At 34.3% G+C, this 57671-nt stretch carries 57 protein-coding genes, 1 tRNA gene and 1 pseudogene (2 of these 59 cut by a window edge); 32 read left to right on the top strand and 27 right to left on the bottom strand.

Annotated elements, in window-relative coordinates; genetic code table 11:
* On the top strand, positions 1-7 hold the final stretch of the coding sequence (gene ltrA / locus phytr_RS04815) for a group II intron reverse transcriptase/maturase (protein ID WP_106874743.1). The gene continues 1232 nt to the left of window position 1, outside the view; 7 of the gene's 1239 nt are visible here — the last part of the coding sequence; its start codon lies beyond the left edge, outside the window; the stop codon is at positions 5-7.
* Positions 8-316: 309 nt separating this feature from the next.
* Here ltrA and phytr_RS04810 read toward each other — a convergent pair whose 3' ends face one another.
* Complete coding sequence (locus tag phytr_RS04810; RefSeq protein ID WP_106874742.1) at positions 317-832, bottom strand: hypothetical protein; 516 nt, start codon at positions 830-832, stop codon at positions 317-319.
* A gap of 600 nt (positions 833-1432) precedes the next feature.
* Between phytr_RS04810 and phytr_RS04805 the strand changes: the two genes are divergently transcribed.
* The 7 genes from phytr_RS04805 (at position 1433) to phytr_RS04775 (ending at position 7543) form a co-directional block, all read left to right on the top strand.
* Complete coding sequence (locus phytr_RS04805; protein WP_158706871.1) at positions 1433-1657, top strand: DUF6290 family protein; 225 nt, start codon at positions 1433-1435, stop codon at positions 1655-1657.
* The gene (locus phytr_RS04800) at positions 1647-1910 is read left to right on the top strand and encodes a type II toxin-antitoxin system RelE family toxin (RefSeq protein WP_106874740.1); all 264 of its coding nucleotides are present in this window, start codon (positions 1647-1649) and stop codon (positions 1908-1910) included. The genes phytr_RS04805 and phytr_RS04800 overlap by 11 nt, the downstream gene beginning before the upstream one ends.
* A gap of 334 nt (positions 1911-2244) precedes the next feature.
* Positions 2245-2859 carry a hypothetical protein gene (locus tag phytr_RS04795; protein WP_158706870.1) on the top strand — a complete coding sequence of 205 codons (615 nt, stop codon included), beginning with the start codon at positions 2245-2247 and terminating at the stop codon, positions 2857-2859.
* Positions 2860-3230: 371 nt separating this feature from the next.
* Positions 3231-3692, top strand: coding sequence for a hypothetical protein (locus tag phytr_RS04790; RefSeq protein WP_106874738.1), 462 nt, complete (start codon positions 3231-3233; stop codon positions 3690-3692).
* Between the two features lie 56 nt (positions 3693-3748).
* On the top strand, positions 3749-5260 hold the full coding sequence (gene lnt, locus phytr_RS04785; RefSeq protein WP_158706869.1) for an apolipoprotein N-acyltransferase: 1512 nt from the start codon (positions 3749-3751) through the stop codon (positions 5258-5260).
* 102 nt (positions 5261-5362) lie between these two features.
* Entirely contained in the window at positions 5363-5827 is a 465-nt protein-coding gene (locus phytr_RS04780; RefSeq protein WP_106874736.1) for a helix-turn-helix domain-containing protein, read from the top strand.
* Between the two features lie 255 nt (positions 5828-6082).
* Positions 6083-7543 (top strand): glycosyltransferase, encoded by a 1461-nt coding sequence (locus phytr_RS04775; RefSeq protein WP_106874735.1) that lies wholly within the window; start codon positions 6083-6085, stop codon positions 7541-7543.
* A 9-nt stretch (positions 7544-7552) separates the two neighbouring features.
* Here the strand turns inward: phytr_RS04775 and phytr_RS04770 are convergent, their stop codons facing one another.
* The gene (locus phytr_RS04770; protein ID WP_158706868.1) at positions 7553-9631 is read right to left on the bottom strand and encodes a sodium:solute symporter family protein; all 2079 of its coding nucleotides are present in this window, start codon (positions 9629-9631) and stop codon (positions 7553-7555) included.
* A 211-nt stretch (positions 9632-9842) separates the two neighbouring features.
* Here phytr_RS04770 and phytr_RS04765 point away from each other — a divergent pair, with 211 nt between their 5' ends.
* Positions 9843-10643, top strand: a complete 801-nt coding sequence (locus phytr_RS04765) for a M15 family metallopeptidase (protein WP_106874733.1) — start codon at positions 9843-9845, stop codon at positions 10641-10643.
* 4 nt (positions 10644-10647) lie between these two features.
* On the opposite strand, the gene ubiG is transcribed toward phytr_RS04765, so the two are convergent.
* The gene (gene ubiG / locus phytr_RS04760; RefSeq protein ID WP_106874732.1) at positions 10648-11385 is read right to left on the bottom strand and encodes a bifunctional 2-polyprenyl-6-hydroxyphenol methylase/3-demethylubiquinol 3-O-methyltransferase UbiG; all 738 of its coding nucleotides are present in this window, start codon (positions 11383-11385) and stop codon (positions 10648-10650) included.
* The gene (locus phytr_RS04755) at positions 11366-13165 is read right to left on the bottom strand and encodes a sensor histidine kinase NtrY-like (RefSeq protein ID WP_106874731.1); all 1800 of its coding nucleotides are present in this window, start codon (positions 13163-13165) and stop codon (positions 11366-11368) included. The genes ubiG and phytr_RS04755 overlap by 20 nt, the downstream gene beginning before the upstream one ends.
* A 168-nt stretch (positions 13166-13333) precedes the next feature.
* On the opposite strand from phytr_RS04755, the gene phytr_RS04750 reads away from it, so the two are divergent.
* Positions 13334-14863, top strand: coding sequence for an Npt1/Npt2 family nucleotide transporter (locus phytr_RS04750; RefSeq protein WP_106874730.1), 1530 nt, complete (start codon positions 13334-13336; stop codon positions 14861-14863).
* Between the two features lie 10 nt (positions 14864-14873).
* Here phytr_RS04750 and phytr_RS04745 read toward each other — a convergent pair whose 3' ends face one another.
* From phytr_RS04745 to phytr_RS04735, 3 genes are all read right to left on the bottom strand, one after another.
* Complete coding sequence (locus phytr_RS04745; protein WP_158706867.1) at positions 14874-15752, bottom strand: ankyrin repeat domain-containing protein; 879 nt, start codon at positions 15750-15752, stop codon at positions 14874-14876.
* A 69-nt stretch (positions 15753-15821) separates the two neighbouring features.
* On the bottom strand, positions 15822-16250 hold the full coding sequence (locus phytr_RS04740) for an ankyrin repeat domain-containing protein (protein WP_106874728.1): 429 nt from the start codon (positions 16248-16250) through the stop codon (positions 15822-15824).
* Between the two features lie 100 nt (positions 16251-16350).
* Positions 16351-16806 carry a nucleoside deaminase gene (locus phytr_RS04735; protein WP_106874727.1) on the bottom strand — a complete coding sequence of 152 codons (456 nt, stop codon included), beginning with the start codon at positions 16804-16806 and terminating at the stop codon, positions 16351-16353.
* 274 nt (positions 16807-17080) lie between these two features.
* On the opposite strand from phytr_RS04735, the gene phytr_RS04730 reads away from it, so the two are divergent.
* Positions 17081-17497, top strand: coding sequence for a hypothetical protein (locus phytr_RS04730; protein ID WP_106874726.1), 417 nt, complete (start codon positions 17081-17083; stop codon positions 17495-17497).
* Positions 17498-17529: 32 nt separating this feature from the next.
* Here phytr_RS04730 and phytr_RS04725 read toward each other — a convergent pair whose 3' ends face one another.
* Genes phytr_RS04725 through phytr_RS04710 form a run of 4 tightly spaced genes read right to left on the bottom strand, consistent with a single transcriptional unit; the run spans position 17530 to position 22667 of the window.
* Entirely contained in the window at positions 17530-19767 is a 2238-nt protein-coding gene (locus phytr_RS04725) for an NADP-dependent malic enzyme (protein ID WP_106874725.1), read from the bottom strand.
* A 12-nt stretch (positions 19768-19779) separates the two neighbouring features.
* Positions 19780-20715, bottom strand: a complete 936-nt coding sequence (locus tag phytr_RS04720; RefSeq protein ID WP_106874724.1) for an AEC family transporter — start codon at positions 20713-20715, stop codon at positions 19780-19782.
* A complete protein-coding gene (locus phytr_RS04715) occupies positions 20716-21534 on the bottom strand; it encodes a metal ABC transporter substrate-binding protein (protein WP_106874723.1) in 819 nt (272 codons plus the stop codon).
* On the bottom strand, positions 21519-22667 hold the full coding sequence (locus phytr_RS04710) for a CCA tRNA nucleotidyltransferase (protein WP_106874722.1): 1149 nt from the start codon (positions 22665-22667) through the stop codon (positions 21519-21521). The genes phytr_RS04715 and phytr_RS04710 overlap by 16 nt, the downstream gene beginning before the upstream one ends.
* A 45-nt stretch (positions 22668-22712) precedes the next feature.
* Here phytr_RS04710 and phytr_RS04705 point away from each other — a divergent pair, with 45 nt between their 5' ends.
* The 4 genes from phytr_RS04705 to phytr_RS04690 are packed head-to-tail and all read left to right on the top strand — an operon-like array spanning position 22713 to position 26178.
* A complete protein-coding gene (locus phytr_RS04705) occupies positions 22713-23345 on the top strand; it encodes a superoxide dismutase (RefSeq protein ID WP_106874721.1) in 633 nt (210 codons plus the stop codon).
* Between the two features lie 11 nt (positions 23346-23356).
* Positions 23357-24478, top strand: a complete 1122-nt coding sequence (locus phytr_RS04700; protein WP_106875044.1) for an FtsW/RodA/SpoVE family cell cycle protein — start codon at positions 23357-23359, stop codon at positions 24476-24478.
* 1 nt (position 24479) lies between these two features.
* Complete coding sequence (gene murG / locus phytr_RS04695; protein WP_106874720.1) at positions 24480-25535, top strand: undecaprenyldiphospho-muramoylpentapeptide beta-N-acetylglucosaminyltransferase; 1056 nt, start codon at positions 24480-24482, stop codon at positions 25533-25535.
* A complete protein-coding gene (locus tag phytr_RS04690) occupies positions 25525-26178 on the top strand; it encodes a 7-carboxy-7-deazaguanine synthase QueE (protein ID WP_106874719.1) in 654 nt (217 codons plus the stop codon). Before murG ends, phytr_RS04690 begins: the two co-directional genes overlap by 11 nt.
* On the opposite strand, the gene phytr_RS04685 is transcribed toward phytr_RS04690, so the two are convergent.
* The 5 genes from phytr_RS04685 to phytr_RS04665 all read right to left on the bottom strand — a co-directional run bounded on the left by phytr_RS04685 (position 26175) and on the right by phytr_RS04665 (position 30288).
* Positions 26175-27941, bottom strand: a complete 1767-nt coding sequence (locus phytr_RS04685) for a hypothetical protein (RefSeq protein ID WP_106874718.1) — start codon at positions 27939-27941, stop codon at positions 26175-26177. The genes phytr_RS04690 and phytr_RS04685 overlap by 4 nt on opposite strands.
* A gap of 99 nt (positions 27942-28040) precedes the next feature.
* Positions 28041-28721 (bottom strand): 3-oxoacid CoA-transferase subunit B, encoded by a 681-nt coding sequence (locus phytr_RS04680; protein WP_106874717.1) that lies wholly within the window; start codon positions 28719-28721, stop codon positions 28041-28043.
* Positions 28722-28735: 14 nt separating this feature from the next.
* Positions 28736-29362, bottom strand: coding sequence for a CoA transferase subunit A (locus phytr_RS04675; protein ID WP_234352506.1), 627 nt, complete (start codon positions 29360-29362; stop codon positions 28736-28738).
* Positions 29363-29448: 86 nt separating this feature from the next.
* The gene (locus tag phytr_RS04670) at positions 29449-29706 is read right to left on the bottom strand and encodes a hypothetical protein (protein ID WP_106874716.1); all 258 of its coding nucleotides are present in this window, start codon (positions 29704-29706) and stop codon (positions 29449-29451) included.
* A 102-nt stretch (positions 29707-29808) separates the two neighbouring features.
* Positions 29809-30288, bottom strand: coding sequence for a DUF3576 domain-containing protein (locus phytr_RS04665; RefSeq protein WP_106874715.1), 480 nt, complete (start codon positions 30286-30288; stop codon positions 29809-29811).
* Positions 30289-30467: 179 nt separating this feature from the next.
* Between phytr_RS04665 and phytr_RS04660 the strand changes: the two genes are divergently transcribed.
* The 14 genes and pseudogenes from phytr_RS04660 to fabF all read left to right on the top strand — a co-directional run bounded on the left by phytr_RS04660 (position 30468) and on the right by fabF (position 44156).
* Complete coding sequence (locus tag phytr_RS04660) at positions 30468-31169, top strand: VirB8 family type IV secretion system protein (RefSeq protein WP_106874714.1); 702 nt, start codon at positions 30468-30470, stop codon at positions 31167-31169.
* Entirely contained in the window at positions 31159-31605 is a 447-nt protein-coding gene (locus tag phytr_RS04655) for a TrbG/VirB9 family P-type conjugative transfer protein (protein WP_199843753.1), read from the top strand. Before phytr_RS04660 ends, phytr_RS04655 begins: the two co-directional genes overlap by 11 nt.
* A complete protein-coding gene (locus phytr_RS04650; RefSeq protein ID WP_106874712.1) occupies positions 31595-33100 on the top strand; it encodes a TraB/TrbI/VirB10 family type IV secretion system protein in 1506 nt (501 codons plus the stop codon). Before phytr_RS04655 ends, phytr_RS04650 begins: the two co-directional genes overlap by 11 nt.
* Complete coding sequence (virB11, locus tag phytr_RS04645; RefSeq protein WP_106874711.1) at positions 33097-34098, top strand: P-type DNA transfer ATPase VirB11; 1002 nt, start codon at positions 33097-33099, stop codon at positions 34096-34098. The genes phytr_RS04650 and virB11 overlap by 4 nt, the downstream gene beginning before the upstream one ends.
* A pseudogene (locus phytr_RS04640) lies at positions 34082-35917 on the top strand (type IV secretory system conjugative DNA transfer family protein); the annotation flags it as partial. The gene virB11 and the pseudogene phytr_RS04640, both read left to right, overlap by 17 nt.
* Before the next feature lie 152 nt (positions 35918-36069).
* Positions 36070-37494 carry a Ppx/GppA phosphatase family protein gene (locus phytr_RS04635; RefSeq protein WP_106874709.1) on the top strand — a complete coding sequence of 475 codons (1425 nt, stop codon included), beginning with the start codon at positions 36070-36072 and terminating at the stop codon, positions 37492-37494.
* 2 nt (positions 37495-37496) lie between these two features.
* Positions 37497-38015 carry a 5-formyltetrahydrofolate cyclo-ligase gene (locus phytr_RS04630; protein ID WP_106874708.1) on the top strand — a complete coding sequence of 173 codons (519 nt, stop codon included), beginning with the start codon at positions 37497-37499 and terminating at the stop codon, positions 38013-38015.
* Entirely contained in the window at positions 38009-38626 is a 618-nt protein-coding gene (locus tag phytr_RS04625; RefSeq protein WP_106874707.1) for a CvpA family protein, read from the top strand. Before phytr_RS04630 ends, phytr_RS04625 begins: the two co-directional genes overlap by 7 nt.
* Positions 38623-39339, top strand: a complete 717-nt coding sequence (gene tatC, locus phytr_RS04620) for a twin-arginine translocase subunit TatC (RefSeq protein ID WP_106874706.1) — start codon at positions 38623-38625, stop codon at positions 39337-39339. Before phytr_RS04625 ends, tatC begins: the two co-directional genes overlap by 4 nt.
* A complete protein-coding gene (gene serS / locus phytr_RS04615; RefSeq protein WP_106874705.1) occupies positions 39336-40610 on the top strand; it encodes a serine--tRNA ligase in 1275 nt (424 codons plus the stop codon). The genes tatC and serS overlap by 4 nt, the downstream gene beginning before the upstream one ends.
* Before the next feature lie 14 nt (positions 40611-40624).
* Positions 40625-41653, top strand: a complete 1029-nt coding sequence (recA, locus tag phytr_RS04610; protein WP_106874704.1) for a recombinase RecA — start codon at positions 40625-40627, stop codon at positions 41651-41653.
* Between the two features lie 14 nt (positions 41654-41667).
* A complete protein-coding gene (gene fabG, locus phytr_RS04605; protein ID WP_106874703.1) occupies positions 41668-42393 on the top strand; it encodes a 3-oxoacyl-ACP reductase FabG in 726 nt (241 codons plus the stop codon).
* 203 nt (positions 42394-42596) lie between these two features.
* Complete coding sequence (locus tag phytr_RS04600) at positions 42597-42908, top strand: acyl carrier protein (protein WP_106874702.1); 312 nt, start codon at positions 42597-42599, stop codon at positions 42906-42908.
* 6 nt (positions 42909-42914) lie between these two features.
* Positions 42915-44156 (top strand): beta-ketoacyl-ACP synthase II, encoded by a 1242-nt coding sequence (gene fabF / locus phytr_RS04595; RefSeq protein ID WP_106874701.1) that lies wholly within the window; start codon positions 42915-42917, stop codon positions 44154-44156.
* A gap of 26 nt (positions 44157-44182) precedes the next feature.
* Here fabF and phytr_RS04590 read toward each other — a convergent pair whose 3' ends face one another.
* The 6 genes from phytr_RS04590 to phytr_RS04565 all read right to left on the bottom strand — a co-directional run bounded on the left by phytr_RS04590 (position 44183) and on the right by phytr_RS04565 (position 52281).
* Complete coding sequence (locus phytr_RS04590) at positions 44183-45364, bottom strand: ankyrin repeat domain-containing protein (RefSeq protein ID WP_106874700.1); 1182 nt, start codon at positions 45362-45364, stop codon at positions 44183-44185.
* 249 nt (positions 45365-45613) lie between these two features.
* Positions 45614-46585, bottom strand: coding sequence for an ankyrin repeat domain-containing protein (locus phytr_RS04585; RefSeq protein WP_106874699.1), 972 nt, complete (start codon positions 46583-46585; stop codon positions 45614-45616).
* 147 nt (positions 46586-46732) lie between these two features.
* Positions 46733-50143: a DNA polymerase III subunit alpha gene (gene dnaE / locus phytr_RS04580; protein ID WP_106875042.1), complete on the bottom strand. Its 3411-nt coding sequence runs from the start codon at positions 50141-50143 to the stop codon at positions 46733-46735.
* A gap of 1 nt (position 50144) precedes the next feature.
* A complete protein-coding gene (locus phytr_RS04575; protein WP_106874698.1) occupies positions 50145-50936 on the bottom strand; it encodes a glycosyltransferase family 2 protein in 792 nt (263 codons plus the stop codon).
* Entirely contained in the window at positions 50933-52048 is a 1116-nt protein-coding gene (locus phytr_RS04570; protein ID WP_106874697.1) for a glycosyltransferase family 4 protein, read from the bottom strand. The genes phytr_RS04575 and phytr_RS04570 overlap by 4 nt, the downstream gene beginning before the upstream one ends.
* On the bottom strand, positions 52048-52281 hold the full coding sequence (locus phytr_RS04565) for a BolA/IbaG family iron-sulfur metabolism protein (RefSeq protein WP_106874696.1): 234 nt from the start codon (positions 52279-52281) through the stop codon (positions 52048-52050). The genes phytr_RS04570 and phytr_RS04565 overlap by 1 nt, the downstream gene beginning before the upstream one ends.
* Positions 52282-52394: 113 nt before the next feature.
* On the opposite strand from phytr_RS04565, the gene phytr_RS04560 reads away from it, so the two are divergent.
* Positions 52395-52470 (top strand) — tRNA-Lys (locus phytr_RS04560).
* A gap of 3 nt (positions 52471-52473) precedes the next feature.
* Here phytr_RS04560 and phytr_RS04555 read toward each other — a convergent pair.
* Together phytr_RS04555 and phytr_RS04550 are read right to left on the bottom strand one after the other, a co-directional pair.
* Positions 52474-53787, bottom strand: coding sequence for an ATP-binding protein (locus tag phytr_RS04555; protein ID WP_106874695.1), 1314 nt, complete (start codon positions 53785-53787; stop codon positions 52474-52476).
* Positions 53780-54442: a response regulator transcription factor gene (locus tag phytr_RS04550; RefSeq protein WP_106874694.1), complete on the bottom strand. Its 663-nt coding sequence runs from the start codon at positions 54440-54442 to the stop codon at positions 53780-53782. Before phytr_RS04550 ends, phytr_RS04555 begins: the two co-directional genes overlap by 8 nt.
* A gap of 78 nt (positions 54443-54520) precedes the next feature.
* On the opposite strand from phytr_RS04550, the gene dapA reads away from it, so the two are divergent.
* Positions 54521-55387, top strand: a complete 867-nt coding sequence (gene dapA / locus phytr_RS04545; RefSeq protein WP_106874693.1) for a 4-hydroxy-tetrahydrodipicolinate synthase — start codon at positions 54521-54523, stop codon at positions 55385-55387.
* A 109-nt stretch (positions 55388-55496) separates the two neighbouring features.
* Here dapA and phytr_RS04540 read toward each other — a convergent pair whose 3' ends face one another.
* Both phytr_RS04540 and phytr_RS04535 read right to left on the bottom strand, forming a co-directional pair.
* Positions 55497-55688 (bottom strand): nucleotidyltransferase domain-containing protein, encoded by a 192-nt coding sequence (locus phytr_RS04540; RefSeq protein ID WP_106874692.1) that lies wholly within the window; start codon positions 55686-55688, stop codon positions 55497-55499.
* An 8-nt stretch (positions 55689-55696) separates the two neighbouring features.
* Complete coding sequence (locus phytr_RS04535; RefSeq protein WP_106874691.1) at positions 55697-56344, bottom strand: ankyrin repeat domain-containing protein; 648 nt, start codon at positions 56342-56344, stop codon at positions 55697-55699.
* Positions 56345-56526: 182 nt separating this feature from the next.
* Between phytr_RS04535 and phytr_RS04530 the strand changes: the two genes are divergently transcribed.
* On the top strand, positions 56527-57465 hold the full coding sequence (locus tag phytr_RS04530) for an MBL fold metallo-hydrolase (RefSeq protein ID WP_158706866.1): 939 nt from the start codon (positions 56527-56529) through the stop codon (positions 57463-57465).
* Positions 57466-57522: 57 nt separating this feature from the next.
* Here phytr_RS04530 and phytr_RS04525 read toward each other — a convergent pair whose 3' ends face one another.
* On the bottom strand, positions 57523-57671 hold the 3' portion of the coding sequence (locus phytr_RS04525; protein ID WP_106874689.1) for a phosphatase PAP2 family protein. It continues 559 nt past the right edge of the window; 149 of the gene's 708 nt are visible here — the last part of the coding sequence; its start codon lies beyond the right edge, outside the window; the stop codon is at positions 57523-57525.

Genomic DNA, 57671 nt, shown 5'->3' with positions numbered 1-57671 from the left:
TATCTAATGGGAGCAGTGTGAGTTGAGAAGCTCATGCACTGTTCTGCGAGGGGCTAGCGGGGAAGTTCTGCTGGCCTACTCACCCCAACTGGATTTATAGAGTCAATCAATTTGGTCCAGTCTTTGCGGATAAAAGCGAGCCGAGCTCATTTAGAAATCAAGCCGCCACAGATAAAAATCCAATGTTGTATATGGTAAAAATTATTTTGAAGTAAAGCCAGCTTAAGATATCGCCTGATTAAAGCGATATCTTAACTGTTGCTCTTATTGTTAGGATGTTAAATTAAAACTTACTTTAATCCCCAAACAATTTGTATTATTGAACTAAAGCTACTTCAGCTTCAGCAAAATCTCCAGCCAAAACTTTTTGAGTTGAGTCAGCTAAATCTAAATTTGAAACTTCGTGATTTTCAGCTTCAACAATTGCATCGGAAGAAGTTTTATAATATAAGCTTTTTATACCCATGCCTATTGCACCACAAGCTCCAAGAATTGCTACTGCAGCTGCAATTTTAATTGATGTTGGTTGGTTATTCATCTCTTCAAGAAGTGTATTGAATAACTCTCCTCCTTGATCAATTAATCCTCTTGGGTTAAAGTTCACAAATTCTCTGATTCTGTCTATAACAGTATTAGCCTCTACTGTATTTTCTGCTATATTAGCAGGTAACATAATAGGACCTCCTAATGTACCTAGTACATCTTGTGCTGTATCTGCTAGTGTATCTCCCGCTAAAGTGTCTGCAACGTTTGCTAAAGTATTTTCTGCTTCAGCTGCAAATGCTTGTTCTACTTCATTACTTATATTGTTCCAAATATTAAAGAATGCCATATAATTATAAATTTTAATGTTAATTTATTTTTATACTTTATAACCAAATGAAATTTAAACATTTTAAGTATTAGAGAGATTCTAGTAAAATAAATTGTATCAAACAATTTTACTTTAATAATCTATTTACAATACTTATCTTATTAAATTTACTATTAGTTACTCAAGTATAATTTAATTATAACATTAGTTTACATAATATGCAAGTACTTTTTATATAAAATTAACTATAATTAATATTTTTTTTAATTAATGGATGAATCTATCGCAGAATCTAGAATAAAAATAGTATTAGCTGGCTCGCTTTTATCCGCAAAGCCCGGCTCAGATTTATTTACTCTATAAATCCAGTTGGGCTCACATTAACTGCTCCTATATTTTAATCCGGCTCAGTTTATTTGATCTTATAACGTAATAAATTCAAAGACAGTATGAGAGAATCTAATCTTATACACCTTATTTCTACTCTCTATCAAAGATAACACTACCTTATAATAATGTCATGCCTTAGCTTTTTTATCTAATATATAAAATTTGATCCTATATCAATGGTTATTAATGTGATATAATAGTACTTGTTAATATATAATAGGTATGATTATGCAAACTGTATCATTTCAAATAAACGAAAAACTTAATTCTGAACTAGAAGAATTTGCTAAAGAATGTGATCGTAGCAAGGGATATATCCTAAGAAAAGCTGTTGAATCTTTCTTAGAAGATCAAAAAGATCTAAAGGTAGCACAACTTGCGTTGGAAGAATTTTACAGCATTGGATCTAAAACTTATACATTAGAACAGATTAAGAAAGAAAATGGCTTATAAGGTATTATTTTCCGAGTCTGCAAGGAAACAATTTACGCAATTAAATAAAGATACTCAAAAAGCAATAATCAAGTACTTAGAAACTAGAGTTACTAAAGATCCCTTGTTGTTTGGCAAAAGTTTAACTGGTAATAAAAAAGGATTATGGCGTTACCGTGTTAAAGATTATAGAATTATCTGCAATATACAACATAATGCATTAGTTGTACTAGTAATTAAAGTAGGCCATGGAAAAGAGATTTATCAGCTTTAAAAGTTCTGAGCTAGCATTACCATGCCATATATTCCACTTTATATTTTACTGATTGCTTAGATAACTGATCACTGCAGTTATTAGGCAGGGCACTAGGCGTTTGGTTCATTACTGTTATCCTCATTGTAATATGAACTCAATCTAACAAATGTTTCGAGTGCGTCGATATATTTTGTTGAATATCCTTTACTATATCGGCATTTTGATTGATTTGTTGATTTTAATAAAATATATTATTATTAAAGTATATGTTTGAGAAAATTTATTAAAAACTATTGACGTTTATTTTATAAATAGCTATGATGATATTATTAATTTATAAGTTATAAAATATATGTTTTCTCAAATTGCAACTGATATACTCTCTTCCTCTGTTTTACATGACCAAATGCGTCTTTTTTTACTTACAAATGGATTGAACACTTTCAGCACGAAACACTCCTTACTAGACCAATTTACAAAGTACTCTAATTATTCATACTTGAGTTCCTTCCTGATGAATTCAAGCCTTGAAGTATTCTCAACATTTATTAAAATTTTTGTAGGCCCTGATAGCCGGGAAAAAATTAATATTTTAAAATCTGCTATACAATATTCAATATGGGTACATGAGGCTTTTAAAGACTTGAATCAACATCATCATCTAACGGGAGTCCTTACAGAAAAAGTTAAAGAAGAATACAAAGAAGAAATTATAAAAAATATGAAAAGCACACTTAAAGAAGAATTTAAGGAAGGATTTAAAGAAATATTGAAAGAAAGTTTACAAGAAGCATTAAATGAAGTGGACAAAAACAAAATTGAAAGTTTGGAAGAAAACTCTGTCAATGAATCAGAATTTACTGATTTAGATGTTACTGAAAACAACACTGAATTATTAGTAGCTGGAGATACTTTAACTGGAGCTACATTATCTCCGGTTACAGATCTAACAGATATTGCTGCTTAAACTAAAATACTTGATTTAAGATTCAAAAATAAAGATAATGACTCTGCAAAAAGTCATTATCTAAAGCTTTTTCAATTAAGCCCCTCACAGAAAAATCTCTCATATCTTACACATCTAAGCTCACTTTATAGCTCAAACTTTGGTTCACTCTTTTTTTGACACTTAACTCCAACTCAGGAATAACAATCTTATGTATTATTAGAGTAAAAAATATACTCATAAATTAATTTTACCAAAAAATACTTTAACTTATCTATTGATTCTAATAGGAACTTATGATTTTTGAAATAATTCCTTAAATGTTATTGATGTTTGTTTTGTTAATTACTATAATGCTTAGGTTGAATTAATATTAACTAAAAATATAAAATATGTTTTCACAAATAGCATGGCGCACATTTAGATTTAATAACAAATTATTTATACCTTTAGGATACTTAAATCTATTAAACCAATTCTCCCCAAAAGACTCTTTAATAGATAGATACACAAAAAACTTCAATAAAGCTTTTATTTCTTATGCCTTCGTGGATGGAATGCTTAAATTCGTAACTAAGGGTTTGGAGACGGCTTTTGGTTCACAACTTCATTATGGATATTATGAAATGCTCAGTGTTATGAAAACAGGAGTATTATTAGCCAGCTTGTTCGATATATCTACCCAAAAAGAAATCTTAAGCGCATTTATAACGGAAGGAAACACAGCAGATCTTGGAAAGATAGACGCAGCTAAAAACCCTCAAGGAGAAGGAGCCTGCATATCAGAAAATATCGAACCAGTGATATCTGGAGATAACCTAGATCTCACAGAAGCTGCTTACCTAAATTCTTGATTTTGGACTTAAAAACAATGATAATGGCTTTTTATTAAGTCATTATCTCAAACGTTTTGATTAAATCCATCAAAGAAAAACATTTCATATCTTGCATTCTTGCAGGAGCACTTAGCGGTCTGGCTTTTGCTCCTACCTTCTTATTGCCTTTAGTTTTATGCTTAGGTTTACTCAGCTATCATATATCCATATCTAACAGCTTCAAAAAAGCTGCATTATTAGGATTCTGTTTTGGCGTAAGCCATTTCGTCATTAGCCTCCATTGGATAAGTTTTGCGGTGCTTCTATACGCTAAAGAACTTTGGTGGTTGCTTCCTTTTTCAATCTTTGGCTTGCCTTGTGTAATAGCCATATTCATTTCTCTAAGTGCTGGCATGGCATACTTTTTTAAGGAATCAAGATATTATGATCTCTACTTTGCAGCATCGTGGACTTTTTGCGAATGGTTAAGATCGTGGCTTTTCACTGGGTTTCCATGGAATCAATTAGGATATAGTTTATCTTTTTCAACAATTCTCGTGCAAGGAGCGAGTATTTTTGGAGTGCTAGGATTAAGCTTGATAATTGCTTACATTGCCTCAGGTGTTAGATATTTATTATCTGATAAGGTCCTATTAATAAGACATACAATTATTAGCTTTATAATTTTTGCTCTAATGACTTTTCTTGGTTTAGCAAGACTGAATTACTTTAGTGAAATAGGCAACACGGATTTATCCATCAGAGTTGTGCAAGCAAATATTCAGCATCAAGGCCAATTAAGCATAAATCAGTTTATTGACAACCTCAAAACTCATATAGACCTTTCTGAAGATCATGGATCTTTACTTCATCCAAAGCTAATTATATGGCCAGAATCTTCGGTGCCTACTTTTATTAATAATCAAGATCTCTTAAATATAATTTCTAGCTTTTTAACCCCCGAACAAACTTTAATCACAGGTTCAGTTAACAAAGATGATCAAAGCGAATATGTTGGAATGTATGGCATAAATTATCTAGGCCAAATTATTTTTAGTTACAATAAAATCCATCTTGTACCATTTGGGGAATATTTACCTTTAAGGAATAAACTGCCTGAAATAATTTCAAAAAAATTATCCAAAATGCTGGAAAAAATTATAGATTTAAATTACTCCAAAGGATACATGGGCAAAAGTATTAAAGTAGATAACTTATCCATAAGACCCCTAATTTGCTATGAATCTATTTTTCCACATGAAGTAAGGACTAAAGATGCGGACTTAATACTAAACATCACGAACGGTAACTGGTTCGGACATTCTGCAGGACCGTATCAACATTTTTATATTACTGCAATGAGAGCCGTGGAAAATGGTATCCCCGTAATCGTAAATGCAAACAATGGCATATCTGCTATTATAGACCCCGTTGGCAGGATATTAAAACAAACAAAAATCAATACAAAAACTTATCTTGATGGCTACGTACCAAATAAATTAAAGTTTTCTACTTTGTATACTAGTTATCATGAAATGATTACCATAGGATTCTTAATTTTTGTACTTTCTACTCTCGAATTAATTAAGAAACGAAATAATACATAAATATTAAAAAAGAGGCTCTTTACCTATTTTACTTCGTTTATTTCTTCTGTTATAAATAGAGACATTATAAGTTCAATTTTTTATAAAGTACCAAAAAAAGTTATGTTTCAAGATAAAGAACAGTTAGAGCAGGTGATAGATCAACACGTAGGAAAAAGACTTAAACATAGAAGATTATTTTTAGGTCTTACAAGACAAAACTTAGCAGATGCAATTGGAGTCAGCATCCAACAAGTGCATAAATACGAAACTGCAGCTAATAGAATTTCCTCAAGCAAGCTCTACAATGTGGCTACATTTTTGAAAGTACCAGTTAACTACTTCTTCGAGAGAATGGAATTAGCAGGACTTGTCTCATCTAGCTCACTTGCTGAAGAGGCCGATGAGTATGAGGCTCAACATATTTCTGAAAGGGAGGTAAGTAAATTAGTGCAAAATTATGTACGCATTAAATCAAGTCACTTAAGAAAAGGGGTCCTAGATCTTTTAAATGCTATGTCAGCTCAAGAGTTTAACAATAGCAATTTTGATGATTTACATGACTCACAAGTTGAAGATTTTAGTTAGTTGTCTGATAGAAAAACTCAATTAATTTACGGCAGATTATCAAAGATATTAAACTCCAAGCTGAGTTTTTTATATGCGCCAACACTCAACGAACATGCAGATTTATTAGAACAATTAATTTGGCAGTATGTATGTTCGACGAAATCAAAATACCTGCCACATCGAATATCTATTAAGTGGGTTAACCACGTTTTCCTAAAAAATCATCCCTGTCCCTCACGATACGTCGCAGAGTATTGTTATAGGGGGGTTTTAATGTCTAGTAAGCATAAGATCTTTACATACCATGGATTAATTAAAAAAAATGTTAACCTCTCTCTCGTAAAGTACTTCGTTAGCAAGGAAGATTTTTTTAGATACGCTGAGCAATCTTCACAAAAATTCAACATTAATAAAGCAATTTACTCTTTGAGATTTCTGAATCAGAGTTTTTCTGCAAAAAATCACGATTTTCATAAGTACGGTATAAGTTTTCTAATACTTTTGGGCATTTTATCGTACCAATTTTTTGATGCTTGTATCATCTTATCAACATCATTTTCTTTTATTCACAACATCCTAAAAATTCATCTCATCACCTCAGCTCTAATTGCACCTAACTTAGTAACATATTTAACTCCCATCTGCTTCTTTCCTATTTATACAATTTTAATACCCCTTTATATTGAGCCCAATAAACTAAAATTTATGGTGAGCGCCATTTCTAATCTCAGATATCCCCAAAACAGGCTTGATGTAAAAATAATTTTAGAAGAAGATGATGACGTTACTCATAAAGCCTTGAGTTTAATAGATCTACCTGATTTTTTTCAGATTATTAATGTTCCAGCTCTTGGACCTAGAACAAAACCTAAAGCTCTAAATTATGCTCTTCAGTATGCAAGTGGAGATTATGTAACGATTTTTGATGCAGAAGATTATCCCGATTCAGATCAATTAATTAAATCTTTGCAAACATTTAATACTATAGGACAGGATTATGTGTGCGTACAAGCTAAGTTAAACTTTTATAATAAAGATGAAAACTTGCTAACTCGTATGCAAAGCCTTGAATACACAATATGGTTTGATTATCTGTTGCAAGGTTTAAGTCAGATTAAGCATTTCATTCCTTTGGGAGGTACCAGCTGTCATTTTAGGTTGGCAGAGCTTAGAAAAATAGGTTGTTGGGATCCTTTTAATGTTACAGAAGATCTGGATCTGGGTATCAGAATTTACTTAAAGGGCTATAAAGCTCATATGCTTGATTCAACTACCCTTGAAGAGGCAGTATTGAGCATTTTTGCATGGTTACGTCAACGCGCAAGATGGATTAAAGGTTTTATGCAAAGTTATATTGTTTTTCACTGCAACAGAACTAAATTTAATTTGACACTGCGAGACAAGATAGTTATAGACGCTTTTGTTGGACTGAGCGTTCTTCATTTCTTATTACCTATATATTGCATTTTACTAGAATCTTGGGATAATCCTGTTACAAACTGTATCTTATCATTTAACCTTGCTATAGGTTTGATTTATTTGATATCTTCAGCAGCACTTGCCTCTTTTAAGCAAAATAAAAACCTATTTAATTTTAAAGAAATATCTATAATAGTTATCTTCTTGTTCTACTTCATACTTCACACGATCGCAGCTTATCTTGCATTATTTGAGCTAATCACAGCACCTTTTAAATGGAACAAAACTAAGCATGGGTTAAGTAAGGTTGTGTAGTTACTTATGTTATTTATAGAAGTCGAAAAACATGTGCGCTATGGTAGCAGCGTCTAACTTCTTACGGTATTTTTGTATCTCTGGTCTTTTAGTCAAGGGACTTAAAGTTTCTGGTATGGATTTTTGTCTATAATTTATATCTTTCTGCTTAGATTTTAAAAAGATTAAAAGCAAACTACCAACCAAGACTAAAGTATATATAACTTGTAATTTCCAAGATATACCATCAGCATAAGTTAGCTGGAGAAAATAAACATTTGTAAATTTCCATGCCCCAAAAACTCCAAACAAAATTAATACTAAAGCCCATTGCCACCTTACTAATAGTACAATAGCTATTAAGTTAAATACTAAGATCATAACTTGAACAGAGGCAAAATTACTAGCTACTGCAAACATAAAACCAACAAACACTAAACTATAAAGTACGGAGATATTCCAAATCAAAGACAAAATAATCTTACGATTTTTCAGATAACAAGACCACAAAGGATAAATAAATAAAGATGTAGCAATAAACAAAACCCAGAAAGTGGAAGAATGTATGAAGTTAGAAAATATTTCTAAGTTATACTTGATAGTTATTATGTTCAAACCGAAAGATAAAAAGCAAAAAATTCCCGTATAACAATATATTGCTTGATTACTTGGACTATTTTTTTCCATAAATTTTGTAAAATGAAAATTTTTAATTGAAGTAATAAATTGTTTCGTCTTAGAAATTTTGGAACTACTTCCAGAATTAGAATTACCCCCATTCCATCCTCCAGGTTGTTTCATAAAGTAATGATAAGCAAATAAACAAATAAGATTTGCTATTAAACTTGGCAAAAAAGTTTGTATAGGTGTTTTTCCTAAAAACATCCTGCAAATAACTATGACCAAAAGTGATCCAAACGTTCCAGCAAGTACTGAATTACCTGAACTTCTAAATCCTAGTACTACCAATATAAAAGGTAAGCTAACTATTGGTATATAAAGAGTAGTAAAAGAAAGAACAAGGCTTAATACTCTATCAAATTGAAGAGCTAAAAATATTCCTATAAGGCCAGCTACAACAGCTGTAACTCTTGCAACTAAAAGCTCATTTCTAGCCCATTTAAAACCTAATGGCCGACATAAATCATGGGCAAAAATAATAGATAGAGAGTTAATTAACGAATCAGCACTAGACATTATCATTGCCATAATACCTACAGCAACCAGGCCTTTGAAACCAGCATAAGTGTAACTATTAATTATATATTGAATCAGATTATCTGGGTTGATATTAGGGTTAATAGTCAAAATTAATATACCAATTCCAATTACAATACATTGCATTATAAGACAAATGATCCCCGCGATTCTAAAAGACTTAACTACCTGATTTATATTTCGTCCCATAGATATCCTTTGAAAAGCTGTTGGTTCAAATTGTGGACACAACAAAAGCACAAACATCACAAACATATGATAAGATTTAGGATTATGTAAGTTAAAAGCAGCTGAATAATCAAAAAGAGGAGATGTAGATAAAGTATGATATATAATAGAAGTGTTGTTTGATCCTAATATTTGCCAAAGTATTATACCGATTGCTGGTATTAGACAACCAAATGTAAAAAACTGTATAACATCAGTAAATGTAACAGCTCTTATGCCTCCTATAGTAGAATAAATTATTACTATAACGGCACTTAAAACTGTAGCATATTCACCAGAGGTATCAAAAATAGTCTCTAAAACTTTTGATGCAACCTTAAACTGCACTCCTAAAGAACCTATACACCTAATTAAAGCAAATATAACAGTTATTATCCTAACCTTTGAACCGAACATTTGCCCCATAGTTTCAACTATAGAGAATTTACCTAGAAATTCACCCATACGAGGAGCAAGTAGCCAACCGATCAACATCATTCCTAAACAATCCGCTATAGCTGGAATTATAAAATAAATGCCTTGTCTATAGGTCTCCACTAAGCCGTATGAGAAAAAAGCACCATCAACCCAAGTAGCAATGATAGTTGCTATCATTATAGGTGTAGAAAAATTTCTACCACCAATAGCATATTCTGAAATATTGGTAACTTTTCTACTACTCATTATTCCTAGTATGAGGCTGAGGACTAAAAAAGTTAAAAAAATCAGCAAATCTAAATTCATGATCCAATAAATTCTTTAAAATAAGTTAATTTTATTTTAATGCATATAAGTTTAAATATCAAAAGCTTTATATGATACTTCTTGAGAAACTAAATTTTTAAAACTTGCTATTTTTTTTAGGATAAGCTAAATTTTGAGAAAAGGTTATTTTATGACAACTGACACTCTTACTAAAAACGCTCCTAAAGCATGGCAAAACCCAGAAGTAGACAATTTGATTTGCGATAATACTTTGTACCTTCCAATTGCACATAATGATATAAAAAGAATACCAATCAAAGAAAATGACGAAGAAATGATCGATATAATCGACATGAATAATAAGCGCTTAGTACCCTTATCAAAATTTAGCAGTCAATATAACAACACCTATAAAGAATTTTCGCTGATCAGGAAAACTGTAGCTGACAAACTATTGAAAATGCTAGAATTTTTACCAGTAGAATTAGGAATTGCTTACTTTGAAGGATTCAGACCCATATATAAACAGAAACAATACTTTGATGATAAGATGCGTGAGACATTGGAAACTATCAAAGATAAGGAGCTTGCTTATGAAGAGACAAGCAAAAGCGTTCTTCCACCTTTTGATGGTAATACACCTACTCATGCTACAGGGGCTGCGATAGATATGACTTTGTTTTCTTTCAAAAATGGTCTTCTTGATATGGGAAAGTTCGATACTATCTTTGGACCAAATCACCATCAAGAAACATTTTCTACCGATACTACTCAAGCCCAAAGAAAGAATCGTTTAATTTTATTAGAAGCAGCAATAAAAGCAGGATTTGTTAATTATGGCTTTGAATGGTGGCATTATAGTTATGGAGATAAAGCTTGGGCTTATGTCAAAAACCAAAAAGAAGCAATATACGACATTGCAGCAGACAAAAATGACCCAATCTTATCAATTAAAAAGTCAGATTATCTTGATACATTTGATGTAACATAGTATTTTAAGATTCGCCTTCGCTTACAATTGCCAGACCAGATAAGTGCATGGAAGAAATAGAGACCATATAATTTACATCTGTATCTTTAGACAATTCCCATGATCTAGAAAGCAAAGAGTACTTGATACCTTTCATTTGCTTAATACCAAATTCATACTTGTTAAACTCTAATTCAAGGTCATATGGGCGCACTAATTTTTGGTATTCATGGGTACCTCTTGGCAATAATCTCAGGACATATTCAGCCATAATTATTGCTTGGATTAAAGATTTAAGAGTCTTGTTAATACTCGAGATAATTACTAACCCATTTGGTTTTAAGCACTTTACTATCATGCTTATCAAATTTGTTAAACTATCGACATGCTCAGCGGCATCCATACATAGCACGACATCAAATTTTTCTGATGTTTCAAATTCTTCAAACGAAGTGCAAATGTAATTCGTATTTGATAAATTTTCATTGGCAGCCTTAAATGATGCTTTATCTATTGCTTGAAAGCTTGCATCAATACCCGTAATATCTGCGCCAAGCCTTGCCATAGGAATACTAACCAATCCTCCACCACAACCAACATCTAAAACTTTTAAACCTGCTGTGGAATTAACTCCAAAATGTGAATAAATTGACTCTAATATAAATTGCATTCTTAATGGATTAATTGCATGCAGTAGCTTAAATTCACCATCTTGCGTATTCCACCAATTATGTCCAAATTGATCAAACTGATTTGCTTTCATTTAATTTTGTTAATTCAAATGTTATTACTACCTTCCCCCCACCATGCTCATTATTATCAATAATAATACTTCCTTGATGGTCCTGTATAATTTTTTTCACAATCGCAAGTCCTAAACCTGTACCTTTAACACGTGTTGTAAAGTACGCTTCCGTAACCTTAACGATTAGATCAGCTGAAAAACCTACACCACTATCTTCTACAGAGCACACAAGTAACCCGTCTTCTTTATATAATTTAACCTTAATCCATTTTGCTTGCTTTTTATTTTCTCGTATAGACTCTTCTGAGTTCTTAAATAAATTGATAAAAACCTGATTTAATTGATCCGGATCACCATAAAACGGCAGCTGCGCAATATCTGTATTAAACTCGTAATACACATCCTCACTAATGATTTGTCTTGATTCAATCAGGCCTTTAATAAAAGAGATAAGGTCAAAATTTTTAAATACGGGCTCTGGTAAACGTGCAAAATTGACAAACTCACTCAAAATGGTATTTATATTACCTGAAAAACGCAAAATATTTTCTATATACTTAGAAAATCCCTCCTTATCATCAACCTGATTTGTAAATCTCTTAGACAGCCTATCTACCGACAGAAAGATTGAAGTTAGTGGATTCTTAATTTCATGAGCTACTCTTCTTGCAACTTCAGACCAAGCAAGTGCTCTTTGGGCAAGTAAAAGATCTTTCTGTTGATAATCTATCCTTTTAACCATCATGTTAAAAGCTGAAACTAAAATATCAATCTCCGTGCTACCCTCTTTTTCATCAACTTGTACGCTAAGATCCCCCTTTTTCACCTTATCAGTAGCATCTACAAGCTCGTTAATTGGTTTGACGAATTGATCAGCTAGAAGCAGCCCTGAATAGAACGATGCCATCAATAAAAGCGTAGCTACTAGAATAAATATAATGGAGAACCTTATTTGTAAATGATAAATCCCATCTTTAAGATTGTTATAATTTGCAAGGGCTCCATGCGTTTTATCGATATAATTTAATATGTCTTGGTCAATCATACGCCCGACAAGAAGATATGCATCCTCATAAGCAGGTAAACGCACTAGGTATTGAATTTTATTTTTACCGCCTTCTAATTTTACAATTTCACCATTTGCAGCTTTCTCTAAATCACTGTCTGGTATGTTCATTAGGGTGAAAGCAAATGATAAGAGACTTTGTGCAATAATATTGCGCGTTGTGCGTTTGAATACTATTGCTTCATTTAAAGTATATAAATCTGAATGCGCATCTAAAACTTCCTGAAAAAGCTCAGGTTTTTCTGTAATTTTGTAGTAAAGCGTACTAAAATCATCAGCCATTGACGATGCGATTTGCTTCATCCTGAGGTTTTGGTCTTGAATATAACCTTGCGCTACATATAAAGACTGATCAAGTACATTTGTAATCCTTTTATCAAACCAAGATTGAATACCAAAATTAAAGAAATAAATTGAGAAAATCGCAACCAATACAGTTGGAACAAAGCCAGCTATAAAACACATCCAGCTAATTTTTTTATACAAACCGCCCTTGACCCCAACATCATAGCGATGAGCTATCATCTTGCGACCAAGCAAAATCACAAGAGCAAGAAGTACTATCAAATCAAGCATTATAACCGTAATCACCATATTGGGATCAGGAGTATGCAAGAAGGCTTCTTTAGTAATAATAGAATAAGTAAAAATTCCAAGAACAAAGGATAGTATAATCAATACTGATATAATAAAATTTTCCTTAATCCAGGATTTTATAATTTTTGTTAGCATATTATTCTTTAAATATAAATAGATTTTATATACCTTGTCCTCAAAATCAAAGCATATTATTTACTACTTTAACTACACTGGAATCTCTTAATTTCAAACTTTATCAATAGCTTAAGTGTTATATTTTTGCTATAATGTAATCTATTAATCTTTGAGCAACCGCAACCAATGGAAACAAACAAGAGCTGCCTCAGCATAAGAAGCAGACTAAAGAACATTAACTTTAGAGAAATCATTTGGCCCATACATCGTAGCGAACTAGTCAAATTTGTGCCTATGTGTCTACTGATGTTTTTTATACTCCTTAGTTATAATATATTAAGAGGACTTAAAGATAGTTTGGTGATGACCCATATTTCACCTCAAGTAATTAGCTTCATTAAGTTATGGTTTGAAATGCCGGCCGGGGTTTTAATGGTGCTACTTTATTCAGCTTTATGCAATAGAATGTCTACGGAAAGTGCTTTCAGAGTTATTTTGCTAGGTTTTGTTAGTTTTCTTGCCTTATTTGCCTACGTCCTTTACCCCCTTAGAGACTTTTTTCAGCCAGATCCTTTAGTGGTGGAACACTATATATCCCAATATAGCAATTTTAAATGGTTTATAAAAATATGGGGGCAGTGGACATGCGTTGCTTTCTATATTGTAGGTGAATTATGGCCTATAGTAATTTTCTCTCTACTATTTTGGCAACTTGCAAATAAAATTACTAATACAGAAGAAGCAAAAAGATTTTACTCTTTTTTTTCATTGTTTGGTCAATCTAATCTTTTGCTCTCAGGAAGTTTAATAGTATATTTTTCCTCAAAAAACCATATACTTACAAATTTCATAGGATATGTTTCAAATGCCTCTAATTCTACAGAAATTATGGTTCAATCTTTGGTACTATTAGTCATTTTCTTTAGTATCCTTTGCTTTTATTTACATTATTTCATAGAGGCAAGGGTTATTAAGAAAATGGAATTGACTGATAAAAAGCCTAAGGTTAAAGCTCCTAAATTAGGTTTAATAGAAAGCCTTAAAGTAATACTTAAGTCCAGGTATCTATGGCTTATCTGCATACTTTTGATTAGCTATTCAACTTCTGTAAATCTTTTAGAAGGATTATGGTTCGAAAAAGCCAGAGAATATTATGGAACTACAGAAGGTTTTATCAAATATCAAGGCACAGTTCTTATGTGGACGGGTGTTGCAACTGTACTTTGCTCTTTTATCGGTAGCGCAGTTATCAGGTATTATGGTTGGTTCTGGGGGGCTGTTACAACCCCTTTTATAATTATGTGCGTCGGTGTTGCGTTTTTCATCTTTTGCATGTTTGAAGGTCAATTAACCGTATTAGCTCATTCTTTAAGTTTAATCTCTCCTCAATTCCTGATAGTTTTCATGGGAGGTGCGCAAAATGTTCTAGGAAAGGGGACTAAATATTCATTTTTTGATGCTTCTAAAGAAATGGTATACATACCACTTGATGATGAAATGAAAACTAAAGGTAAAGCTGCCGTAGATATTGTGGGAGCTAAGATTGGCAAATCAATAGGAGCTATTCTGCAGTGCGCAATGTTTACTATATACCCAAGCGCAAAACATTCTAGTATTGTGCATCTTTTGATGAGTTTATTTATAATAGTTTGCCTTGTTTGGATCTATAGCGTTAAATCTTTAGATAAAGAATATGGCCTAAGAATCAAATCATAATGAGATAATTTTAAGCCTCTTCTGTATCGGTTCCTCCTATGGTTAGCTTTTCAACACCCTCGTGAGACAAATCTCCAGTTACATCAGTAAGATCATTTATTGCTTCTGTTGTTATTTTTTCTGCCTTTAAAATACGAATAGATTCCGAGTAGGCTTCTAAGTATTTTTGCATTAAATCTAAACGTTCTTCAAAATCTTGCTTTTCTTCTGGTGAAGCTTTATCTATTTCTTCTGAAGGTAAATTTTTTAGAGATTCTATACCTTTCGCTAGCATTTCAGAGACATGTGAGAGGTATTGTAGATTTTGTTGTTTGTTTTCATAACCTTCCTGAATTTTTTTAGAAAGATACTCTGGTAGCTTTTGAGTTAATCTCGTTTCTTGAGAAGCCAACTTATCCAAAAGATCATATTTTTTATCATTTTCTTCTAATTCTAAAACTTTATTTCTTAAAGTATCTATGTTTTGAATTTGAGCTATAACATTTTTACCTCCTCCATAATTTTGAGAAGCAATAGTCTTAAGTAGTGCTATATCGCGCGTGTTTGGCTCTGCCTTGTGTAGCAAAAGCTCTCCCATGCAGAGAAATCCAAACTTTTCTGCAGCTAAATCTAAAGGGGTTTGTCCTTTAGAGTTTAGAGCATTAATGTCAGCACCTTTGCTTATTAAGTACTTCATAATTTCCACAGATGTTTTTCCGAATTCTTCTTCTCCGATAATTGTTTCATGAAGAGGAGTCGTTTCGCTAGGCTTACTCTTAGCATTTACATCGGCGCTTCTATTTTCAACTAGTTCTTTAATTAATTCAGGTTTATCATAACTAGCGAGTCTTAATAAATCCTGATCAGGACCTAACGTTGTAAAATATCTTTCCATGTCTTCGATTTTCATATTATTATCCATTTAAGTTACTTAAACTTATCATACATGAAATAAATATAAAAAGATAGCTTTTTTAAATTAATAATCTGTTGTAATTGGATAGTCTGGGTTTTCGCCTATAGTATCCATCTCGGGACCGTTCCAATCTACTTCTGGAAAGGCTGGATCACCAAGACTCGCCTTGCACCAGGCCTCGATTGCATCTAAGGCTGTTTGGTTTTCTTCATTTATATTATTTGCATCAGCGCCATTATTTATTAAGTAATTCGCTAGTTCTCCATAGCCCTCTTTTATTGCTGTATATAAAGGCGTCTTACCTTCTTCTCTGAAGTTTATGTCTTTTTCTATATTATGAAAAAGCTTTTCTATCTTTCCCAGCTCTTTTTGGTATGCATTTAAGATTTCTGAGTTAATCTGGATAATTTTTTTGTGAGAATGCTCCCCTATCACTTTTTCAAGAGTTTTTGCCAAGATTCTGTCTTTTATTTCATGAAGATTAGTTTTCATAATAAAGTAAGTTCTTCTTTACTAAATTATATTAGTAAATGCTGGCTTGAACAATTACTTTACACTTAAAATTAATTTTTAATTCTAAGTGTAACCTTATTTATAAAGTAGTCTTTTTATTTCTAAGAGAAGTAAAAAAGCTAGTTAGTAGCATTTGGGATTCTTTTTCTAATAACCCTTCATACACTTCTAGCATTTTAGGAGAATTGTCGATGAGACCTTTAGTATAAGGAGTTATAGATGCTCCAAAGAATAGTTTCTTTATGCGAGAAGTGTATATTGCTTGTATGCACATACAACAAGGCTCTAGCGTAACATATAGCATGCATTCATCTAGAAATTTTGAGTTTAGTGCCTTACAAGCAGAATTTATCGCTAAAATCTCAGCGTGATAACAGGCATTCTTTTTAGTTTCAACGTTATTATGAGCTTTTGCAACTATTCCTTGATCATTAACTATAACAGCTCCTACTGGCACTTCGCCTTTTTTGATGGCTTTTTGCGCTTCTTGTAAAGCTAATGCCATGTAAGCTCTGTGAGCACTATTCAAAATCATTACTTAAATGCCTTTTTGATTACTATCATTATATCTACTATTATTCGTTTATTACAATCCATGCTAAGATTCTAAATTATTAACCAACTTTACTATATCTTTATCATAACCTTTTATATTTTATTACATATATATAAAAAAATAGAAATTCAAGTATCTTAAAAGAAACAATCATGATCTTTTTTTAATTTTAGAAGCTTTTTACTTATATATGTTAGAAATATGCGCGATAATTACACTGTACCTCTATTATTAACTCTTGATAGGTACTTATATGAATGACTATAATAAAATCTTTAATCATACGATAATTATTCCTGAGCTTGAAAAAGAAGATGCAATAGATCGGGATCACGAAGCAGAAATTACCTCTCCAAAAGATAATATTTCTCCAAAACTATTAGAAAGTTTGTTACTAGAATCAATGGCTGAGCCATTAGTTACTGAAGAAAATGTCGATGACCAAATAGAACATATCACTGATGAGACGCTAAATTATTATTTATCCCTCATGCCTCAAACTGGTCTAGTTAGGCAAGATACGATAATTCTAAATCAAGGTCCTACAATGATTCCTCCGTACTACGATCTTGTTGCAGAGATGATAGAACATGGATTACTGAGCCCAAGATCATCTGAAACACCAATTGTTGGTCAAAACGAAGACATTGCAGATGATAATGCTGAGTGATAATAAATTTTTATCTTATGTCCACAATGACCTTACTCCATTAAGGATATAACAGCCATGTCAAAAATTTCACTTGCGGTAAAATGGTGTAATTGAATATTCTTCTTAAAGCCACTAAGTATTGGACCCATAACATGCGTCTTAGTTCCAAGCAACTGAGATAACATTTTGAGCGAAATTGCTGACACCTCAGAGTTTGGCATTATGAGTATATTTGCAGGATTAGAGAACTTACAGAATGGATATAGTTTCATTAACGATGGGTTTAATGCAACATCAGGCGTCATATTTCCATCATACTCAAAATCAACCTTCATAGAGTCTAAAATACTTAAGACCTCCTGGGTTCTTGCGTTATATTTGCAATCTGCAAAATTCTGATAGGAAATTAAAGCAACGCTTGGAACTAGACCTAAGTTTCGCATAATTTTTGCAGACTTTAGGACTATTTGAGAAATATCATTAGCTGAAGCCTCTGACCACGTTGGAGATGGATCAACTACCATCAAAGTATTATCTGAATCTAAGATATTATAATACTCAAAAATCGGAATATTAGAACTTGTGCCAACAATCTTACTCAACAGCGCAAAGCATTCATCATAATCCCTTGTATTGCCCATAATCAAACTATCCGCCCCTCCAAATGCAAGCATGCAAGCAGAGAAAATATTTTTATCATTTTTAACTAGATTTGCACAGTCTTGCTTGGTGTAACCAAGTCTTTGCAGCTTCTCATATAAGAATAAGATATATTGCTCTGTATCTTTGCTTAGCACAGCATTTGTCAGCTCAATACCGCCTATATTATTCTTACCAACTTCATTCAAGAGAGGTTGTAGTATTTTCGTTCTACCGACAATAATAGGAGTACATCCCAATCTATCTCTAATTTTGAATGCCGCCTTAATAGTTTCAATGTCCTCACCATCTGCTAAGATTATTCGTTTATTCTTAGAGATTTTGGAAAGTACAGTATTAAGATAGTTAGCAGATGGATTAAGGCGGCTTGCTAGATCTCTTTTATATTTCGCAAGATCTAAATCTGTGATACCAGCTACCTTGGTCTCTATTGCAGCTTTAGCCACAGCCATTGGCAGATCAATAATTAATCGAGGATCAAAAGGCGATGGAATAATATATTCAGGACCAAATACCATTTTTTTTCCCTTCATTGCTTTTGAAACCTGAGTTGGTACAATTTCACGTGCCATTTTGGCAAGAGTAAGTGCTGCCGCAATTTTCATCTCGATATTAATCTCTCTTGCACGCACATCTAGGGCTCCTCTAAAGATATAAGGAAAACCCATAAGGTTGTTAACCTGATTTGGATAGTCAGACCTACCAGTTGCAACTATCGCATCATTTCTAACGCTATGAGCCTGATCTGGAGTTATTTCTGGATCAGGGTTTGCAAGAGCAAAAATAATAGGATTTGGTGCCATTTTTTCCACCATTTCAGGGGATAGAGCACCTTTGACCGATAATCCAAGAAACACATCAGCTCCTTTTATAGCCTCTTCTAAACTGCGCGCACTTAGATTAGTTGCATACCTTTCCTTCCACTGATTCATCCCCTTGCTTCTTCCCTTATGCACTACCCCCAATGTATCACATAAAACAACATTATCTTTATTCACTTCAAATGATGTTAGCAAATCTAGGCAAGCTATCGCAGCAGCTCCTGCACCATTTACTATTATCTTTAAATTTTTCAGCTCTTTGCCCGCAATAAGTGCCGCATTAATAAGACCCGCCAATACGATAATTGCAGTTCCATGTTGGTCATCATGGAATACGGGTATATCTAAAGCCTTGCGCAAAGCGTCTTCTATATAAAAGCATTCTGGCGCTTTTATATCTTCTAAATTAATCCCACCAAAGCTATATCCTAGATGCTTAACTGCAGAAATAAACTCATCAGGATCACTTGTATCAACCTCTAAATCTATTGCATCAACGTCAGCAAACCTCTTAAACAATACTGCTTTGCCTTCCATTACAGGTTTTGCAGCAGCAGCTCCCAGATTACCCAAACCTAAGATTGCAGTTCCATTGGAAATAACAGCCACCATATTACCACGAGCTGTGTATTTATATATATTGTTTACATCTTTATAAATTTCCTTAACAGGCTCAGCTACTCCAGGAGAATAAGCAAGCGCTAAGTCTTCTTGTGTCACTAAAGGTTTTGTAGGACTGATTCCTATCTTGCCTGGAGTTTTATGTTGATGATAAAAAAGAGCACGAGTTTTTAAATCCTGTGTCATATGTTTTAAGAATTAGCGAAAAAAATAGATTAAAAAAGATAATGTCAACACGGATAGCACCGTGGTAAAAGTAATGATCGAAGCCATAAGTTCCGCATCTCCTCCAAGCTGCTTTGCTAGAATATAAGATGTTGTTGCGCAAGGAACACCGCTGTAAATAAGACCTACCAATTTTGGCAGACCATCAATCCTATAAAATGATAATAATAAAATTGTCAGTATCGGAAATATCAAAAGCTTATTGACGCTTGTTACAAAAATAAGCTTTAACTTATCGAAATCTGCTACGTGAAACCTCAAACCTGAACCAACAGTGATAATACCCATAGTCAAAGCTGCACTTGCAAGACTATCTAAAATGCTTTGCATTGTTTTATCAATCTTTACCTCAAATTTATTGCAAATTAAGGCTAAAATGCTGCTAAAAATCATAGGATTAAGCGTCAACTTTTTAATAAGTGAAGCCATGTTGGATAAATAGTCTTCCTGAATTTTTTTTCTATCTAAACAAACATTGCAGGTTAAAATTGAGATAATATTGGTAAACACTATCATGTAAAGAGCGATAACTGAAGCAATAGCAAGCCCTTTGTTTTGGAATAAGGTACTTGTGACCCCGAAGAAAATGTAGTTATTATACCTTATACTTCCCTGCATTATCGAAGTAAAAGCCGCTCCTTCTATAGCATATTGTTTTTGATATATAGCAAGCCCCGTTACCAGCAAAGTCGTTGCCATCATTAAAACATATATAACATGCAGGATGTCAGAAGAGCTTAGATCTGCTGAGACGATATAGTTAAAAAGAGCGCATGGAAAAAGCAAAAAGTACGACATACTTTCCATTCCTCGCCAAAATTCTTCAGCACTGAGCCAATAAGTTTTAGTCAGCTTACCTATCATCATTATGACAAAGATAGGAAATATCGTATCAAAAACTGTTAACATCTATAGACAACTAGCAGCAGCGTTAATCATATTAATCATTTTTTGCTCTAAAACCTTATCATAAGGAGGCTGCGTTTCCCATGATTCAGTATCTAAACTAACAACGCGGGTTTGATTTTTAAGATACTCGCTCAGCTTACTTGCATCTTGCTTAGAGCTCATAAAAATACACTTTGGATGACGAGTTTTAATTAATTCTTTCAAATTTTCTAGCTCCTGAGGCTTCATATGCTCAGCAGCACTATAGAATCTTTTGATATCAGTGGTAAAGTTGCTAAAAAAATGCTCTAAGCTATCATCAAGCAATACTACATCTTTTAAGTTTTTTAAATTTTGTGTAGATTTTTCCATACCATCCAACATCTTTAGAACGTCTTGATAGTTTTGTGAATAAAAATCTGTATTAGCCGAATCAAACTTAATCAGGTTTAGTAGCACGTAACCAGCAATACGCCTGATGTTTTCAATGGAAAGCCAGACATGCCAATTATCTTGCACACTCACTAACTCTATATCACTCAATCTCAAAATCATTTGTTTTTTACCGCTTGATAAGAGCTTTGGCATAAAGGTCTCAAAGCTATCATTAATGTATACTAATATGTCTGCATTTTGAACTTCTGAAACTTGGTTTGGTTTAACAGAGTAATGATGTGCGCACCCATTATTTACATTACAAATACTTGTTACTTGAGCCTTATCTTTAACAATTAAGCTTACAATACTTGCAATGGGCGTATTACTTGCAGCTATACGAAACTGTGCCATGGCTGCATTTACGTTAAACAATAAAATTATAGATACTACTGCTTTATACATTTTATTAGATCTTTTTTTGATATCTGAAAATTATGGTTGACCCATATAGCCCTTAAATAATCTAACACATCTCCAACATTTTTACCAGAGTAGCCTAAATTAAGCAAATCCCCTCCATTAACTGGAAATGTTGGTTTAGGTTTTCTAATAAGCTCTAAAAATTCTTGTGTTTGATCATTATTTATCACTCCATCCAGGTTTGCAAACAGTATGTATAAAGTACAAGGGTAGTTAGAATTAATCCATATTGCACGCAAGTTTGCGTTAGCGATGTTAGATACAAACTCTGCAAATTTACGTATTTGCTTTTTGCGAGCATTATCAAATTTTAGCTTCGATAAATTATGATCCCAGAATAAAAGACTGTATATTTCGTTTAGAGTAAGTGGAGTTTCGAATTTTTTAGATAAATCTAGAATTTTTTCTAAAGTCCCGATATCTAGTGGCTCAAAAATGCTTGGCAACACATCTTGCATTGCGTAAAGAGTTTTGACGTTGTTTGATGCTAAAAGAATTTTATCAAACTCCATATTAATCCTCTCACGCGAAATCTCTTTTAATCTATCTGCTAAAGCATTACACGCTTTAAGCCCTTCAGAATCAAAATCTTTAGCATAATATGCACTAAATCTAAAAAACCTTAATATCCTCAAATGATCTTCCTCAATACGCTTATGCGCCTCTCCAATAAATACAACTTTCCTTTGTGATAAGTGCTTTAAACCTTCAAAATAATCAAAAACTTCATGAGTAAAAACATCATAACTTAAAGCATTTATTGTAAAATCACGTCTTGAAGCATCCTCTTTAAAATCATCTGTAAAAGCAACTTTTGCATGCCTACCATCACATTTTAAGTCTTGACGTAAAGTTGTGATCTCAAATTTCTCACCTCCCATAATAGCCGTTACGGTACCATGTTTGAGACCTGTAGGAATCACATTAATACTCTTTGCCTCAAGTAATCTAGTTACCTCATCTGGGACAAGTCTAGTTGCAATATCAAAATCATCTGTCTTAATACCTAACAACGCATCCCGAACGCACCCTCCAACAATACGAGCGTTGGTAGATCCAAGGATTGAAATTAAATCTTTAAGATACTGTGATGCGAACTTTAATTCTTTTTTCATCTGTTATATACTAAACTGTAATACTAATTTTGTATCAAAAATATTATGGCATTCTCTAAACAAGCAAATCAAACTGTTTATCCTTTTATTTTACCAGACTTACCGTATGATCAAAAAGCACTAGAGCCATACTTAAGTGCTGAGACTTTGGAATATCATCACAAAAAGCATCATGCAGCTTATGTCAATAATTTAAATACTTTGCTTGAAAACCATGATCTAAAGCAAAAGTCACTGGAAGAGATTATTGTAACTTCGCTTGAGGAAAAATTAGATGGCATATTTAATAATGCTGCACAAATTTGGAACCACAGTTTTTTCTGGCACTCCATGAAAAAATCGGATGGCACTCCTCCAAATAATGAATTGATAGAGCAAATTAATGAAGATTTTGGCAGCCTAGATAACTTCATGGCAGAGTTTAAAAAGGCTGGGACATCTCAATTTGGCAGCGGCTGGGTTTGGCTTATTAAAGAAAAGGGAAAATTAAAACTGACAAAAACTTCAAACGCGCATACTCCCATTGCACAAAATATTCGCCCAATTTTTACCTGTGATGTCTGGGAACATGCTTACTACATAGATTATCGTCATAGAAGAGTTGATTACTTGGATCTGTTCATGAGAGAGCTAATTAATTGGGATTTTGCTAACCAAAACTTTCTTCATATTAAATAACCTTGCGCAGAATTTTTTATAAACTAAATTATTTTTTAAGCAACTGGTGGCAAAGCGTTGACCAGGTCATTTTATGGTCACTGGCTCTGCTTTTTTGCTTTGGGATGATTTTAGTAACTGCTGCAAGTCCAGCTATTGCAGGCAGGATTGGAATTGATAAAAGTTTCTTTATTATCCGTCAAGGAATATATTTATCGCTTGCTGCCGCGGTAATCATCTTTATCTCAATGGCTTCCCCCATAACTATAAGGCGCTTTGCAATATTAGGATTTTGTATGAGCATTATCTTACTTTTAGCAGTCAAGTTTTTTGGCTATGAGATTAAGGGCGCAAAGAGGTGGATAAATCTTTTAGGGATATCTATCCAGCCATCGGAATTTACTAAACCTTTTTTCTTTATACTCACCGGCTGGATTTTATCCGTAAAATTTGAGCAAGAAAGCTTTCCTAGCGTAAGAGTAACGAGCATCTTTTATCTGATCATTGCTTTATTTTTAATCACGCAGCCTGATATCGGAACATTAATACTAATTTCTGCCAGCTACCTAGTGCAGCTTTTTATAGCCGGTATGCCAATTGCAATTATCGCCCTGTTAATGCTATTTAGCAGCTGCGGTCTTTTACTTGCATATAACTTTTTGCCCCATGTTGCTAGTAGAATTAATACCTTTTTAGGCTCAGATATTTCAAATAATTATCAAATCACTAAATCACTACTCGCATATGAAAAGGGGGGCATATTTGGACTAGGGCCCGCTGAAGGTATTGTAAAATACTCTCTTCCAGATTCACATACTGATTTTATCTTTGCAGTTGCAGGAGAAGAATTCGGCGTTATAGCTTGTATTACAATTTCTCTTATTTTTTGTATAATTGCTGTGCGCTCATTACTATTAATTTCAAGAAAGAACGACTATTACATCATGCTTTCCGGATTAGGTTTGGTCACTCAGTTCGTTTTGCAAGCTATGATTAACATGTCTGTGACGCTGAACTTAATACCAACAAAAGGTATGACTCTCCCGTTCATTAGTTATGGAGGATCATCAATACTTGCTATGGCAATTTCTATGGGAGTAATCTTAAGTTTTACTCGAAGAGGGCCAAAATTATATACTTATAAATTCTCGTAGAATGTCAGATATCGTTATAGTTGGAGGAGGTACAGGCGGACATCTTTTTCCAGCAATGAGCCTTGCACAAGAATTACGTGATCAAGGAATAAATGTATCGCTGATAACAGATAGAAGATGTGAAAAATATCTACCACAAGACTTAAAAATACCTGTTAAAATTTTCCATATTGGATCACTTAGATCTGGTTTATGGAGTAAGTTTTGTGTTGCTTTCAGAGTTCTTGTTGCAACCTTGCAAAGCCTCAAGTTAGTTTATAAAGCAAAATGCGTAGTTGGATTTGGTGGATATACGAGCCTGCCACCTTTAATTGCTGCTAAGATACTCCGCGTGCCGCTAGTATTGCACGAACAAAATAGCGTTCCAGGAAAAGTCACCAAACTATTTGCAGGCTCCGCAAAAATTATCGCAGTTAATTTTGAAGATACACAAATCGATAAAAAGCACTTGGATAAAGTATTTGTTGTAGGCAACCCAATACGCAAAACTATTGCGACCACCACAGCTACAGCCAGTGATCATCTGAGGATCCTAGTAATTGCAGGAAGCCAGGGGGCGCAAAAATTTGATGAGCTATTGCCAGAGGCTATAAAATTACTCGTACCAACGCAAAAAATTAAAATAACCCAGCAAGTAATTGATTATAATAAGGTATCAGAGCAATATGCTGCTTTACAACAAGCATATCCTAATTTTGAATTTCAAATATCAACATTTTTCCAAAATATGGAAGAACTATATGCAAATTGTGACTTAGTTATTGCAAGATCTGGTGCTTCAACTATTGCCGAGCTAGTTGCCGCAGCAAAACCAGCAATTCTAATTCCACTTCCAACAGCTGCTCAAAATCATCAATTTTTTAACGCAGTCAGTATGCAAAATAAGGGAGCTTGTATATGCTTTGAACAAACCAATAATGCTGATCAATTATCAGATCAAATTCTACGCTTAGACAAAAATAAACTTGAAGAGATGAGTAATAACTTAAAGAAAATGCAAAAAAATTCCCGTAAGATATTTGTAGATCTTTTAATCAAGGATTTTTATGTTCGGTAATAACCCTATCAGAGGTCTTGAAAAAGGCTCGGGAGATGAGCTTTTTGTGCAAGATATATTCTTAACAATTCAAGGAGAAGGGCCATTTGTTGGCCACGCAGCAGTATTTATGCGTCTTGGAGGATGTAATTTAGCCTGTAAATTTTGCGACACTGAGTTTGAAAGTTTTACGCAAATACCGATAGATAAAATATTAGAAAAGATTTTGTCCTTTCAAACAAAACTAGTTGTTATTACTGGAGGAGAGCCAATGCGCCAGCCTATTGAAAAATTTTGCCAATTACTCTTAGATAACAACTTAAAAGTTCAGATTGAAACTAATGGCACAATATTCAGAAACCTTCCTGAAAAAGTTCATATAGTATGCTCACCTAAGGCCCCTAATGGCAAGTATTATAAGCTAAGAGAAGATATGCTGAGACGCATAAATGCTCTAAAATTTCTGATTTCTACTAAGTTTGAAGCTTATAAAGATGTGCCCGATGTAGGACAGAGCGGTTATAATATTCCCACATACGTTCAGCCTATGGATGAGTATGATGCCGAGCTTAATAAACAAAATACTCAGCATGCTATTAAATTAGCTCAAAAATTTGGCTATATCCTAAGCGTCCAAACGCATAAATTTATAGGTATACCTTAAAGTATGGATGTGAAGCTTTGTCCAGAATTAGATTTAGACTTAGAGGATTTAAGTACAGGCTTTTTATCATCTGCCTTTTTGGACAAAACGTATTGACCTAATCTTTTATCTTTACTTTGAGTCAAAAGATCGACAACATTATTCCACCATATCTTAACCTTTTGATGTAATTTCAGCTTATGATTTTTATTCTTCGCAACATCAAGAACCAAATCAGAGATTGTCTTTTCTACTATCTCTTTTGAGCTTGATGGCACAAGTGTACCTAGGGATTTATAAACATCTTGTCCAATTTTTTTATAATCTTTTTCTTCATCTAATTTTGATGATATCATTTTTGAAACGTGACTTACAACGCTATCAGCTACAGCTTGATTTAAAGTTTCTGGTTGAACACTTTTATCTAGTTGAACGCGTTCATAAAATTCTTTATTAAAAGTTCCCTCAAGGTTAAAAAGCTTAGCCTTGATATATTGTTCTTGCAATTTGGGATTGCTAGCAGCATCAGGAAATACATCATTAAGCATTTCGTCATTGGTCATACTTTTTATGTAACCTTCTCCAATATCTTCATAACTTTTTTGAAACTTTTGAGGATCTTCACTAGTTAATAAATGGGAAGACACACCGCAATACTTAAGATCGACCCATTTAGCTTTTTCATTACTAAAAAAATCACTAGTTAACTCCATTTTTATTCCTTTGTGTGTTCCTGGATCGTATTTGGCCTCTTTGCCTCCTAGTGAAGATATATCAACTAATAACTGAGCTTTGCCCAAAAGATCAACGCTAGATATATCCATACCTTTTGCGGGATTTCCATTATCATCTAGCCCAATTGTATTATAAGAAAGGGATTTTAATAATATCTTGCGCTGTCCCGAAGGCTCTGTCTGTATATCAATCACTAAACCAGCACAAGGTTTTGCTCGACGCATTATACTAGTTGCTGTACCCGTAAAACCTGATTGATTACCGTGATATACAATAAAATCAATTTGGGCTTCTGATAAACCATATTTTTTTAAATTATTTGTGAATAATTTTTCTTTAGAATTCTCACCAAACGGATTACCACTAAATCTTTCGTATTCGCCATTATTTCTTACAACGAATCCATTCCGACCTAGATCTAACATAGTTTGTTTTTCTTGGTTCTTTTTTAGATTTTTTACTTCTGAGTCATAAAGGCTTCTGAAATTTTTGATTTGTTGTGATAGTTGTGTAATTTTATCAGGCGCCTTATCTAACTGTTCTAATATTTGAAAATACTGATGCGACAAATCCATCGCTGGTACAATTAAATTTTCGTTAAAAGCAGAATTAGCTCGGTTTTGTAACCGCACTTTGGGTATTAGCTCTTTATAATCCTTTATTCTTTTATTCCAAGTGTCTTTTTTTGATTCTTCTAAGATCTTATACTCATCTTCAATAAAAGCAGACTTACCCCAAGTACATAGGTCATCAAAACACGTTTGGCGTAGTTCCTCGAACTTTTTTTGCATCCCTTTGATTGCTTTTATATCTTTATTGTTTAAAGCTTTATCTAGTTCTCTTTGTAAATCACTTAAATTAGCTAAAGAAGGAATATAAGCCATTGAAGGCAAGTTGCTTAATCCCCTAAACTCTACGTCTTCAAATTTTACTTCTTGCTCAGTATCTTGAAATTTTACTTTTGTTATTTCTGAAAATTTTCTTAATTTGATGTCGTTATGCAACTTCCATAGATCGATAGTTGCAACTTGGTTTGGTTTTTCTTGCATAAAAAGGCTATAATTTTTTTCCTAATTATAACCTTTGTATTTATAATTTTATGTTAGACTCTGTCCTAGCAATATATTAAATAAGATATGTGCTAATTTTTATACAGAAGCTACTATTTTGGCCAACTCCTTATCTTCTGTAAAGTTAAAAAATGCATTTGTCTTTTTCTCTATTTCCTCTACGCTAACATCTTGAGGTTTTGCCACAAGGTATAATGTTGGATTTTTCTCCGGTTTAATATCAAATATACCTAAATCTGTTACAATCCTATCAACCACTCCAACTCCCGTAAGAGGTAAATCACATTTTTTCAGTAACTTAGGAGCTCCATCTTTAGATGTATGGGTCATCAGCACAACAACGCGCACAACTCTTGAGACTAAATCCATAGCTCCGCCCATTCCTTTCATCATTTTTCCAGGAATTGTCCAGTTAGCAAGATCTCCAGTTTGTGATACTTCTAAACCTCCAAGTATTGTTAAATCAATATGCTCACCTCTAATCATGCTAAAAGAAGTTGCGTTATCAAAATAACTAGCACCAGGTAAAGCAGTAATAGGTTTTTTACCTGCGTTAATTAAATCAGGGTCTTCTTTCCCAGGTTCTGGATTCGGTCCCATGCCAAGCATTCCATTTTCACTCTGCAATGTAACATATATCCCATCTGGAATAAATTTAGCAGTCTTAGTTGGCATGCCAATTCCAAGATTTACATATAGTCCATGTTTAAACTCTGTGAGTGCAACTATTTTGCACATTTGATCTGTAGTCCAAGCCATATAATGTTCCTTTTTTATTGTTTACCTTCAATACGTTTTTCGTAATTTACCCCTTGGATCAACCGATGGATATAAATTCCAGGGGTATGAATATAATCTGGATCAAGAGGCTTTTCCATGATCTCTTCTACCTCACATACGACTAAATCAGCTGCAGTAGCCATAATTGGATTAAAGTTTCTTGCAGTTTTATTGTATATAACGTTACCGTATTGATCTGCTTTATGACCTTTAATGATAGCCAAATCTGCACGTAGTGCTTTTTCCATCAAATACGTTACGCCGTCAAAATCTCTTGTTTCTTTTCCTTGCGCAACAATCGTTCCAACACCAGTTTTAGTAAAAAATGCAGGAATTCCAGCTCCACCAGCTCTTATAGCTTCTGCTAAAGTGCCTTGAGGTACGACTTGCAACTCAAAATCATTAGTCTGTAACTTATGCTCAACCGTTTCGTTTTCCCCTACATAACTTCCAATAAGTTTTTTCATTTGATGATTCTTGAGCCATAACCCTATACCAAAATCATCTACACCACAGTTGTTACTGATAACAGTAAGGTTTTTCACTCCAGAGTCTCTAATAACTGCAATTAAATTTTCCGGTATACCACATAAGCCAAAACCTCCAGCCATAATGGTCATTCCATCAAATAGAACACCATCCAAAGCTTTTGCAGCGTTGTCGTAAATTTTGTTTAAAATATTTTTCATAAATTGATAAAGATTTGTTATTTTGCCTTTACAGGAGTAGTATCAGAACTCCCTCCTATATATTCCCCGCAAGTAACATGACCTGTAAACCTAAGACTCGCCCCATGTGGCACAACAACAGCCATCAAATCTTTTTCTTGATGAACCACCTTATGGTCAACTGTTAAACCACCATCAAATATTACTTCACCGCCGCTAATCACCTGTATCTTACCTACCACAACATCTCCAATGATTGTTGCTTCTAGCATATTTTTCGCATCAAATTCTAACATATGGACATCTGTTTGCTTAATTTGATGTCATTATATCAGGGACGTCTTAAACCGCCCCTTTCGATTTGGAAAATAGCAAGTTATTTTTGCACTAAGTGCTTTTTATGCCAGGTGCTCTTTTGCCATTTTAAGGATTGCTTCTTTGATTTCTTTTTCAAGCTCAGCCTTACGTCCGATATTATGACGAGCCTCTTTGGAGTGAAGCCTGCTCCATACTTTAACGCTAATTGCTTTGTCTGATAAGTTCCGACCCTTTATAAGAATCAGGACTTTTGTTTCATGTCCTCCTTCATGATACCAATCCGTTACTATACTACCGCCTTCGTAATGACTTGATATAATGTGTCTTGGCCCTAAATACTCCATCGCAGCTTGCCATAAAGCTTTATGATAATCTTTACGTGGTTGATGGTGTTTTTTACGTGGCTTTTCAGAGTTATTAATCCTAATACCATCACCACCAATAATTGAGCCCATCTCGTCAATCTTTTTTTCATGGGATGGTTTAGGATATTGATCATTACTAAGGCAAGTAAAAGGAATTGTGATTAAAAAAATAATTGCTAGATAAATTTTAGACATAAAGAGTACCTTTAATTTGAGTATTTACATCTTCAATTAACAACATAACAGCCAAAATTGCAAGACTAGTTTGTCAAAAATATCCTATAATAATTTATTTTTTAATCTAATATGTAAAAATCTTGTTTTTGCTGATCGACATAAAGATAATCTGCATAGACAATTGATTATTTTAATATATGAGTATATCAGAAAAATTCAAATCAATCTTTAAAGCAAAAGCCCAAAAATATTCAGAAATAGGGGTAACAGAAAAAGTTACATGGGCCACAGAGCGCTATGAATCGATACTTACTCAAAGAAATTTATTTGTATTAATTACGATCATCGCTCTAGTTGGTTTATCGATAGCAATGCTATCAGCTGTAAAAATTATGAACTCTAAGGAAATCATGCCTTTTGTGATACAGGTCGATGAGTCTACGGGTTCTACAACTATTGTTAATCCCTTGGGATCTGAAATATTAAATGGTAACGATTCTTTATCAAGATATTTTATTAAAAAATATATTTCGGCTCGAGAAACTTACAATTCGGCCGATTTTGATACTGTTTCGTTGAAATTCGTAAAGCTGACTTCAACTGATAATTTATATTTCAGCTATTATCGCTATATATCCAATAAGGATACCGATCCTAGAAAAATGTATGGGACCTCTAATTCAACTTATATAAAAATAAAATCCTGGTCTAAATTAGAAAACGATAAATTTATTTGTAGATTTTCAGTACATGAAACCGCTGGAGGACTTAGAGTATGGAATAAAATTGCGATAGTCAAAGCGCACTATGTTGCTATGGAACTTGATCCTGAAGAACAAGATATGAATCCCGTAGGTTTTCAAGTAACCGATTATAGAGTGGATGACGATGAGAGTTAAAAAAATTATAACGCTTATAGTTAGCATTGTTTGCTCAACTTTATGTTGGGGAGAAGACAAAAACTTGCTAGATTATGAAGAAATTTTGCAATTAACAACTGATAGCAGAATTAAAAGCTACGTTTATAATCCTAACGAAGTATATCTCCTAGTATTACATTTTGGCTTTCAATCTAATATCGAGTTTGCCAAAGGTGAAAAAGTGCAAACAATCTCTTTAGGAGATACCTATGCATGGAAAATTACTCCTTTAGATAACATGCTTTTCATTAAGCCTTTAGAAAAAAATATCAGAACTAACATGACTATCATTACCAATAAACGCAAATATCAATTTGATCTGGTAGCCAAAACATTTGAAGAAGGTGAAGAAGAGGACTTAGTTTACCTCATTAGATTTTATTACCCTAAAACATCAAAGCAAAATGGCAGATAATAATACTAATAGTGCTAGCTCCGTAAAATCAGCCTTAAGGCACAACCTTTCTTTAGTTGCCTCAAGCTCAAAGAAAAGCGTTGCTATCTTAGTTGTCATTGTAGGTATTTTAGGCTACGTACTTTATGCCACTATTTTTTCTCTTTCAGGACCAGCTCAGAATGAATTAGTAAAAACTAAACAACCACCTAAACCTCCTGAAAACGTAGTCGTACCCGACTCAAACGTTATTGCAGCTACTCCTCAAGTACCTGATATACCCGCTATACCACAGTTAGTAAAACCTGCACCACCAGCTCCTCCGCCAGCTCCTAAAAAAGAGCCAGAAGAAAAAAAAGATGATGCCTCAGGTAAACCAACATCAGTTGCAACAGTAACGCCTAACGCTCCAGTTGCTCCCGTGGCGCCCATTGCACCTCCTACCCCTCCTAGACCTTCAGGTCCATCAAGTACAGCAGATTTCGAAGCAAAACGTAAAGCAAATATAATGCTAATCAATAATCCACCCAAAACAGCTGCTGCAGTTGAACAGGCCCAAATAGTCCAGGATAACTCCTTTAAAACTAGATCAGATCTGAAATATGTTCTTGGTAAAGGTAAAATTATGGAGATCATATTAGAAACAGCTATTAACACCGATCAAACTGGGGAAATAAGAGGTATCGTCACAAGAGACGTGTTTGCAGAAGATCACAAAACTCGACTCATTCCAAAGGGATCAAAAATTTTTGGCACATTCTCAAATTCTGTAGACCAGGTATATGGCATATTAAAAGTTAATTGGACTAGAGTAGATTTTGCAACTGGCTATACCTTGCAGCTTGCCTCAGCTGGAAGTATAGATAACTTGGGTAGAACTGGAATTGTCGGAAGATTAGACAATAAATACAAAGAACAAATAATGCAAAATGCATTATCTTCAGCAATCAGCATAGGTTTAGCCCAAATGACGGATAAATTGATTACTGGAAGTATTAATACTGTAGGTGCTCAAAAATATGGCTCTTTAGCATCTTCTCTCAGTACTTTGAATACTACTTTTGTAACCCAGATGGCTACTTTAACCACGGCAACTACCTTAGCTGCCGCACAGGCAAAGCTGAATGATACTTGTCAGACAGCTAGAGGCTACTTTTTTGATACAACAGCAAGCGTTTACACAGATTTTGATGCTGCATGTAAAAAGATTCTCGCAGAAAGTACCACGGACAATTATTCTACCCAAACCACAGAGCTTAGCACTGCATTGCAAACAGCTTCAAGTGCCGCAAGTTCTTTATCTACTACAAATACCGCTACCACTTTAACGAATACGCAAAATGCAGTTAAGACTGCAATACAAAGCCTAACAACCCAAGTACAAGGTTTCACTGCTAACAAAACATTTTCACCAAATATAACCATATCCCAAGGCGAACTAATAAGGGTTTATATCGATCAAGATTATACATTCCCCGCAAAAGCCGTAGGTAGTTTTACAAGTGTTTTACAATGACAACAACAGCATTAGAAAAATATTTAGAACCTTTTCATGAGCTTTTTAATCAAGATGGCGTGAGTGAAATTATGGTAAATAAACCTTACGAAATTTGGGTTGAAAAGTTTGGCGATGCATCTTCAATAGAATCACCTCTTTTGGATTACGAGCATCTTCTTGGGCTTGGAAGACTAATTGCACAATCTACAGAACAAGAGGTATCTGAAGAAAAACCCTTGTTATCAGCAACACTTCCTAATGGATACAGGGTGCAAGTTGTATTTCCACCAGCATGTGAAGCAGGATCTGTAGCAATCTCTATCAGAAGGTCAAACGTGATGCAACTTGACCTAGAGAAATATGCAGCTATGGGAGCTTTTGATGATACGAAATTTATACCTCCAGCAGATCCTAATAATCCAATTTTAATAAACTACTTGAAACAGAATAAGATCAAAGAGTTCTTAGATCATTCCGTAAAGTGTAAAAAGAACATTATAATTAGTGGCGGTACTTCAACCGGTAAAACAACATTTGCCAATGCGGCTTTGACCAGCGTATCACCGGAAGAAAGGCTAATTACTATCGAAGATGCAAGAGAAATTCAAATACCTTTACAAAAAAATAAGCTACATTTACTTGCATCTAAAGGAGGTCAGGGACGCGCCAAAGTAGGAGCGCAGGAGCTGATTGAAGCATGCTTGCGCCTAAGGCCAGATAGAATCATTATTGGTGAGCTAAGGGGTGCTGAGGCATTTAGTTTCTTACGAGCTATCAATACCGGTCATCCAGGCTCAATTGGAACGCTTCATGCAGACTCGGCAAAGATGGCACTTGAACAGTTAAACTTGATGGTGATGCAAGCTGGCCTTGGAATGCCACCTGAAGAGATTAGAAAGTATATACATGCGGTGATAGACGTAGTAGTTCAGCTTAAGAGAGGTGAGAAAAGCAGAAGGTATGTTTCTGAAGTATATTTTAAAGATATGAAATTAGACGATGTCAGCAGCCAGTAAAGGTCATAAGTTTGGTAATTTTTTTGCAAGAGTATTCTTGCATTGCCTAATTATTTCCATGACCGTATTTATCACATCTTGCCTAATTGCTTATGCAGGAGGCGAGGCGGAAGCGATCAAATTTGAATTAAGCGTTGTATGGGTTGCGCAAAAGTGGTTAATTTGGCTTCAAGACTCATGGTCTCAGTTAACTTGGGACATGTTAGATAGGATAAAATTAAAATTAGTTCTTGCAACTATTATTCCTGTAGCGATCTCTCTGACTTTATATATTATCTTTTTCAAAAGGATTATTAGTTTTAGTCCTTTTAGAAATAAAGAAAAAATTTTTGGTGATGCATCATGGGCCGATTCAGAGGATATTGAAAGAGCGAATTTAAGAGCAAAAAGAGGGATGCTCTTAGGTGTGGATCATGATGGATATTTTGTTGCAGATGGATTCCAACATACTTTACTCTTTGCGCCTACTGGTTCTGGTAAAGGTGTTGGTTTTGTAATACCTAATTTACTTTTTTGGGATCATTCGGTCTTTGTCCATGATATCAAATTAGAAAACTATCAATTAACAAGCGGCTGGAGAGCAAAACAAGGTCAAGCAGTATATGTTTGGGAGCCATCAAATCCAGATGGAATCACGCATTGCTACAACCCTATTGATTGGGTGAGTGAAAAACCAGGCCAAAGGGTTGATGACGTACAAAAGATAGCAAACCTTGTATTACCTAAACAAGAGTTTTGGGAAAATGAAGCTCGAAGCCTTTTCTTAGGGGCCGTATTATGCCTTATCGCAGATTCCGAAAAAATTAAGTCCTTTGGAGAGGTAGTGCGGATGATGCGCAGTGATGACGTTGTATATAATCTTGCAGTAACCCTAGATACATTGGGCAACGTAGTACACCCAGTAGGATATATGAACATCGCAGCATTTTTGCAAAAATCTGATAAGGAGCGCTCTGGTGTTATATCTACCCTAAATTCATCTTTAGAGCTATGGGCTAACCCTTTAATTGATGCAGCAACTGCAACTTCTGATTTTAATATTCAGGAATTCAAAAAGGTAAAATCAACCGTTTACGTTGGATTAACTCCGGATAATATACAACGTTTGCAAAAATTAATGCAAATATTTTATCAACAAGCAACGGAATTTTTAAGCCGTAAAATGCCAGATACTAAAGAAGAGCCTTTCGGAGTACTGTTCCTAATGGATGAGTTTCCTACTCTAGGTAAAATGGAGCAGTTTAAGGCTGGCATTGCTTATTTCAGGGGATATAGAGTGCGCTTATTCCTGATTATACAAGATACACAGCAGCTCAAAGGCACATACGAAGAAGCGGGTATGAACTCATTCTTAAGTAACTCAACATATCGCGTCACATTTGCTGCTAACAACTACGAAACGGCAAACTTAATTTCGCAATTATGTGGTACAAAAACAGTTGAGCAAACATCTCAAAGTAAACCTAAATTTTTCAGCTTAAATCCAGGAAGTCAAACTGTTAGCATTTCTCAAGCCTCAAGAGCATTATTGCTACCACAAGAAGTGATTCAATTACCCCGCGACGAGCAAATCATCCTAATTGAGTCATTCCCACCAATTAAATCCAAAAAAATATTCTACTATCAGGATAAATTCTTTACAGATAGGCTGTTACCAGCTACATTTGTGCCGACTCAAAAACCTTATGATCCACGCGCACATAAAAAAGACGAAGAAGAGGAAACCCCATTAACTCCTGGAGATGGAGCAGAAGTTCAGGCAGATGCTCCCAACGAAGAGGAGATAATTCAAGGGGATACTCCAGAAGAGGTACAAGAAGTAGCTAGCGAAAATCCACAAAGTACTCAAACCACTTAAAAACTACATTTATTTAATTAGCTACATCAAATCAAATCATAATTATGATTTTTAATTCGATAATGGTAATCTAAGATTTAACATAAGCAAAAATACTTTGCTAATTTAGTTATATGAGAATCGCAATTATTGATATAGGATCTAATGCTGTAAGGTGTGTTGTATATTCTGATACTCAAATAGGAGGATATGAAGTATACCATGAGAAATTTAAATTGGATGCTAACAACCTCGTTGTAGGAGATAAGATTAACACAAAACACTCTTTTTACAGCATAATCAAACGCTTTTTAGATATGGCAAACAAATTAAAAGTAGGCCAGATTAAATGCGTTGCAACAGCCACTTTTAGAAATAATCCAAAATCACAAGAAGTATGTGATGATTTTTTTCAAAAATTTGGCATCAATATAGAGATCATCAGCGGAACTCAAGAAGCATTTCTAAGTAGTTGCGGACTGTTAATGGGATCTGCACATTGTAAAGGCATTATCGCTGATTTGGGAGGGGGAAGCTTAGAAATTGCAGAGGTTAAGTCTCACAAAATACCAAAACTAACATCCCTTGCTCTTGGCACTCGCATATTAAGTCAAATAGAAAATTTAAATATTGATTACATCACCGAGCACATCAAAACAAATGCTAGTGATCTTATTAACAACAACATTATCAAAGGTAAGTTATACCTTATTGGAGGAGGGTTTAGAGTAATTGCAAGAGAATATATTAAACACACTAAATACCCTTTATATAACCTTCATAATTTAGAGATACCAAAAGAAAACCTACTAAACTATATACATTACTTAAATACTACCTCAGCACATATATTTGGCTCCAGTAGAAAAAACGATAGCTTTTCAATTTTGGTCTTACAAAGCCTTATCAATATATTTGAACCAGATACAATTGCAATTTCCAATTACGGCCTTAAAGAAGGCGTAAGATTTACTAGTATACCCCAAGAAGAGCGTTATAAAGATGTTATTTTTGAGCGGTGCAAAAGATTTATAAAATACGAAGAGGGATCCATAGACCTTGAAGGATACAGCGCTTTGGTTAGCCAAGCTCTGATAGCATCACAAGATGAGACCTACGATTTAAATGATATAATCAAGCTTGCTTTGATGTTTTTGCACTTTAAAAAGTATGTTGATAGAAATTTTTTAAGTAGCTTTCTTTCTTCTACGGTTTTGATGATTGATATACCATTTACGCATAAACAAAGAGCAAGCTTAGCTCTAATTCTATCAAATTCTTTTGGAGGAAAAGCGAGCAAATATGTAAGTAACTTAGCGGATAAAATTCTGGGACCTAAATTTCGCCATAATTCCCTTATTATAGCTTACATGATCAACATATTGCTTATCTTAGATGGCCCCGAACTAAGCTCGAAATGTGAAGTATCTTTGAAAATTAAAGACAATAAGCTTATTTTTGATATGCCAAACACTTTGCCTTATAGCCTGTATAGCTGCATTAACAAAGAATTAAAGTTGATTGAGCAGATTCGCAAAACCCTTTTAGCTATTGACTAATAATGATAGAAAAAAAGCTTCTACGCGAGCAAATGAAGCAATATGATAATTTCATACCTGATCCAAACATAATTCAAACAATCAAAAACGTTTTAGAAAAATTAAATTTCCAAGTTTTAGGCGGTTATGTTGCAATTAGAGGAGAAGTAAATATTAATGAGATTTTCACTATCTTTCAAGAAAAAAGTTTTGCTTTGCCTAAGCAAATAAATAATGAATCTATGGAATTTGCCGAATATAATTTGTTCGATAATTTGGAAATTGCAAATTCTGTTTTTCTGCAGCCCATAAATAATAATTTTGTTGTTCCCGATGTTTTACTCATTCCAGGAATTGCATTTGATCAGCAAAAAAATCGATTAGGTAGAGGTGCAGGATTTTATGACCGATACCTTAATATAAACCCCCAAATTATAAAAATTGGCATCTGTAAACATGAGCGCCTGCTTGACTTGGTTCCATATTCTTCGCAAGATGTTAAAATGGATTATATAGTTACTGACAAAACTCTAATATGTTGAATTTATTGGATGCAATTTCTGGCAGCATCATGATTTCTTGCTGCTTATCTGGTTTTTATAAAGGGGCAATAAGACTCATATTGGCAAATTTAATTTTTATATTTGCATTTTTCTTAGCTGGAATACTTTTTCCTTCCACCCACAGCATAGCAAGTGAGTATATTTCATCAAATTTTATCGTAAATATTCTCGCTGGTGGCATATCTTACATCATAAGCCTTATATTATGCAGCATATTTTTTAGACAAATCAAATCCATCATTAATCCAATCTGCGGAGGATCCTTTGATAAAGCTTTTGGACTTATATTGGGTATTATCAACGGTGCTGTAATAAGCATATTACTTTTTTTAAGCATCTCATTTGCTTTATATAAATACGACCATAAAGCTTCTTTTGATAACCTACATCAATTTGTGGATATCTCTTTAAAGGAAAAAGGCCCTAAATGGCTCGAAAAATCTTACAGCGCTTCTGTTACAAAACCTCTTGTTCAAACTATCATTACCAAACCTTGGGCAAAAGATGCCTTGAAAAAAGTACACTTAGATATAGGCAAAAAAGAGGATAAATCTTTGAAGGAACAACTTGATGAAGTTCTTGAGAAATGACCCTAATTAGACACAACTATAAAGAGCATTTTTATGAACTAAAAAAACGGCTGAAGTTATGTTTAATATTTTTATTTACAGCCTTTGCATTTAGCTATTATTACAAAAAGGCTATTAGCAGCATCCTGCTTGCCCCCCTCTTACATATATCAAATTCTCATTTAATTTACACATCCCTGCCCGAATCCTTCTTAGCTCATTTAAATATTTCGTTTTTTACTGGTTTTATTTTTAGCTTACCGTTTTTTAGCTACCAAATTTATCTATTTATAACACCAGGACTTTACGTTCAGGAAAAAAAGATATTTAAATCTATATTATTTGCCGCTCCGTTTTTATTCTGGATTGCGTGCGGGTTTGTATATTTTATAATTATCCCCATAGCGTGCAAATTCTTTTTAAGTTTTTCTCAAGCAGAAGGATTTAACGTAGCTTTCCAAGGTAAAATAGAAGAGTATTTTTCTCTTATCATAAAGCTAATGCTTAGCTTTGGAGCCGTCTTTGAACTACCAGTAGTCTTAATCATACTTTTCCTATTGAAAATGATAACCCTTGAGAGTATGATCAGAAAAAGAAGAATTTTTATCGTAATTAGCTTCATAATAGCAGGTATCTTAACGCCTCCTGACGTTGTAACCCAATTTATGTTAGCTATCCCTATGTGTTTATTATATGAGGCTGCGATAATAACTTGTAAAAGATTAGATACATGATTGATATAAAATGGATTCGGCAAAATCCTGCTAGCTTGGATGAAAATTTAGCGAAAAGAGGGCAAGATAGTTTATCTAAAGAAATTTTAGATCTAGATAAAAAAAAGAGAGATTTAACTCTGAAAATAGAGCAATTACAGCAAAAAAGGAATCAAACAGCAGCAAATCTAAGCGGTTTTCCTGATAAAAAAAGTAGCCAGTTTCAAAAACTCAAACAAGATGCTGCTAAAATTAAACAAGACTTAGAAGCTTTAGAAAAGGAGCTTGAAAACAATAAACAGCTAGAAGATATTCTGGATCGCTTACCTAATATACTAAATTTCGATGTACCAGTCGGAAAAGATGAAACTGAAAATAAATTAATCAAATCTTGGGGAAATCCTAAATCTGGCACTCTGCACCATCAAGATATAGGTCAGACATTAGATGCTATGGATTTTCATAGCACCGCAAAAATGTCTGGCTCGAGATTTGTTACACTATCTGGACCTTTAGCGCGTCTTGAGAGAGCCCTTGTGAACTTTTTACTAGATTTTCATACATCAATAGGTAATTTCGAAGAAATCTCCCCACCATATCTAGTAAAGCATCATGCAATGTATAATGCTGGAATTTTGCCAAAGTTCTCTGAGGATTCATTTCGAGTTGAAGAAGAATTTAGACTAATACCAACAGCTGAGGTTCCTTTAATTAATTTAGTAGCAGATCAAATTATCTCTCCCGAAGAGCTGCCTATGCGCTTAGTTGCATACACTCCATGTTTTAGATCTGAGGCAGGTAGCGCAGGAGCAGATACCAAGGGTTTGATTAGAATGCATCAGTTCTCAAAAGTTGAACTAGTAAGCATTACAACACCCGATAATTCAGAGGAAGAGCACGAATTTATATTAGCTCAAGCACAAAAAGTTTTAGAAAAGTTGGAATTACCATACCGAACTATGTTACTATGTTCAAGAGACACTGGTTTTCAATCTAGCAAAACTTACGACATTGAAGTATGGCTTCCATCCCAAAAGCGCTATAGAGAAATATCCAGTTGTTCAAATTGTAAAGATTTCCAAGCAAGAAGAATGAAGGCAAGGTTCAAAGAATTTGGTCAAAAGGAGACAACTTTTCTGCACACGTTAAATGGCTCAGGGCTACCTTTGGGACGCACTATTGCCGCAATACTTGAAAATTACGTAGAAGCCGATGGGAGCGTTACCGTGCCAACTTGCTTAGTTAATTACATGGGGGGAATGAAAAAAATTAGTCCTAAAATAAAAATATAATAGTCTTAAATTTTATGAGTATAGAAAAAGAACAAGCACTAGCTGCAATAATTAGCCAAATTGAAAAAGATTTTGGTAAGGGCTCTGTAATGCGTTTAGGGCAAAAACAAACCATTGATGTCGACGTAGTTCCAACTGGATCCCTAGGCTTAGACCTTGCTTTAGGAGTTGGAGGACTGCCAAAGGGACGTATTATCGAAATTTTCGGACCTGAGAGCTCAGGTAAAACTACGCTTACGTTGCATATTGTAGCTGAGGTGCAAAAATCGGCAGGCACATGCGCATTTGTCGATGCAGAGCATGCCCTTGATCCAACTTATGCCAAAAAACTTGGAGTTGATGTTGATAAGCTTATCATCTCTCAACCTGATACAGGCGAAGAAGGACTTTCTATTGCTGAGTATTTAATAAGATCAGGCTCTGTGGACTTAATTGTTATCGATAGTGTTGCAGCATTAGTACCTAAAGCAGAAATAGAAGGAGACATAGGTGACTCTCACATGGGTCTGCAAGCAAGGCTTATGAGCCAAGCTTTAAGAAAATTAACAGCACTTGTTTCTCGCACTAACTGTATGGTAATTTTCATCAATCAAATACGTATGAAAATTGGTGTAATGTTCGGAAATCCAGAAACTACAACAGGAGGGCATGCATTAAAATTCTTCTCATCTATTAGGATGGACATAAGAAGAGTTGGCTCTATTAAAGAAAAAGATGAAGCAACAGGTAACCAGACTAGAGTTAAAATTGTCAAAAACAAAGTTGCACCTCCATTTAGAGTAGTAGACTTTGATATCATGTACGGCACCGGAATCTCTAAAGTAGGAGAAATTGTAGATATTGGAGCAAGACTTGGCCTGATAGAAAAAACTGGTGCTTGGTTCTCATATAATGGCTCAAAAATTGGGCAAGGTCGGGAAAATGTAAAAAAATATCTTCTAGAAAATGCCAACATTTCAGATGAGATTGAACAAAAGATTAGACAACATTATAATAACCACGAAGGATCTGCGGCAGCCGCGATCTTTGAAACAGAACTATAATACGTTGGATTTAAATGATAAATTTTAAAAACAAGATAGCTCTTGTAACAGGAGCTTCTGGCTCAATTGGAAGAGCTTGTGCAAAGTTATTGCATGCTCATGGAGCGCATGTGATTTTAAGTGGCACTAACCTCAATAAATTAGATGACCTTGCAAATGAGTTAGGTACAAGATGCGAGATAAAGGCGTGTGACCTATCAGATCATGCTGCCGCTGAAAAATTAGTAGAAGATTTAGATGACTTGGATATTTTAGTATGCAATGCAGGAATCACCGAAGATTCTTTAAGTATCAAGATGTCAGTAGACTCATTTAAAAAAGTTCTGGATGTAAATTTAGTTGCAAGTTTTGTCCTAAATAAAGCTGCCGTAAAAAAAATGATGCGCAAACGTTATGGGCGTATTATTAATATCTCTTCGGTTGTAGGATTCATTGGCAATCCTGGTCAAGCAAATTATTGCGCATCTAAAGCTGGACTAGTTGGTATGTCAAAAGCTATGGCAGCAGAAGTTGCAACAAGAGGAGTAACAATTAATTGCATTGCCCCAGGATTTATCGAATCCAATATGACTGATAAACTCAATGACCAACAAAAAGAATATATGAAGGGCAAAATACCTGCGGGCCGTTTTGGTGAACCCCAGGACGTTGCAAATGCCGTAGCCTTTCTAGCGAGCGAGCAAAGCTCTTATATAAATGGCCATACGATTCATGTAAATGGCGGCATGCTAATGCTATAGACAAAATGATTTTTTGGTATTTTTGGTGTCGCTGTCGTTCGCGGGATTCTCTAATACTTTTGAGTATTATCAGGTTTTCCGAGCGTCTGCTCCTAAAAAATCCCTAAAAATAATCCTTTTGCAGTACCACTAGTTTTTAGATTAAATTTGTGTTAAAAATATAGTGTATAATTTTCAAATAACCTAAATTGTAGTAATAAAGTATGAGCGAAAAAATAGATTGGGCTTCAGCTTCTCCAGAGCAAGTTAGTGAAAAAGTGAGAGCTATAATCTCTAAAAATTTTAGTCAAAACAAACAACAAGCAGAATATCTTGCTAAAAATAATGATGAGCAAGCAAAATTTGCTGAAATGGGTCTTGATAGCTTAGATATCGCCGAATTTAGCATGGCTTTAGAAGACACTTTTGGTTTGCCAGAAATTGAAGAAAAAGATCTAAAAGAAATGGCAACAATCCAAGATGTTGTAAAGTACATAATTACAAAAAAACAACCTAGCGCAGCACCTGCTGCTTAAAATCTAATGAGAAGAGTTGTAGTAACGGGCATCGGAATACTTTCTCCTCTAGGTCTTGATGCAAAAGAGACCTGGCAAAATATTTTAGCATCAAAAAGTGGCATCAAGCCTATCAAATATTTTGATACAGAAAGATTCAACGTGAAAATTGCTGGGTCTATCCCTGAAAACTTCGACCCAACACTTTATATTGAACCCAAAGAAGTCCGCAGAATGGATCTTTTTATTCAATATGGCCTTGCTGCAACTCATCAAGCAATCCAGGATTCTGGGTTAATGGAACATACCACTGATCAGTTATTAGAACGCACAGGCGTCATGATCGGATCAGGTATTGGAGGTCTGCGTATGATTGAGCAAACTGCTGTAGACTTTCATATGAACAATGCAAAAGTTAGCCCATTTTTCATCCCCGCCTCTCTTATTAACCTCACATCTGGTCATGTATCAATTAAATATGGCTTTTCTGGCCCTAATCATTCTGTAGTAACAGCATGTGCAACAGGCTTACATGCAATTGGAGATGCTGCTCGTTTGATCAAATATGGGGATGCTGATGTAATGATTGCAGGCTCAAGCGAAGCTGCTATTACGCCAATAGGTGTAGCTGGTTTTGCTGCCGCTAAAGCTCTTTCTACAAGCTTTAATGATACTCCCGAAAAAGCATCTCGTCCTTGGGATATGAGCAGAGATGGTTTTGTCATAGCCGAAGGCGCTGGTATTGTTGTATTAGAAGAGTTAGAGCATGCTAAAAAGCGTGGAGCCAAAATTTATGGTGAAGTTTTAGGATATGGTTTATCAGGCGATGCATACCATATTACAGCACCCGCTCCTGAGCATAGAGGTGCACAAAAAGCTATTTCTAGAGCTATGAAAGATGCTGGTCTGAATTTTAATGAAGTAGACTACATTAACGCTCATGGCACCTCAACAAAACTAGGAGATACTGCTGAGTTAAATCTGGTACAAAAAATGTTCCACTCTGTTAATCCTAAAGTGAAAATGTCTTCTACTAAATCAGCTATTGGCCACTTATTAGGTGCATCAGGAAGTGTAGAGTTTATTTTTACTATACTTGCTATGCGAGATAACATTGCCCCCCCTACGATCAACCTAGAAGAACCTGAACCCGAAGTTATAATGGATCTAGTACCTTTAAAAGCAAAAGAAGCTGATATCAAAGTTGCAATGACAAATTCCTTCGGATTTGGGGGGACTAACGCAAGTATTGTGGTTAAGAAGTTATAATATACTACAACGCGGGGGATAAAATTTTATACAATATCTTCTAAATCTCCATCATAATCACCTGATAAATCAACTTCATTATTTATAAAGGTATCTTTATCTGATGTTTCATCCTCATCTCGAAAGATACTCTGAGCAATACTCAATAGTTTTTGATCAATATGAAATCGAGCATAATCTACAAGGTTTTTAAAAATATTGTCTTTAGCTATAGGCTTTTGTAATTCATAACCTTCAGTATCAAATAAAGCCTTAATATTATTCTTATCTGCAAAGAATTGATAAACAAAATAAGACGTAAGATCCATTTCAATACCTTTCGCACTTCCAAGCATCAACAATAACGCCTGATTTTTAGTCGTTTCACCCTGAAAATTAAAGTACATAATTGTCTGTATCGATTGTTTTGAGATTTTTGCTCCATGTTCTATTAATAGACTTAATGTTTTTAGTCTTATGTTCTCAGGGATTATGATTTCTTTACCATTTCTTTCGCAATGGATAAATACTTTATCTATACCAGAGCTATTAAGTTTGTCTTTCGCGTGAACATTAGCTCCTTTTTCTAGCATAAATTCTATAATCTCCGTTTTACATCTTGGTAAAGCTATAAGTAAAGGAGTCTTACCATCTAAGTCTCTTGCATTGATATTTGCCCCTTTTGCAATGAGTAATTTAGCTATTTGATGCGATTCATCACACATAATAGCTAAATGCAACATAGGATCTCTATCTTCATCTCTGGCATCAGGCGAAACCCTATTATTTAAAAGCCAGTTAATAGCTTCTAAATTATTATGGTAAATGGCACTAGCAAAAAGATCACCCGTTTTTTTAAGGTCTCGAAGCGAGAAATAACGCAATAACCCTATATCTAAAAATCCTTCCATCACGAAATGTAATAGAGTGATGCCAAGTTTTCGATCATATGGGTTTATATCCTTTTTACCAAGTTTAAGCCAGAATATTTCCGTTTTAATTGCTTTAGAGTGTTCTTCTTTTCTAGAAAGCAGTTCATCAATAAGCTGTTCGCGTTTTATCTGAAAATTTTGGATTAATTTATGATCATCTTCTGCAGCCTTACGATATATACTCAGTTCCCTTGAATAAGCAAATAATTTATTTATAGTTTTTTGTGGCGCAACCTTAGGATTAAATCCAATAAGTTCTCGTACATAGCTCAATAATCTATTTATAGCGCTTATCATATATACTTTTAATAAGTTAATTATAATGTTACAGATCGACTATAAAACTAATTGTATATGATATGATGAATTTATTAATGATACGTAAAGTTAAATCAATTTATTGTCTAAGATAGAGATATCAAAACAACTATTTAGCATACTAGTCCAGAGGCACTTTAAGAGTAGGTTCTGAATAAAGTAATTGAAGAATCATGCGGAACGTGAAAGAGACTGCAGCCCTTAGAGTTTGGGTCTGCAAATGATATATTAAGCAGTGGTTGCTGGGTCGTAGTCAAAATCCCCTGTCAACTTAGCATTAGAATTTTGATCTGTATCTAATGTTTCAATCTCTTGAGTTGATACAAATTGAGCCATATCCAATGCTTTTTGATCATCCCAATCTTGTGCATAATCTTGCAGGCTTTTGAAGATATTCTCCTTCGCAATAACCTTTTGAGATTCATAACCATCAATAGCAAATAAAGATTTGATATTATGATTGTTCATGAAGAATTGATATATTAGATCAGATGATAAATCTACCTTAATCCCTTGAGAACTACCTAGCATCAACAATAAAGCCTGGCTTTTTATAGTTTCATTTTGAACATTACTATATATAACATGACTTATTGAGTGTTGCGTTATTGCAGCTCCATATTCGATCATTAATTCAATAATTGGTATGTTATGCGTTAAAGCAGCACCGTCCAAAGGAGTGTAACCATCCACATTCGGGGCATTAATATCGGCGCCTTTATCAATAAGTAACTCTACAATTTCCAACGAATTACCTTTCCAAAATGCTAATTGTATCATGGTATAGCCATCTTCATCTTTAGCATTAGGGGATACACCGTTATCTAAAAGCCATTTGACTACTTCTATATTATCATAACAAATAGCTTGAGCTAAAACATGACCAAGTTCTTCATGGTTGTTAAGTGTCAAATACTTTAGTAACTTATTATCTAATAATTCTGCTATCACAAAATGTAATAAGCTGATGGATGTATTGGAGTCGATATCTTTGCCAGCTGCTTTGAGTTCTAATATTTCTTTTTCAATAGATTCTGTATGTTCTTGTTTCTTGGACTGAAGTTCACGAAATAGTTGATGCAATTTTGACTTTGATTCAACATAAACAAATGTATCATCTAATTGCTGATTAAATTCTTCCTCTGCATACTGATTCAATTTTTCTTCATAATTCAGGAATTGATCTATAGAGCTTATCATATATATTTTTATGTATTAATTATTATTCAATAATAACATAGTTACGATATTATTACAATAAGAAAATATATTTTTTAGTTAATAATAAGATAGGATTTTAACTCTTAAACTGAATAAACTTAAGATTCTTTTCGGAGCAAAAGATAATTATTTAGCATATTTATCCAGGTGCATCTTATCTGCAGATTCTAAATAAAATATTTGTGGCAGCACTAGTGTTGCCAAAAAGTTCGTATTGTAATTTATAATTACCTCAATCTTAGCATTATGCTTACTTTTAGATTTCTTAGCTTCAAGAAAAGATAAGCATTCTTGGAGTTGGTCATTCTTAAGCCGAAGTGTTAGGTTATAAAAATTACCTTTCATTAAATCATCCATTTTTTCTACTGATACTAAGGTTGCACGAATAGAATGCTCACTCTTTTGAACCTCACACTCAAATACCCCGCTATATGCCACTTGTAAAGCTTCACCATATTCTTTAATCACTTCTTCATTAAATATGGAAACCTCTATCAAACCATGCAGATCTGATAAAACTAAGTTGATAAAACGACCCCTTGCAGAGCTACGTGTATCTTTTTTCTGAACGGCTGCGGCAATCTTGATCCTGCTCTGACCATTTTTCACAAATTGAAGCTCTTTTGAGTTAACAAGGTTAGCACAGATAATATGCTGAGCATAAAACTTTACGGGGTGGAACCGCATAAAGCTTCCTAGAACCGAAAATTCCTGGACAGATCTTTCTAGAAAGTTATAATCTTTAGATATTTTGGTCAAAATCTCTGTCGCAATTGGTCCACCAAAAAGATTTAACTGATTTGTTGATTTATTTTGATGATGAGAAGCGCTATGAGCCATAAGCCTCTCAATACTCTCAACGAGCTGCTTGCGGTTATCATGAAGGCTATCAAAACATCCAGCTTTAATTAGACTTTCTAAGGATTTTTTGTTTGTTAAATTCATCCTTTCAACAAAATTCACTACACTAGTAAAATTACCCCCCTTCTCTCTTTCACGAAACACCTCATCCCCGAATGAAGGAGTTACTCCCTTAATTGCACCAAAAGCAAATAAAATTGTATCTTCCCCATCCATCACAAAATATCCGGTGGATACATTTACATCAAGAGGTGTAATTTTGATTCCATTTTTCTTAGCTTCATCTACGAATATCAAGATTTTATCGTGATCTTGGATATCCAGATTCAAAGCAGCTGTAAAGAAGTATGTAGGATAAAGGGCCTTAAGATAGGCTGTTTGATATGATATTACCCCATAAGCAGCAGCATGTGCTTTGTTAAATCCATAACCAGCAAATTTTTCAACTAATGCAAAAATCTCCGTTGCCTTTTCTTTAGAAATTCCGTTAGCTAAGCACCCTTGAGCAAACATCTCTTGTTGAGCATCCATCTCAGCACGTATCTTTTTACCCATTGCCCTCCTGAGCAAATCAGCCCTGCCTAAAGAATATCCCGCCAAGACTTTTGCGACTTCAAGCACTTGCTCTTGATAAATTATTACACCATAAGTATCCTTCAGAACAGTTTTTAGCTTCTCATGAGGATAATATGGCTCTTGCTCACCGTGCTTACATGCTATGTAGGTTGGAATATTATCCATTGGACCAGGACGATAAAGGGCACTAAGAGCCATTAAATCATCAATACAGTCAGGCTTGAGTCTTTTTATAGAATCTCTCATACCCACACTTTCAAACTGAAATACTCCAACAGTATGGCCCCGTGAAAGCATCTCATAGACTTTTGGATGATCTAGCGCAATATTTCCAATATCAATTTCAACACCTTTTTCTTTGAGCAATTTTAGGCAGTTTGAAATTAATGTGAGAGTTTGAAGACCTAAGAAGTCGAATTTAATAAGGCCTGCAGCTTCTGCATATTTCATCGAATACTGCACTATATATAACTTAGATGCCTTATCCATATATAGAGGCACAGCTTCTATGATGTCATGACCCGATATCACCATACCTGCTGCATGAGTTGAGACGTGCCTATGAACACCCTCAAGTTCAAGAGCTGTGTTTAGCACTTCTTGTATCAACTTATTAAAATCTTCTCTTTCTTCAGGATCTTGGGGCAATCCTAAAGCTTCAGGGTTGTAAAATCCTTCTCCTTGGTAAAGACGTTTTAACTCACCTACTTCTTTTATCGCTTGAGAAAGCGTAACGGGATTTACGGCATTAAAAGGTACAAGCTCTGTTAAATAGTCAGCATACTTATAAGGCACATCCACCACCCTTGCAACATCTTTAATAACACCTTTAGCCTGCATGCTGCCAAAAGTGATAATATGCGCTACGCGCTCTTTACTATATTTATGTATAACGTAATCTATCACCTCATCTCTTCGTGCCTGACAGAAATCGATATCAAAATCAGGCATTGAAACCCTTTCTGGATTTAAGAAGCGCTCAAAGATTAGTCCAAATCTAAGTGGATCAAGATCTGTAATTTGCAAGCTCCATGCAACAATAGATCCTGCTCCAGAACCACGTCCTGGCCCTACTGCAATTCCTTGAGACTTACTCCAGCTGATAAAGTCAGATACAATTAAGAAGTATCCAGCAAACTTCATTTGGCATATGACGCTAAGCTCATAATCTAGCTGCTTAAAATACTGCTCACGTGGCCCGCTTAGCTTATCCAATAACTTAAGACGTCTTTCTAATCCCTTGTATGCTTGCTCTTTAAGGGCTTCATCTTCGTTTGTTGCAAAATTTGGAAGATGCATGTCGCGGGGCATAAAACAGCTACTACAGCGCTGAGCAATAAGCCAAGCATTATCGATTGTACTGGGTGCATCTTCAAATAACTCAAACATCTGCTGAGGTGATTTAAAATAATGCTCTCTGTTGGAGGTAATTCTGAGATGGTCATACTGCTTAGTTCCTTGCTCAATGCAAAGCAATATGTCGTGCACATTATGCAAAGTACTATCTGCAAAAAGTACGTCATTAGTCGCCACAACTGGTATTTCTAATTTTTCGGCTAAACCAAAATACGATACCTCACAAGTCTTATCCCAGCCATCACGCGTAACTTCAAAGTAGAAATTATCGCCAAAAATATCCTTTAGCTCGCCTGCAAATTGTTTAGCAAAGTCAAAATTACTCCCTAAATGTTTGGTAACAAGACCTTTTTTGTATGAGGAAATAGCAATAATACCTTCCCTGCATTCTTTAAGGTCATCCAGCGTAATATGAAGCTTTTTTTTTCTATCGTTTTTGATGTATGGGTAGCTTGCAAGTTTTAATAAATTAGAAAGCCCCTTTTGATTCTTAGCAAGTATTATTACTTCCGCAAATTCAGATTTATGATATGCAAGATCTAATATTATGCCTTGAATTGGCTGCAAACCTTTTTTCATAGCAGCCATACTGAACTCAAGGGCGCCAAATAGGTTATTACGATCTGTAAGACCTACTGCAGGCATATTAAATTTTAGCGCTAAATCTATTATTTTATTGATCTTGATGGCACTTTCTAAAAGCGAGTAGGAACTTTGGACTTTTAGATGTACATAATTCTGCATCTTACTTTGAATTTTGTAATTCATAAACTTTTGCAAGTCTTATAAACCTGCTAAAAGCGAACATGTAAGAATAAATGACGCCATATGTTCCAAAAACCCAGTATCTCCTTATAAAAAAATATTTAAAAAAACATAGAAAAAACTCTGTATACATCCTTAATTTAGATACTCTGCGACCTTGCTTAGCCAAAGTCTTTGCAGCTTCATCTGTATAAAAATTGATCTTTGTTAGCAAACCGCTAATGCTTGTAAATGATCTGTGATAAACCGGCGAAACAAGTGTAAGAAGATTATCTTTTTCTTTTAATCCCGGCAAAAGTAAAGCTGAATCATGAGTCGTGTTTGGGTCTGAGGTATTTGCAAAGCTAATATAATTGCGGTTGTATAGCCTCGTAAATAAGTGGGCAGGAGCTCCTAACCTTGGCTTTTGGTCATTTGGCAGCAAAATAGTGACATGCATCTTATAACCTTTATACTTATCCTGACTTGCTGACTGAAAAATATAGTTAATTTCATCTTGCAACTCGGGAGAAAGAGCTTCATCTGCGTCTAAATTCAGTATCCATTGATGCTTGCATAAGCTCTCTCCAAATATTTTCTGCTGGGTATACCCTGGCCACTCTTTAAAAACTACATTTGCGCCTAAATCTTTTGCAACTTGAACCGTATTATCAGTGCTACCACTATCAATAACAATAATTTCATCCACAATATTCTTGATACTGTTTATTGTATGTCCAATAAGTTTTTCTCCATTCTTAACTATGATAAAAGCCGAAATAGGGTTATTCATAACAGTCTTTGATATATTTCTAGAGTTTTTTCTTGCATTTTTTGCAAAGAGTAGTTGCTTAACACACAGTTCCTTGCTTCAGTAATTATTTCAGCATGTTTAGTTGTACCTAATATGTTAAGAGCATAACTAATTTTATCAGATAAGTCACCTGCATTTCCGCAAGAAAAATGAAATCCATTAACTTCATTTTGAATGGTTTCTGCCGCCCCACCAATATTTGATGCAATAACTAATTTGCTCATACTTTGAGCCTCAGTAATTACCCGACCAAAAGCTTCGGGACGAGTTGAAGGGGATATAACTATATCGCTCAACGCATATAAATGAGCCATATCTTGCTCTGTATCAAAAATTTTCACGGAAAGTTTTAAAAGTTCTATATTCTTTTGAAGCTCCGCCACATAATCAGGACGTTTATTTTTATCTCCAACTATTAAACAATAAAAAGATTCTTTTTTTAATTTAGATAAAGCATCCAGTAGTATTTTATGACCTTTCCACTCAGTTAAGCGACCAGGCAAAAGTAGTACGCACGCTCCCTCAGGTACTCCATAGGCTATTTTCATAGCCTTAAGCTTATTTTGATCAATATTTTGAGGATTAAAATAATCTATATCTGTTCCTCTGTGGATAACTGTAATTTTATCTTCGCATATATCATAGTTACCAGTGAGATAATCTTTGACCCAATTTGATACGGCAATTACCTCATCCCCTTTAGTCATGATGCTGTTATAAAAATTCTTGAAAAAATTAGTATTATAAACCCCATGAACTGTTGTAACAAACTTCACTTTAGCTCTACGGCAAGCATAGTAACAGCTCCATGCTGGCGCTCTTGAGCGAGCATGAACTATATTAACTTCAAGGTCCCTAATTATATTACTAATAGCTTCTATGTTCTTCCATATTACTAAAGGATTTTTACTAGCAACATTTAAGGTAATATGCTGGATGCCCGCTTCTTCCAATTGAGTTGTCATAGGTCCTCCAGAAGAAAGAACTAAAGATCTATGACCTTGTTTTGCCAAAAACTTAGCGATATCAATAACTCCTCTCTCAACACCTCCCGAAACCATGGAAGGCAATACTTGGAGTATGGTTGCCATTAAGCAGTGGTAGTTTTCAAAGTTACTGCATGCAAAACTTCTGAATCAAGAAGGTTTGATAAGGCACTTTTGACGCTTCTATGTTGCTCGATTAGTGATTTATCTTTGAAAATACTTGACTTGACTTCAATATAATAACCTAACTTACTGCAATCTAATGCCTTAAGGGTCACCTGCGCATCTGGAAGGTTTTTTCGAATTGCATCTATTATAGTTTGATCATTAACTTTCATATATTTTATCTAATTTACAGATTATTTGCTTGCTTTTAAGCTTGTTTTTACTTCACAAATATAGTATCATACTCAAGTACTTATAGAGAATACTTTCTACAATCTTTCTATAGGAGCCTGTAGCTCAGCTGGTAGAGCGCTTGACTTTTAATCAATAGGTCCCGGGTTCGAATCCCGGCAGGCTCACCAACTTTACTTCTTTATACTCATTACCTCAACACAAGGCAAAGTAACCCTCACAAGCAAGCCTTTTAGGTGTCTAGATTTTAGTATCTCGATAATCCCGTTATGTTCTTTAATAATTTCATACGCAATTGCAAGACCTAACCCTACATTGCTTTGAGTATTTAGATTTCTTGCCTGATCTGATCTATAAAATGGCTGCAAAATAAGCTCCCTTTCTCTGATTTGTACACCCGGACCATTATCCTCAATATCAAGAAAAATCATTTCCTTTTTGCGATATATTGAAATTAGAGCTTTTTTGGCATACTTTGCACTATTTGATAAGATATTATCGAGCACCCTGCAAAAACTCTGGGTATTAAGACGCACCACCAAACCTTCTCCAACTTTTCCAAAATCGACTTTCAACTTGGTAGTTGCAATATGCTTCAAATATTCCTTAACAAAAATCACCAAATTTACGTCATGCAATTGATCAATGATGGTACCTTTAGCAAAACTTAAGTAATGCTCGATCATTCCAGTCATAGCATCTAGGTCACTTTTTATCATTTTCATTTTATCATCCTCTGGCATCAGCTCCATCTGCAATTTAAGTCTGGTTAAAGGAGTCTTCAGGTCATGGGAAATCATAGCTAACATTTTTGTATGTTTATTCATTTGATCTTCTATCCTTTTTCTCATTTTGATAAAAGCAAATCCCGCATCTCTTATTTCTTTTGCTCCTTGAGGCTTAAAATCTTCTTTAAAATTAAGTCCCTTACCAAACAAATCTGCAGCCTTAGCAAGGGCCAATATCGACTTAATTTGATTCCTGGCAAATAAAATCGAAATAATAACTACGAAACAATTAGAAAGCAGCCACCACCATTTAAACACATCAGTGGTAAAGCTGACTAAAGGCTTATTTAAAATACTAAAGTGATAAAATAAAAAGCCTTGCCGAATAAAAATTTCCGATGTATGAGCTTTTTGAACTATACGAATAAATGGAAATCTTTTACTTAACTCTTCAAACAGAATCTCGAATTCTTGCTTTTTAATTCTATTGTTTACGTTGGTATAATCTGTATAAGTTTTTTCAAATACGATATTATACCTTGTAGCAATTTGCCTTGCTAAACCCATTTTTCCTTGCTCTGCCACATCAATTACAACAGAAATGTTATTTGCAATAAGATAGCTTGTGCGTTGAACCACATTATTCCAATGTCTTTGATAAAAAATGTAAAGAATTAAGCACTGAAAAAGTATTGTAGGCAATATGATGATTAACATGAACCTGGAAACTAAAGATTGCGGCAAAAGCTTCTTAAACATGCAATACGTATCCTAAATGCCTTACGGTTTGAAGATATTTTGATTCCCCATCTTGAATTTTGGAACGAAGACGAGTAATTTGCACATCAATTGAGCGGGGACTCAAACTTCCCATAACTTGGGACAAATCGTCTCGAGAAAGAACTTGATTTTTATTTGATATAAAAAGATCTAGTAATTTTTGCTCCGTCGATGTTAAAGGCAAAGGTTGACCAGATTTTAAGAATTCTTTCGTGATTAAATTGTATGAATTTTGTCCAAAAACAAATATCTCTGAATCTGGCTTTTGCTTAGAATAAAGGTCAAGTAAATTTTTTGTGCGCAGCAATAATTCCTTTGGGTCAAAAGGTTTACTAACATAATCATCCGCTCCAGACTCAAGACCTTGAATCCTATCTTCTACTTTATTCAAAGCCGTAAGCAAGATAATAGGGACATTTTGGAGTTTTTTGATACTGCTTGTAAGCTCAAATCCTGTTACCTCAGGCATCATAACGTCTATAATGAGAAGGTCAAATGACTCTTGCTCTAAGATTTTTTTTGCCTCCTGAGCGTTTAGTGCACCTGATGTGAGATAGTCATTTTTATTTAGAAATTCTGTTAAAAGCTGCAAAATGCGCTCATCATCATCTACAACCAGTATCTTCTTTTGCATGTAAAATAATATTTTGCATAATAGACATCCTTCAGCCCTGCCATTATAATACTATAATAAAATTTTTGCATTTTAAAAATGTTTCATCACACTATAACAGCACTTGTAACACCATTATTACAAAATAAAATAGATTTTCATAATTTAGAAAGATTAATCGACCATCAGTTTATAAATGGCATTAAAGATATAGTCATTGCTGGGTCTACAGGGGAAGGGGTGTTATTAAGTGATGATGAATATGAAAATTTGCTACAAGCAGCAGTAAAAGCAAATAAAAAAATAAATGTAATCGCAGGTTGTTCAAATGGATCGATTACAAATGCAATTAAACGTTCAAAAATAGCAGAAAAAGCTGGGGCAAAAGCAATTTTAGCTACGCTCCCCTTTTACGTAAAACCTCCTCAAGAAGGTATTGTTGAGTATTTCAAAGCAATACATAATGCCGTCAATTTGCCTTTAATTTTATATTCCGTACCAAGTCGAACTGGTATTGATTTTGCAGATGATACAATATGCCACCTAGCTGAGTTAGAGCGAGTGGTTGCATTTAAAGATGCAAGCAGAGAATTTGAACGCCCTTTAAGGCTTACAAGAAAAACTGGACTAAGCTTTTTTGCCGGAGATGATTCCACCTCTCTTGCATTTAATGCTCAAGGCTGCAAAGGAGTTATTTCAGTTGCATCTAACTTATTCCCTAAAGAGATATCTGAAATACAAAACGCTTGGTTTAGCAACGATGCCGCAAAAGCTGTCCAGCTTCATATGGATATGTCAGACTTTTACCAATCTCTTTTGCTTGATACTAACCCTATTGCAATTAAATATGCTTTATCTATAGCAGGTATGTGCAAAGAAGATACAAGACCTCCTCTTGCTAATTTAAGTGATAAAAATAAAGAGATCGTAAGGGCAGCTGTGATGAAGCGTATTAAAATTTCTTAAGGATTTGATATTTTATCAACAACAAACTTTAGAATGCTGCGGCAAGAGTTTTTGAACCAATAGGATATTCCGACATCGAATACAATATTCCGACACCGAATACAATATTTTAATAGATTAAAACAACCAAAAGATCTATATCACTTTTGGATATATCAAAATCATTATAACTTAAAGAACCAGTAAGATATAGACCCGCAAGTTTTTGCTGGAAGATTTTTGTAATGCTTGATGCAAAAAACTTCAGTATTTCGGTTACACTTTTCTGTGTAGTAATATTATTAATATTATAACCGATCATTGGAAGCCTTAGAGTCCAACTGCCTCTTCAGTATAATCGCCTAATTGTATTTTTAGATCTTGAATAAATGGTTCAAGATATAACTGACAACCATCTAAAGCCCATTTGAATTTTTCAAGAGATACCCTTGTTGATTCATCTATTGCGCAAAGTGACTCTTGTATTTGACAACCCAATTTCAATAATTTGCCGTGAAAAGTTTCTAATACCTTGTAAGTTGGAGGTATATCTGAGATATTTGGTGGAAGTTGGGGTAATTGGGTAACTTGCTCTAAATAAATAGTGTTTTCAGCTTTATCAGCCATCATTTGAAATCTTGCGAGTATATTTTGATAAGATATTAGGTTACCCTTATATCTAGCTAAAGGTATGTAATCATTAATCAAGTTCTCTATATGATGAGGAATTTCAGGATCTTGTAACTCTTCTATCAATATTTTCTTAAGCTGGTCTTCTGATTCTTTACTTTTGTTATTTGCCTTGAAATATTCCAGTAAAGCTATTAGGATCTTAAAATTCCCGTGCTTAAGAGCTATTTGAAAGCATATCCCATCTCTACCAACTAGATCTATGTCTGTTTCTTGCTGCAAAAGCGCTTTTAATTCTTCCAAATCATCTTTTATACAATAGTAATAGAGTTTATCATATTTATCCATATGATTTCATCAACTGTTTAATCGTATTCACTTAAGATACAGTAATCTACTATATCAATATTAATGCAAACTAAAATTTAATACAAGAAATCTATATGTTTATAACTTTTTGTATGAGATATACTAAATATACAATTTCTACAAAAATAATGTTACTATCTAAATTTCAAAGATAAATGCTTATGTCAAAATTTCATAATCCAGATAAAATAAAAGTGCCAAGGAGTTTTTGGGCAGTTTTAAAATGGAAACTCACATCTCCTAAACCACCAGTTTGGCCTAAAAAAGTAATTTATACAAAAGATATTCCTCCCAGCAGAGTAAATGATGATAGTATAAGGATTAGCTCCGTAGGGCATGCAGCGTTTTTAATCCAGCATCAAGGAAAAAATATTCTGACAGATCCTGTATGGTCGAATAGAGTAGGGCCATTTAATATTGGGATAAAAAGAGTTGCTGATGTTGGAATTGATTTCGACATGTTGCCTAAAATAGATTTTGTACTTGTTAGTCATAATCACTATGACCATTTAGACGTAGCAACCTTAAAGATGCTGGAAAAGCGTGATAAACCCGTCTTTATAGTACCAGTTGGTAATGAGAAAACTCTAAAAAGACCAATGCCAAACTCTAAGACAGAAAGCTTAAACTGGTACAACTCTATAGCTTTTGCGGACTTTAAAATTCACCTCATCCCCTCTCAACACTGGTCTAGTCGAACACCTTTTGATATAAATAAAGCTCTTTGGGGAGGTTTCATAATCGAGAGTAGCAAAACTCAAATATGTTTTATTGGCGATACGGGCTATGATAAGAAAATGTTTGAGGAGATTGGGCATAGATTTAACAATATCTCATTTGCAATTCTGCCAATTGGATGCTACGAACCAAGGTGGTTTATGGAAGATGTACATATGAATCCTAGAGAAGCTTTGCAGGCATTTTTAGATATGAAAGCCAAATTCATTATCCCTTCTCACTTTGGCATATTTCAGTTAGCAGATGATGGATACAATCAAGCTCTAGAAGATTACGAACAAAGCCTAAAGGATCTTAATATCAATTCCTCACATTTGCTTAAACCTGGTGAGTTCATATTAAAAAGCAGTGATTTATTTTAATTTGCGTGAAGATTAACAGTGTAATTTATCTAATTTGCATTCACATCTATCTACAAATTAGGTATTATTAACAAAAAATTTGGGATGAAATATAATTTCCCAGCATATGTAGTTAACCAATATCACTATAAATCCAGAACCAAGCACGTCGCTTAAAAAGTGCGCCCCTTGAACAATTCTGCCAAAACCCACTAACGACCCTATTA

This window comes from Candidatus Phycorickettsia trachydisci (assembly GCF_003015145.1).
GTDB lineage: Bacteria > Pseudomonadota > Alphaproteobacteria > Rickettsiales > Rickettsiaceae > Phycorickettsia > Phycorickettsia trachydisci.
This window is presented reverse-complemented; position numbering and strand designations above follow the sequence as displayed.

Coding starts and splice junctions, on each gene's coding strand:
- phytr_RS04810 (WP_106874742.1), bottom strand. CDS start 832: ATGGCATTCTTTAATATTTGGAACAATATAAGTAATGAAGTAGAACAA.
- phytr_RS04805 (WP_158706871.1), top strand. CDS start 1,433: ATGCAAACTGTATCATTTCAAATAAACGAAAAACTTAATTCTGAACTA.
- phytr_RS04800 (WP_106874740.1), top strand. CDS start 1,647: ATGGCTTATAAGGTATTATTTTCCGAGTCTGCAAGGAAACAATTTACG.
- phytr_RS04795 (WP_158706870.1), top strand. CDS start 2,245: ATGTTTTCTCAAATTGCAACTGATATACTCTCTTCCTCTGTTTTACAT.
- phytr_RS04790 (WP_106874738.1), top strand. CDS start 3,231: ATGTTTTCACAAATAGCATGGCGCACATTTAGATTTAATAACAAATTA.
- phytr_RS04780 (WP_106874736.1), top strand. CDS start 5,363: ATGTTTCAAGATAAAGAACAGTTAGAGCAGGTGATAGATCAACACGTA.
- phytr_RS04775 (WP_106874735.1), top strand. CDS start 6,083: ATGTCTAGTAAGCATAAGATCTTTACATACCATGGATTAATTAAAAAA.
- phytr_RS04770 (WP_158706868.1), bottom strand. CDS start 9,631: ATGAGTAGTAGAAAAGTTACCAATATTTCAGAATATGCTATTGGTGGT.
- phytr_RS04765 (WP_106874733.1), top strand. CDS start 9,843: ATGACAACTGACACTCTTACTAAAAACGCTCCTAAAGCATGGCAAAAC.
- ubiG (WP_106874732.1), bottom strand. CDS start 11,385: ATGAAAGCAAATCAGTTTGATCAATTTGGACATAATTGGTGGAATACG.
- phytr_RS04755 (WP_106874731.1), bottom strand. CDS start 13,165: ATGCTAACAAAAATTATAAAATCCTGGATTAAGGAAAATTTTATTATA.
- phytr_RS04750 (WP_106874730.1), top strand. CDS start 13,334: ATGGAAACAAACAAGAGCTGCCTCAGCATAAGAAGCAGACTAAAGAAC.
- phytr_RS04745 (WP_158706867.1), bottom strand. CDS start 15,752: ATGAAAATCGAAGACATGGAAAGATATTTTACAACGTTAGGTCCTGAT.
- phytr_RS04740 (WP_106874728.1), bottom strand. CDS start 16,250: ATGAAAACTAATCTTCATGAAATAAAAGACAGAATCTTGGCAAAAACT.
- phytr_RS04735 (WP_106874727.1), bottom strand. CDS start 16,806: ATGATTTTGAATAGTGCTCACAGAGCTTACATGGCATTAGCTTTACAA.
- phytr_RS04730 (WP_106874726.1), top strand. CDS start 17,081: ATGAATGACTATAATAAAATCTTTAATCATACGATAATTATTCCTGAG.
- phytr_RS04725 (WP_106874725.1), bottom strand. CDS start 19,767: ATGACACAGGATTTAAAAACTCGTGCTCTTTTTTATCATCAACATAAA.
- phytr_RS04720 (WP_106874724.1), bottom strand. CDS start 20,715: ATGTTAACAGTTTTTGATACGATATTTCCTATCTTTGTCATAATGATG.
- phytr_RS04715 (WP_106874723.1), bottom strand. CDS start 21,534: ATGTATAAAGCAGTAGTATCTATAATTTTATTGTTTAACGTAAATGCA.
- phytr_RS04710 (WP_106874722.1), bottom strand. CDS start 22,667: ATGAAAAAAGAATTAAAGTTCGCATCACAGTATCTTAAAGATTTAATT.
- phytr_RS04705 (WP_106874721.1), top strand. CDS start 22,713: ATGGCATTCTCTAAACAAGCAAATCAAACTGTTTATCCTTTTATTTTA.
- murG (WP_106874720.1), top strand. CDS start 24,480: ATGTCAGATATCGTTATAGTTGGAGGAGGTACAGGCGGACATCTTTTT.
- phytr_RS04690 (WP_106874719.1), top strand. CDS start 25,525: ATGTTCGGTAATAACCCTATCAGAGGTCTTGAAAAAGGCTCGGGAGAT.
- phytr_RS04685 (WP_106874718.1), bottom strand. CDS start 27,941: ATGCAAGAAAAACCAAACCAAGTTGCAACTATCGATCTATGGAAGTTG.
- phytr_RS04680 (WP_106874717.1), bottom strand. CDS start 28,721: ATGGCTTGGACTACAGATCAAATGTGCAAAATAGTTGCACTCACAGAG.
- phytr_RS04675 (WP_234352506.1), bottom strand. CDS start 29,362: ATGACCATTATGGCTGGAGGTTTTGGCTTATGTGGTATACCGGAAAAT.
- phytr_RS04670 (WP_106874716.1), bottom strand. CDS start 29,706: ATGTTAGAATTTGATGCGAAAAATATGCTAGAAGCAACAATCATTGGA.
- phytr_RS04665 (WP_106874715.1), bottom strand. CDS start 30,288: ATGTCTAAAATTTATCTAGCAATTATTTTTTTAATCACAATTCCTTTT.
- phytr_RS04660 (WP_106874714.1), top strand. CDS start 30,468: ATGAGTATATCAGAAAAATTCAAATCAATCTTTAAAGCAAAAGCCCAA.
- phytr_RS04655 (WP_199843753.1), top strand. CDS start 31,159: ATGAGAGTTAAAAAAATTATAACGCTTATAGTTAGCATTGTTTGCTCA.
- phytr_RS04650 (WP_106874712.1), top strand. CDS start 31,595: ATGGCAGATAATAATACTAATAGTGCTAGCTCCGTAAAATCAGCCTTA.
- virB11 (WP_106874711.1), top strand. CDS start 33,097: ATGACAACAACAGCATTAGAAAAATATTTAGAACCTTTTCATGAGCTT.
- phytr_RS04635 (WP_106874709.1), top strand. CDS start 36,070: ATGAGAATCGCAATTATTGATATAGGATCTAATGCTGTAAGGTGTGTT.
- phytr_RS04630 (WP_106874708.1), top strand. CDS start 37,497: ATGATAGAAAAAAAGCTTCTACGCGAGCAAATGAAGCAATATGATAAT.
- phytr_RS04625 (WP_106874707.1), top strand. CDS start 38,009: ATGTTGAATTTATTGGATGCAATTTCTGGCAGCATCATGATTTCTTGC.
- tatC (WP_106874706.1), top strand. CDS start 38,623: ATGACCCTAATTAGACACAACTATAAAGAGCATTTTTATGAACTAAAA.
- serS (WP_106874705.1), top strand. CDS start 39,336: ATGATTGATATAAAATGGATTCGGCAAAATCCTGCTAGCTTGGATGAA.
- recA (WP_106874704.1), top strand. CDS start 40,625: ATGAGTATAGAAAAAGAACAAGCACTAGCTGCAATAATTAGCCAAATT.
- fabG (WP_106874703.1), top strand. CDS start 41,668: ATGATAAATTTTAAAAACAAGATAGCTCTTGTAACAGGAGCTTCTGGC.
- phytr_RS04600 (WP_106874702.1), top strand. CDS start 42,597: ATGAGCGAAAAAATAGATTGGGCTTCAGCTTCTCCAGAGCAAGTTAGT.
- fabF (WP_106874701.1), top strand. CDS start 42,915: ATGAGAAGAGTTGTAGTAACGGGCATCGGAATACTTTCTCCTCTAGGT.
- phytr_RS04590 (WP_106874700.1), bottom strand. CDS start 45,364: ATGATAAGCGCTATAAATAGATTATTGAGCTATGTACGAGAACTTATT.
- phytr_RS04585 (WP_106874699.1), bottom strand. CDS start 46,585: ATGATAAGCTCTATAGATCAATTCCTGAATTATGAAGAAAAATTGAAT.
- dnaE (WP_106875042.1), bottom strand. CDS start 50,143: ATGCAGAATTATGTACATCTAAAAGTCCAAAGTTCCTACTCGCTTTTA.
- phytr_RS04575 (WP_106874698.1), bottom strand. CDS start 50,936: ATGAATAACCCTATTTCGGCTTTTATCATAGTTAAGAATGGAGAAAAA.
- phytr_RS04570 (WP_106874697.1), bottom strand. CDS start 52,048: ATGGCAACCATACTCCAAGTATTGCCTTCCATGGTTTCGGGAGGTGTT.
- phytr_RS04565 (WP_106874696.1), bottom strand. CDS start 52,281: ATGAAAGTTAATGATCAAACTATAATAGATGCAATTCGAAAAAACCTT.
- phytr_RS04555 (WP_106874695.1), bottom strand. CDS start 53,787: ATGTTTAAGAAGCTTTTGCCGCAATCTTTAGTTTCCAGGTTCATGTTA.
- phytr_RS04550 (WP_106874694.1), bottom strand. CDS start 54,442: ATGCAAAAGAAGATACTGGTTGTAGATGATGATGAGCGCATTTTGCAG.
- dapA (WP_106874693.1), top strand. CDS start 54,521: ATGTTTCATCACACTATAACAGCACTTGTAACACCATTATTACAAAAT.
- phytr_RS04540 (WP_106874692.1), bottom strand. CDS start 55,688: ATGATCGGTTATAATATTAATAATATTACTACACAGAAAAGTGTAACC.
- phytr_RS04535 (WP_106874691.1), bottom strand. CDS start 56,344: ATGGATAAATATGATAAACTCTATTACTATTGTATAAAAGATGATTTG.
- phytr_RS04530 (WP_158706866.1), top strand. CDS start 56,527: ATGTCAAAATTTCATAATCCAGATAAAATAAAAGTGCCAAGGAGTTTT.